This window comes from Pseudonocardia sp. ICBG601, from assembly GCF_020496245.1.
Genome location: NZ_JAHLJA010000046.1, coordinates 1 through 56,771, shown reverse-complemented (window position 1 = coordinate 56,771; position 56,771 = coordinate 1). Strand labels below are relative to the sequence as shown.

Annotated in this window: 50 protein-coding genes, 4 pseudogenes and 1 riboswitch (1 of these 55 running past the window's edge); of the genes and pseudogenes, 33 read left to right on the top strand and 21 right to left on the bottom strand. The window is 74.9% G+C overall.

Translation table 11 applies throughout. From position 1 onward, the window contains the following. Positions 1-640, top strand: the 3' portion of a protein-coding gene (locus KPL57_RS16690) for a TerC family protein (protein WP_226352318.1). It extends 536 nt beyond the left edge of the window; only the last 640 of its 1,176 coding nucleotides appear in the window; its start codon lies beyond the left edge, outside the window; its stop codon occupies positions 638-640. Here the strand turns inward: KPL57_RS16690 and mgtE are convergent. Beyond that, positions 604-1,928: pseudogene (gene mgtE / locus KPL57_RS16685) on the bottom strand (magnesium transporter). The gene KPL57_RS16690 and the pseudogene mgtE sit on opposite strands and share 37 nt — an antisense overlap. An 83-nt stretch (positions 1,929-2,011) precedes the next feature. Between mgtE and KPL57_RS16680 the strand changes: the two are divergent. After that, positions 2,012-2,467 carry a DUF3040 domain-containing protein gene (locus KPL57_RS16680; RefSeq protein ID WP_226352340.1) on the top strand — a complete coding sequence of 152 codons (456 nt, stop codon included), beginning with the start codon at positions 2,012-2,014 and terminating at the stop codon, positions 2,465-2,467. Between the two features lie 100 nt (positions 2,468-2,567). Here the strand turns inward: KPL57_RS16680 and KPL57_RS16675 are convergent, their stop codons facing one another. From KPL57_RS16675 to KPL57_RS16635, 10 genes are all read right to left on the bottom strand, one after another. Continuing rightward, positions 2,568-3,911, bottom strand: a complete 1,344-nt coding sequence (locus tag KPL57_RS16675; protein WP_075307440.1) for an NtaA/DmoA family FMN-dependent monooxygenase — start codon at positions 3,909-3,911, stop codon at positions 2,568-2,570. Between the two features lie 22 nt (positions 3,912-3,933). Then, entirely contained in the window at positions 3,934-4,596 is a 663-nt protein-coding gene (locus KPL57_RS16670; RefSeq protein WP_075333627.1) for a methionine ABC transporter permease, read from the bottom strand. Continuing rightward, positions 4,593-5,576, bottom strand: coding sequence for a methionine ABC transporter ATP-binding protein (locus KPL57_RS69765; RefSeq protein WP_226352317.1), 984 nt, complete (start codon positions 5,574-5,576; stop codon positions 4,593-4,595). Before KPL57_RS69765 ends, KPL57_RS16670 begins: the two co-directional genes overlap by 4 nt. Before the next feature lie 82 nt (positions 5,577-5,658). Then, on the bottom strand, positions 5,659-6,555 hold the full coding sequence (locus tag KPL57_RS16660) for a MetQ/NlpA family ABC transporter substrate-binding protein (protein ID WP_226352316.1): 897 nt from the start codon (positions 6,553-6,555) through the stop codon (positions 5,659-5,661). A gap of 337 nt (positions 6,556-6,892) precedes the next feature. Next, a complete protein-coding gene (locus tag KPL57_RS16655; RefSeq protein ID WP_226352315.1) occupies positions 6,893-7,996 on the bottom strand; it encodes an LLM class flavin-dependent oxidoreductase in 1,104 nt (367 codons plus the stop codon). Next, the gene (locus tag KPL57_RS16650; RefSeq protein ID WP_226352314.1) at positions 7,993-9,120 is read right to left on the bottom strand and encodes an ABC transporter substrate-binding protein; all 1,128 of its coding nucleotides are present in this window, start codon (positions 9,118-9,120) and stop codon (positions 7,993-7,995) included. Before KPL57_RS16650 ends, KPL57_RS16655 begins: the two co-directional genes overlap by 4 nt. Beyond that, positions 9,110-9,823, bottom strand: a complete 714-nt coding sequence (locus KPL57_RS16645; protein WP_075307428.1) for an ABC transporter ATP-binding protein — start codon at positions 9,821-9,823, stop codon at positions 9,110-9,112. Before KPL57_RS16645 ends, KPL57_RS16650 begins: the two co-directional genes overlap by 11 nt. Next, on the bottom strand, positions 9,820-10,575 hold the full coding sequence (locus tag KPL57_RS16640; protein ID WP_226352339.1) for an ABC transporter permease subunit: 756 nt from the start codon (positions 10,573-10,575) through the stop codon (positions 9,820-9,822). The genes KPL57_RS16645 and KPL57_RS16640 overlap by 4 nt, the downstream gene beginning before the upstream one ends. A gap of 211 nt (positions 10,576-10,786) precedes the next feature. Beyond that, the gene (locus KPL57_RS72235) at positions 10,787-10,900 is read right to left on the bottom strand and encodes a putative leader peptide (RefSeq protein ID WP_020621591.1); all 114 of its coding nucleotides are present in this window, start codon (positions 10,898-10,900) and stop codon (positions 10,787-10,789) included. A 112-nt stretch (positions 10,901-11,012) separates the two neighbouring features. Next, the gene (locus tag KPL57_RS16635; protein ID WP_226352313.1) at positions 11,013-12,110 is read right to left on the bottom strand and encodes an LLM class flavin-dependent oxidoreductase; all 1,098 of its coding nucleotides are present in this window, start codon (positions 12,108-12,110) and stop codon (positions 11,013-11,015) included. Positions 12,111-12,490: 380 nt separating this feature from the next. Between KPL57_RS16635 and KPL57_RS16630 the strand changes: the two genes are divergently transcribed. Beyond that, on the top strand, positions 12,491-13,591 hold the full coding sequence (locus KPL57_RS16630) for an LLM class flavin-dependent oxidoreductase (RefSeq protein WP_075307424.1): 1,101 nt from the start codon (positions 12,491-12,493) through the stop codon (positions 13,589-13,591). Between the two features lie 110 nt (positions 13,592-13,701). Here KPL57_RS16630 and KPL57_RS16625 read toward each other — a convergent pair whose 3' ends face one another. Next, on the bottom strand, positions 13,702-14,187 hold the full coding sequence (locus KPL57_RS16625; protein WP_226352312.1) for an OsmC family protein: 486 nt from the start codon (positions 14,185-14,187) through the stop codon (positions 13,702-13,704). Between the two features lie 698 nt (positions 14,188-14,885). Here KPL57_RS16625 and KPL57_RS69760 point away from each other — a divergent pair. The 7 genes from KPL57_RS69760 (at position 14,886) to KPL57_RS16590 (ending at position 21,081) form a co-directional block, all read left to right on the top strand. Continuing rightward, positions 14,886-15,677 carry an ABC transporter permease gene (locus KPL57_RS69760; protein WP_226352311.1) on the top strand — a complete coding sequence of 264 codons (792 nt, stop codon included), beginning with the start codon at positions 14,886-14,888 and terminating at the stop codon, positions 15,675-15,677. 55 nt (positions 15,678-15,732) lie between these two features. Further along, on the top strand, positions 15,733-16,773 hold the full coding sequence (locus KPL57_RS16615; protein WP_226352310.1) for a glycine betaine ABC transporter substrate-binding protein: 1,041 nt from the start codon (positions 15,733-15,735) through the stop codon (positions 16,771-16,773). Next, positions 16,754-17,491 carry an ABC transporter ATP-binding protein gene (locus KPL57_RS16610; protein WP_226352309.1) on the top strand — a complete coding sequence of 246 codons (738 nt, stop codon included), beginning with the start codon at positions 16,754-16,756 and terminating at the stop codon, positions 17,489-17,491. Before KPL57_RS16615 ends, KPL57_RS16610 begins: the two co-directional genes overlap by 20 nt. Beyond that, a riboswitch (SAM riboswitch) is annotated at positions 17,492-17,584 on the top strand. It abuts the gene before it with no gap. Positions 17,585-17,805: 221 nt separating this feature from the next. Beyond that, positions 17,806-18,327 carry a GNAT family N-acetyltransferase gene (locus KPL57_RS16605; protein ID WP_020627245.1) on the top strand — a complete coding sequence of 174 codons (522 nt, stop codon included), beginning with the start codon at positions 17,806-17,808 and terminating at the stop codon, positions 18,325-18,327. Further along, the gene (locus KPL57_RS16600; protein WP_226352308.1) at positions 18,324-19,283 is read left to right on the top strand and encodes an amino acid ABC transporter permease; all 960 of its coding nucleotides are present in this window, start codon (positions 18,324-18,326) and stop codon (positions 19,281-19,283) included. Before KPL57_RS16605 ends, KPL57_RS16600 begins: the two co-directional genes overlap by 4 nt. After that, positions 19,280-20,059, top strand: a complete 780-nt coding sequence (locus tag KPL57_RS16595) for an amino acid ABC transporter ATP-binding protein (RefSeq protein ID WP_305080512.1) — start codon at positions 19,280-19,282, stop codon at positions 20,057-20,059. The genes KPL57_RS16600 and KPL57_RS16595 overlap by 4 nt, the downstream gene beginning before the upstream one ends. Positions 20,060-20,094: 35 nt before the next feature. After that, a complete protein-coding gene (locus tag KPL57_RS16590) occupies positions 20,095-21,081 on the top strand; it encodes an ABC transporter substrate-binding protein (RefSeq protein ID WP_226352307.1) in 987 nt (328 codons plus the stop codon). 11 nt (positions 21,082-21,092) lie between these two features. On the opposite strand, the gene KPL57_RS16585 is transcribed toward KPL57_RS16590, so the two are convergent. Next, entirely contained in the window at positions 21,093-21,968 is an 876-nt protein-coding gene (locus KPL57_RS16585; protein ID WP_226352306.1) for a LysR substrate-binding domain-containing protein, read from the bottom strand. A 96-nt stretch (positions 21,969-22,064) separates the two neighbouring features. Between KPL57_RS16585 and KPL57_RS66600 the strand changes: the two genes are divergently transcribed. The 14 genes and pseudogenes from KPL57_RS66600 (at position 22,065) to KPL57_RS16515 (ending at position 36,635) form a co-directional block, all read left to right on the top strand. After that, the gene (locus tag KPL57_RS66600; protein ID WP_264198201.1) at positions 22,065-22,196 is read left to right on the top strand and encodes a hypothetical protein; all 132 of its coding nucleotides are present in this window, start codon (positions 22,065-22,067) and stop codon (positions 22,194-22,196) included. Positions 22,197-22,320: 124 nt separating this feature from the next. Beyond that, positions 22,321-23,085: an alpha/beta hydrolase gene (locus KPL57_RS16580; RefSeq protein ID WP_226352305.1), complete on the top strand. Its 765-nt coding sequence runs from the start codon at positions 22,321-22,323 to the stop codon at positions 23,083-23,085. Next, positions 23,082-23,717, top strand: a complete 636-nt coding sequence (locus tag KPL57_RS16575) for a ketopantoate reductase family protein (RefSeq protein ID WP_226352304.1) — start codon at positions 23,082-23,084, stop codon at positions 23,715-23,717. Before KPL57_RS16580 ends, KPL57_RS16575 begins: the two co-directional genes overlap by 4 nt. After that, positions 23,635-24,888: a rhodanese-like domain-containing protein gene (locus tag KPL57_RS69755; protein WP_308252898.1), complete on the top strand. Its 1,254-nt coding sequence runs from the start codon at positions 23,635-23,637 to the stop codon at positions 24,886-24,888. Before KPL57_RS16575 ends, KPL57_RS69755 begins: the two co-directional genes overlap by 83 nt. A 125-nt stretch (positions 24,889-25,013) precedes the next feature. Continuing rightward, positions 25,014-25,157 carry a hypothetical protein gene (locus KPL57_RS16560; protein ID WP_020622810.1) on the top strand — a complete coding sequence of 48 codons (144 nt, stop codon included), beginning with the start codon at positions 25,014-25,016 and terminating at the stop codon, positions 25,155-25,157. A gap of 46 nt (positions 25,158-25,203) precedes the next feature. Further along, positions 25,204-26,678, top strand: a pseudogene (locus KPL57_RS16555) (FAD-binding oxidoreductase). A gap of 275 nt (positions 26,679-26,953) precedes the next feature. After that, complete coding sequence (locus tag KPL57_RS16550; RefSeq protein WP_374203735.1) at positions 26,954-28,015, top strand: LLM class flavin-dependent oxidoreductase; 1,062 nt, start codon at positions 26,954-26,956, stop codon at positions 28,013-28,015. Then, positions 28,012-29,214, top strand: coding sequence for an acyl-CoA dehydrogenase family protein (locus tag KPL57_RS16545; protein ID WP_226352303.1), 1,203 nt, complete (start codon positions 28,012-28,014; stop codon positions 29,212-29,214). The genes KPL57_RS16550 and KPL57_RS16545 overlap by 4 nt, the downstream gene beginning before the upstream one ends. Next, complete coding sequence (locus KPL57_RS16540) at positions 29,211-30,854, top strand: ABC transporter substrate-binding protein (protein ID WP_226352302.1); 1,644 nt, start codon at positions 29,211-29,213, stop codon at positions 30,852-30,854. The genes KPL57_RS16545 and KPL57_RS16540 overlap by 4 nt, the downstream gene beginning before the upstream one ends. Before the next feature lie 7 nt (positions 30,855-30,861). Beyond that, positions 30,862-31,827, top strand: coding sequence for an ABC transporter permease (locus tag KPL57_RS16535; RefSeq protein WP_020623331.1), 966 nt, complete (start codon positions 30,862-30,864; stop codon positions 31,825-31,827). Further along, positions 31,824-32,681 (top strand): ABC transporter permease, encoded by an 858-nt coding sequence (locus tag KPL57_RS16530; RefSeq protein ID WP_020623332.1) that lies wholly within the window; start codon positions 31,824-31,826, stop codon positions 32,679-32,681. Before KPL57_RS16535 ends, KPL57_RS16530 begins: the two co-directional genes overlap by 4 nt. Before the next feature lie 86 nt (positions 32,682-32,767). Continuing rightward, positions 32,768-33,879, top strand: a pseudogene (locus KPL57_RS16525) (IS3 family transposase); the annotation flags it as partial. Between the two features lie 93 nt (positions 33,880-33,972). Further along, positions 33,973-35,529: an ABC transporter ATP-binding protein gene (locus tag KPL57_RS16520; RefSeq protein WP_226352336.1), complete on the top strand. Its 1,557-nt coding sequence runs from the start codon at positions 33,973-33,975 to the stop codon at positions 35,527-35,529. Beyond that, a complete protein-coding gene (locus tag KPL57_RS16515; RefSeq protein WP_226352301.1) occupies positions 35,526-36,635 on the top strand; it encodes an LLM class flavin-dependent oxidoreductase in 1,110 nt (369 codons plus the stop codon). The genes KPL57_RS16520 and KPL57_RS16515 overlap by 4 nt, the downstream gene beginning before the upstream one ends. Positions 36,636-36,647: 12 nt before the next feature. Here the strand turns inward: KPL57_RS16515 and KPL57_RS16510 are convergent, their stop codons facing one another. Continuing rightward, a complete protein-coding gene (locus tag KPL57_RS16510; protein WP_226352300.1) occupies positions 36,648-38,948 on the bottom strand; it encodes a molybdopterin-dependent oxidoreductase in 2,301 nt (766 codons plus the stop codon). 227 nt (positions 38,949-39,175) lie between these two features. Further along, positions 39,176-39,766 (bottom strand): TetR/AcrR family transcriptional regulator, encoded by a 591-nt coding sequence (locus KPL57_RS16505; RefSeq protein ID WP_226352299.1) that lies wholly within the window; start codon positions 39,764-39,766, stop codon positions 39,176-39,178. Between the two features lie 71 nt (positions 39,767-39,837). Between KPL57_RS16505 and KPL57_RS16500 the strand changes: the two genes are divergently transcribed. Next, positions 39,838-40,206 carry a DUF1330 domain-containing protein gene (locus tag KPL57_RS16500; RefSeq protein ID WP_226352298.1) on the top strand — a complete coding sequence of 123 codons (369 nt, stop codon included), beginning with the start codon at positions 39,838-39,840 and terminating at the stop codon, positions 40,204-40,206. Further along, positions 40,206-40,958, top strand: a complete 753-nt coding sequence (locus KPL57_RS16495; protein WP_226352297.1) for an alpha/beta fold hydrolase — start codon at positions 40,206-40,208, stop codon at positions 40,956-40,958. Before KPL57_RS16500 ends, KPL57_RS16495 begins: the two co-directional genes overlap by 1 nt. An 81-nt stretch (positions 40,959-41,039) precedes the next feature. On the opposite strand, the gene KPL57_RS16490 is transcribed toward KPL57_RS16495, so the two are convergent. Both KPL57_RS16490 and KPL57_RS16485 read right to left on the bottom strand, forming a co-directional pair. Next, a complete protein-coding gene (locus KPL57_RS16490) occupies positions 41,040-43,217 on the bottom strand; it encodes an arylsulfatase (protein WP_226352296.1) in 2,178 nt (725 codons plus the stop codon). A 271-nt stretch (positions 43,218-43,488) separates the two neighbouring features. Next, positions 43,489-44,418, bottom strand: a complete 930-nt coding sequence (locus KPL57_RS16485) for a TauD/TfdA family dioxygenase (RefSeq protein WP_226352295.1) — start codon at positions 44,416-44,418, stop codon at positions 43,489-43,491. A gap of 296 nt (positions 44,419-44,714) precedes the next feature. Here KPL57_RS16485 and KPL57_RS16480 point away from each other — a divergent pair, with 296 nt between their 5' ends. The 6 genes from KPL57_RS16480 (at position 44,715) to KPL57_RS16455 (ending at position 51,615) form a co-directional block, all read left to right on the top strand. Further along, the gene (locus KPL57_RS16480) at positions 44,715-44,852 is read left to right on the top strand and encodes a putative leader peptide (protein ID WP_158071509.1); all 138 of its coding nucleotides are present in this window, start codon (positions 44,715-44,717) and stop codon (positions 44,850-44,852) included. Positions 44,853-45,119: 267 nt separating this feature from the next. Next, positions 45,120-46,523, top strand: a complete 1,404-nt coding sequence (locus KPL57_RS16475; protein ID WP_226352294.1) for an ROK family protein — start codon at positions 45,120-45,122, stop codon at positions 46,521-46,523. Beyond that, positions 46,520-48,142, top strand: coding sequence for an ABC transporter substrate-binding protein (locus KPL57_RS16470; protein WP_226352293.1), 1,623 nt, complete (start codon positions 46,520-46,522; stop codon positions 48,140-48,142). The genes KPL57_RS16475 and KPL57_RS16470 overlap by 4 nt, the downstream gene beginning before the upstream one ends. 1 nt (position 48,143) lies before the next feature. Beyond that, complete coding sequence (locus tag KPL57_RS16465; protein ID WP_226352292.1) at positions 48,144-49,103, top strand: ABC transporter permease; 960 nt, start codon at positions 48,144-48,146, stop codon at positions 49,101-49,103. Further along, complete coding sequence (locus KPL57_RS16460; protein WP_226352291.1) at positions 49,100-49,990, top strand: ABC transporter permease; 891 nt, start codon at positions 49,100-49,102, stop codon at positions 49,988-49,990. Before KPL57_RS16465 ends, KPL57_RS16460 begins: the two co-directional genes overlap by 4 nt. Next, on the top strand, positions 49,987-51,615 hold the full coding sequence (locus tag KPL57_RS16455) for an ABC transporter ATP-binding protein (RefSeq protein ID WP_226352290.1): 1,629 nt from the start codon (positions 49,987-49,989) through the stop codon (positions 51,613-51,615). Before KPL57_RS16460 ends, KPL57_RS16455 begins: the two co-directional genes overlap by 4 nt. 114 nt (positions 51,616-51,729) lie before the next feature. Here KPL57_RS16455 and KPL57_RS16450 read toward each other — a convergent pair whose 3' ends face one another. From KPL57_RS16450 to KPL57_RS72230, 4 genes and pseudogenes are all read right to left on the bottom strand, one after another. Then, on the bottom strand, positions 51,730-53,136 hold the full coding sequence (locus KPL57_RS16450; RefSeq protein ID WP_075307383.1) for an LLM class flavin-dependent oxidoreductase: 1,407 nt from the start codon (positions 53,134-53,136) through the stop codon (positions 51,730-51,732). Next, entirely contained in the window at positions 53,133-54,356 is a 1,224-nt protein-coding gene (locus KPL57_RS16445) for an acyl-CoA dehydrogenase family protein (RefSeq protein WP_226352289.1), read from the bottom strand. The genes KPL57_RS16450 and KPL57_RS16445 overlap by 4 nt, the downstream gene beginning before the upstream one ends. 225 nt (positions 54,357-54,581) lie before the next feature. Then, a pseudogene (locus tag KPL57_RS16440) lies at positions 54,582-55,491 on the bottom strand (IS5 family transposase); the annotation flags it as partial. Between the two features lie 14 nt (positions 55,492-55,505). Beyond that, a complete protein-coding gene (locus KPL57_RS72230) occupies positions 55,506-55,586 on the bottom strand; it encodes a putative leader peptide (protein ID WP_369804877.1) in 81 nt (26 codons plus the stop codon). Between the two features lie 210 nt (positions 55,587-55,796). On the opposite strand from KPL57_RS72230, the gene KPL57_RS16435 reads away from it, so the two are divergent. Continuing rightward, the coding region (locus KPL57_RS16435; protein WP_226352288.1) for an LLM class flavin-dependent oxidoreductase at positions 55,797-56,771 on the top strand (975 nt) is incomplete at its 3' end.

The following is a 56,771-nucleotide window of genomic DNA, read 5'->3' as shown; positions in this document are numbered from 1 at the left end:
CGAGTACGACGGCGCGAAGCTCGTCACCCGCATCGACGGCAAGCGGCTCCTCACCCCGATGGCGCTGGTCATCGTCGCGATCGGGCTGACCGACCTGCTGTTCGCGTTCGACTCGATCCCGGCGATCTTCGGCCTCACCCAGGAGCCGTTCCTGGTGTTCACCGCGAACGCCTTCGCCCTGCTCGGCCTGCGCCAGCTGTACTTCCTGATCGGCGGCCTGCTGGAGCGCCTGATCTACCTGGCGCACGGCCTCTCGGTGATCCTCGCGTTCATCGGCGTCAAGCTCACCCTGCACGCGCTGCACGAGAACAACGTGCCGTTCATCAACGGCGGGCAGCCGGTGCCGGTGCCCGAGGTGCCGATCTGGCTGTCGCTGCTGGTCATCACCGGGACGATCGCCGTCGCCGCCGTCGCGAGCCTGGTGGTCTCGCGCCGCCGCGCCGCCGCGGCCGGTGACGCCCCCTCCGGTGCTGCCGGCACCGGCTCCGAGGGCACCGGCTCCGACGACGGCGGGGCCGCCGGTCACGGCGACGCCACCGGCCACGGCGACGCCACCGGCCACGGCGACGACACCGGGCACGGCGACGACACCGTGCGCGCGGGTCAGAGCCCCAGCACCAGCCGGGCGACCGAGAAGTAGATCAGCAGCCCGGTCGCGTCGACGAGGGTCGTGACCAGGGGAGCGGACACCACCGCCGGGTCGATTCCGACCCGGCGGGCCAGCAGCGGCATCGTCGCGCCGACCGTCGCCGCCCAGCCGCAGATCGCCACCAGGGTCACCGCCACCACGACGGCGACCTGGACCCCGACCAGCAGCGACGCGACGAGCAGGCCGAGCGCGCCGAGCAGGGTGCCCAGCAGCAGCCCGACCCGTAGCTCCCGCCAGACGACGGCGGGCAGGTCGGCCAGCCGCACCTCCCCGACGGCGATCGCCCGACCGCCGCCGACGCGGACTGGGCACCGGCGTTGCCGCCGGTGCCCACGAGCAGCGGGATGAACAGGGCCAGTGCGGTGACCTGCTCCAGGGCGTCCTCGAAGATCTGGAGCACGTTGACCGTGAGCACCGCGGCGAGCAGCAGCACCGCCAGCCACACCGCGCGGGTGCGCGCCAGCTTCGTGACCCGCACGTACATGTAGTGGCCCGACCACGGCGTCGCACCGGACTGACGGGCGGTGTCCTCGGTGTCGGCCCGCTCCAGGATCTCGACGGCGTCGTCGATGGTGAGCAGGCCCAGCAGCCGGTCCTCGGAGTCGACGACCAGCAGGTCGAGCAGGTTCGCCTCGCCCATCAGCCGTGCGGCGTCCTCGGCGGTGTCGGTGGCCCGCACCCGTGGGGCGCCGTCGTCGACGAGGTCGGCGACGGCGTCGTCCGGGCGGGCCAGCACCAGGTCGCGCAGCGAGACGGTGCCGATCACCCGGCGCCCGGCGTCGGTGACGGCGAGGGTGTAGACGGTCTCGGCCCGGGCGCCCTTGCGCCGCACGACGGCCAGCGCCTCGGTCACGCTGCTGTGCAGCGGTACGGCGACGGTCTCCGGGGTCATCACCCGCCCGACCGAGCCGTCGGGGTAGCCCAGCAGCGCCGCGGTCATCTCCCGCTCCGAGGCCGAGAGCCCGGCGAGCATCCGGGTCGCGACCTTCGCGGGGGCCTCGCCGAGCATCCGTGCGCGGTCGTCGGGATCCATGTCCTCGACCAGGGCGGTCACCGCGTCGTCGCGCAGCCCGGCCAGCAGCTCCTGCTGGTCGACCGGGTCGAGCTCCTCGAACACGTCGAGCGCGCGGTCCTTGTCGAGCAGCCGGAACACCCATCCCGCGTCGACCGGTTCCATCCGGGCCAGCGCGTCGGCGATCTCGTGGGCGGGCCGTCCGTCGAGCCGGTCGAGGACTCCGGCGGGGTCGTGGCGTTCGACGAGATCGGTCCAGCGTTCCATGCGGCCGATCCTGCCGCCGGGGCCTGCCGCGTGCAGCGGCGGGAGTATGTCCGTTTCGGTAGGATCGGTGACATCTTCAGCACATCCCGGATGGCTGTGGCCGGGAGCGGGAACCCGGTCGGTGGCACCGAGGAGGTCACGATGTCCGTCACACCCCCGCCCCTGCCGCCGTCGTCGCCCGGCGGGGGACCGGCGATCCCGATCCGCACCCGTCCGCGCGGCCCCTGGACCGCGACGAGGAGCTCCGCCTCTCCGCCCTCGAGCAGGAGCTGCGCCGTTCCGACCCGCGGCTCGACACCGAGCTGACCGCACCGCACCGGCCATCGCGCGCCGCGGGCGGCCGTGCCGACCGGATCCTGCAGGCCGTCGCGATCACCGTGATCGTGCTGGTCCTCGTGCCGGGCGACTGGATCGCCGGGCTGCTGTCGTTCGGGCTGCTGCTCGGCATCCCGGTGGTGATGGCCTGGATCGCCGTCCGCGCGCACCGGGAGAACGTCGCCCGGGAGCAGGCCGAGGGCCGCGACGACGAGCGCCCCTGAGCGCCGGGCCCGCCGCGGCCCGATCGGATCCGGCGGCGCCGTCGACCAGCGTCGACCGCGGGAGCCACCGTCGAGCACGACGCTACCGTCAGCGGCACCGTCAGCCCGCGGTCGGAGCCGCCGTCGCCGCCTCGGTCGGGTCGGTCGTCGAGCGGACGGCCGGGAGCCCGAGGTGCTCGCGCAGCGTCGTCCCCGTGTAGTCGGTGCGGAACGACCCGCGCTCCTGCAGCAGCGGCACGACCGTGTCGGCGAACTCGTCGAGCCCGCCCGGGGTGACGTGCGGGACGAGCACGTAGCCGTCCGCGGCGTCGGACTGCACGGCGTCGTCGATCGCGTCGGCGACCGTCCGGGGGCTCCCGACGAAGGTGTGCCGCCCGGTCACCTCGATCACCGTCTCCCGCAGCGAGAGGCCCTTTTCCGCGGCGAGGGCGCGCCACTGGTCGGCGACGGCCTTCGGGTCCCGGTACTGGCGCACGCTGGCGCGGCCCTTCGACACCAGCTCGCCCTCGACCGGGTCGAACTCGGGCAGCGGGCCGTCCGGGTCGCGGTCGGACAGGTCGGTGTTCCAGAGCTGCTCGGCGAACACGATCGCGGTCTGCGGGCTGACCTGCTGGGAGCGGATCACCTCGGCGCGCTCGGCGGCCTCGGCGTCGGTGTCACCCAGCACGTACGTCGCGGCGGGCAGGATCTTCAGGTCGTCCCAGGCCCGGCCGTAGCGGGCGAGGCGGCCCTTCACGTCGGCGAGGAACGCCCGTCCGGCCTCGGGCTCCGCGTGCCGGGAGAAGATCGCGTCGGCCGACGCGGCGGCGAACTCGCGCCCCTCCTCGGAGTCCCCGGCCTGCAGGATCACCGGGCGGCCCTGCGGGCTGCGCGGCAGCGAGAACCGGCCGTGCACGTCGAACTGGTCGGAGGTGTACGCGAACTCGCCGCGGTCGCCCGCGCCGGTGCGCGAGTCCCAGATCGCGGCGGTCGCGGCCAGCTGCTCCTTCGCCCGGGAGTAGCGCTTCTCCTTCGGCAGGAAGCCGCCGCGGCGGAAGTTCTCACCGGTGAACGCGTCCCACGAGGTCACCACGTTCCAGGCGGCCCGGCCGCCGGACAGGTGGTCCAGCGACGCGAACTGGCGGGCGACGTCGTAGGGCTCGGTGAAGGTGGAGTTGATCGTGCCGGCGAGGCCGAGCCGGTCGGTGACCGCCGCCAGGGCGTTCAGGATCGTGAAGGTGTCCGGGCGGCCCATCACGTCGAGGTCGTAGATCTCGCCGCGGTGCTCGCGCAGGCGCAGGCCCTCGGCGAGGAACAGGAAGTCGAACCTCGCCCGCTCGGCCGTCCGCGCGAAGTGCGCGAACGACTCGAACTCGATGTGGCTGCCGGACGCCGGGTCGCTCCAGACCGTGGTGTTGTTGACGCCCGGGAAGTGGGCGGCGAGGTGGATCTGCTTGCGTGGCATGCGTGTCCTCCCGACGTGGCTCCTACCGGTGCAACACCCTCCGGGCCAGGGTGTTCCCGAGCAGCTGCGCGCACTGCACGACGACCACGATGATCGCCACCGTCAGCAGCGTCACCGGCCAGTCGAACTGCTGGTAGCCGTAGGTGATGGCGAAGTCGCCCAGCCCGCCGCCGCCGACGTAGCCGGCCATCGCCGACATGTCGACGACCGCGACGAACACGAACGTGTAGCCGAGCACCAGCGGTGCCAGCGCCTCGGGTACGAGCACGCTCCACACGATCCGGAACCGGCTCGCGCCCATCGCCCGCGCCGCCTCGACGACGGCCGGGTCCACCGACACCAGGTTCTGCTCGACGATGCGGCCGATGAAGAACGTCGCCATCGCGACCATGGGGAACAGCACCGAGCGGGTGCCGATCGTCGTGCCCATCACGAGCAGGGTCAGCGGGCCCACGGCGGTGATGAAGATGATGAACGGGATCGGCCGCACGATGTTGACCAGCACGTTCAGCACGCCGAACACGGCGCGGTGCGCGTACAGGCCGCCGGGACGGGTGGTGTGCAGGGCGACGCCGAGCAGCAGCCCGAGCAGCCCGGCCAACAGCATCGTCCAGAACACCATGTAGGCGGTCTGGAGCACCGACAGCCACAGCACCGGGCTCAGGGTCTCCCAGTCGGCCTTCATGCGGACTCCTCGTCCTGGGTGGTGACGGCGTCCGGGGTGACCCGGGTGATGCGCGAGAGCTCGTCGACGCAGGCGTCGACGGCGTCGTCGTCGCCGGTCAGGGCCAGGGTGAGGCTGCCGACGGGGCGACCGGACAGCTCGCGGATGCCGCCGTGCACCACGGTCGCGCGGACCCCGTGTGCGGCCGGGACCCGCGCGATCGCGTCCTGGGCGTCGGCGGCGGCCGAGCCGGGCCCGCCGACGCCGACGGTCACCAGCCGGCCGGGGTGCCGGTCGCGCAGCCGGGCGAGCGTCTCCGGCGACGGCACGTCCTGCAGGACGCCGTGCACGAAGCGGCGCGTCGCCGGGTGCGACGGCGCGGCGAACACGTCGTACACCTCGCCGTCCTCGATGACCTTGCCCTGCTCCATGACCACGACCCGGTCGCACACGTCGGCGACGACCTCCATCTCGTGGGTGATCACGACGACCGTGGTGCCCAGCTCGCGGTTGACCCGGCGCAGCAGGGCCAGCACCTCCCGGGTCGTCTCCGGGTCCAGCGCGCTGGTCGCCTCGTCGGCGAGCAGGATCGACGGCGACGTGGCGAGCGCCCTGGCGATGCCGACCCGCTGCTTCTGCCCGCCGGACAGCCGGGCCGGGTAGCGCCCGGCCAGCTCGGCGAGCCCGACGAACTCCAGCAGCTCCGCGACGCGGGCCCGACGCTCCTCCCGCGAGCGGCCGGCGACGGCGAGCGGGTAGCCGACGTTGCCGGCGACCGTGCGCGAGTTCATCAGCGCGAACTGCTGGAAGATCATCCCGACCTCGCCGCGCAGCTCGCGCAGCCCCCGCTCGGACAGCTCGGAGGTGACCCGCCCGCGCACCGTGACGGTGCCCGCCGTCGGCAGCTCCAGTGCGTTGATCATCCGGACGAGCGTGGACTTTCCCGCCCCCGACCAGCCGATCACGCCGGTGATCCCGCCCTCGGCGATGTCGAGGTCCACGTCGTCGACGGCGGTGACCCCGGGCCGCGGCGGGCCGGGAACGTGCGGGTCGCGCCCGAGAACGAGATCACCGGCTCCGCCATCAGCGTGCCCGCAGCTGCTGCTCGATGCCGGCCAGGGTCTGGCGCAGGTCCTCCGCGGAGTTGTCGCGGAACACACCGCCGTCGCCGAGGTCGCGGCGGGCGGCGGCGAGGACCTCCGGGTCGTGGTAGATCCGGACCAGCGTCGCGTACACCGGGTCGTCGGCCTGGTCGGCCCGGGCGACGAACAGGTTGATGTAGGGCTTGGCCTTCTCCGAGTCCGGGTCCTCCTGGTAGAGGACCTGGTCCTGGGTCAGGTCGGCCGACTGCGCGTAGTTGTTGTTGACGATCGCGGCGTCGGCGCTCGCCAGGTTCGCCGCGGTCTGGGCCGCGTCGACCGGGGTGACGGTGACCTTCGAGGCGGCGCGGTCGATGTCGGCCGGGGTGGAGGTGGTGGTGCCCCCGTCGGTCAGCCTGAGCAGCCCGGCGGACTGCAGGACGGTCAGCGCCCGGGCCTGGTTCACCGCGTCGTTCGGGATGACGACCTGCCCGCCCTGCGGGATCTGCGCCAGGTCGGTGTGCTTCGTGGAGTACAGCGGCAGCGGGTACACCGCGGTCGCGCCGACCGGCACCAGCGTGTCGTTGTTCTGGACGTTGTAGTTCGCCAGGTACTGCAGGTGCTGGAACTGGTTGAGGTCCAGCTGGCCCTGGGCCAGAGCCGGGTTCGGCTGGTTGTAGTCGGTGAAGTTGGTCAGCTCGACGGTGATGCCCTGGGCGGCGGCCTTGTCGGTGAAGACCTTCCAGTAGGGCTCGGCGCCGTCGGAGACGCCGATCCGGACGGTCCGCGACCCGCTCTCACCACCACCGGACGAGGACTCGCCGGGGGCGGAGCAGCCGGCCGCCAGCACGGCGAGCACGGCGACGGGGACCAGCAGGGACAGTGCGCGTGGCAGGCGCATCGGACTTCCTCTCGGCTCCGGCCCCGGGACGGGTCGCGTCCGGGTGCCGGTGCGGCGGTGCAGCGGGGGGATGTGCCGGGCACCGGGTACGGCGCCCCGCGAAGGTGACGCCGGGCGGGAGCAGGTGCTCCGGGGGCGTGACCGGGGAGACCGGGCCACCGGACCGGGTCCCGCCGGGTGGGCGCGACCGGCCGCGGCGGGGCGGTCGGCACGATCGGAGAACCTACATCGGACGAACCACCCGGACCGCACCGCCGCGACGAAGCTCACGGTGGCCGGGCGTGGCGTCCGGAACCCGGCCGACCGGAGCCGACCGGAGCCGACCGGGGCCGGTCGCTCAGCGGGGCGGCTCGGCGAGCAGGCCCCGCCGGCGCAGCTCGGGCAGTACACCCTCGCCGACCCGGTAGGCCTCCTCCAGGTGCGGATAGCCCGACAGCACGAACTCGTCGATCCCCAGCTCGTGGTACTCGGCGATCCGGTCGGCCACCTCGCTGTGCGACCCGACCAGCGCGGTCCCCGCACCGCCCCGGACCAGGCCCACCCCGGCCCAGAGGTTCGGCGCGATCGTCAGCGCGTCGGCCGAGCCGCCGTGCAGCGCGAGCATCCGTTGCTGTCCGACCGACTGGCTGGCCCGCAGGGTCGCCTGGGCGCGCTCGATCTCGGCCGGGTCGAGCGCGTCGAGTAGCCGGGCTGCCTCGGCCCACGCCTCGTCGGCGGTGTCGCGGGTGATCACGTGCAGCCGGATGCCGAAGCGGGGGCTGCGGCCCAGGTCGTCGGCGAGCTTGCGGACCCGCCCGATCTTCTCGGCGACGGCAGCGGGTGGCTCGCCCCAGGTCAGGTAGACGTCGGCGTGCCGGGCGGCGACCGGCAGCGCGGCGTCGGAGGAGCCTCCGAAGTAGACCGGGGGCAGCGGGTCCGGCGGGGAGAGGGTGGTGGCGCCGTCGACGTCGTAGTGGGCGCCGGTGAAGTCGAACGGCTCGGGTGACCAGGCGCCGCGCAGCACGGTGAGGAACTCGTCGGTGCGGGCGTAGCGCTCGTCGTGGGAGGCGTGGTCGCCGAAGCGGCGCTGCTCGACGGCATCCCCGCCGGTGACGATGTTGAGCATCAGCCTGCCGCCGGAGACGCGCTGGTAGGTGGCGGCCATCTGGGCGGCGAGCGTCGGGGAGAGCACACCGGGCCGGAACGCGACGAGGTAGCGCAGCGTGCGGGTCTCGCGCAGCAGCGCCGCGGTGGTCAGCCAGGCGTCCTCGCAGAAGGTTCCGGTCGGGGTGAGGACGCCGTGGAAGCCCTGGGCCTCGGCGGCCCTGGCGATCTGGGCGAGGTAGTCGATGCTCGCCTCGCGGGCCGTCGAGCCGGCCTCGCCGCGGTCGGCGTGCCGGCGGGCGACGATGGTGCGGCCGTCGCCGGAGGTGGGCAGGAACCAGTGCGGGACGATGCTCATGGTGCTCCCGTCCGTCGGTCGGTGGGGGTGCCCGGGATGCCGTCCCGGGCCGCGGCCAGCGTGGTGGCCTCGAAGCGGCGGTCGACGAACGCGCCGACGTCCGCCCGGCCGGGGATCACCCCGGCCTCGGAGAACGCGTCGGCCAGCGCCTGCTGGGAGGCGACGACGGTGTCGTCGAGCGGGACCGGCAGGTCCGGGCCGCGTGCGACGGCCCGCCGGGTGATCGGCAGCGGGATGGTCGTCTCCTCGCTCCACACCCGGGCCCGCTGCTCGCGGTGGGAGTCGGAGTAGACCTGGGCGGCCGCGACCCGGGCGAGGTAGTCGGCCAGCGCGGCGCTGCGGGCCGGGTCGGCGAGGGTGGCGTTGGACGCGACCTGGAAGCCGTAGCCGTTCGCGTTGCCGGTGCCGTCGGCGACGATCCGGGCGCCGGCGTCGAGCTCGGCCTGGGAGGTGTAGGGGTCCCAGACGGCCCAGGCGTCGACGTCGCCCTGGCGGAACGCGCCGTAGGCGTCGGCGGGGGCGAGGAAGGTCAGGTCGACGTCGTCGAGGGTCATCCCGGCGGCCCGCAGCGTGGACAACACCTGCCCGTGCGCCGACGTGCCCTTCCCGACGGCGATCCGCGCCCCGCGCAGGTCGGCGACGGTGCGGATCGGCGAGTCGCGGCGCACGAGGATCGCGTCGCTGGTGACGTTGCCGCGGTTGGCCGACACGACCTGCACCCGGGCGCGCGCCGCGGCGGCGAAGATCGTCGGTGTGTTGCCGGTGCCGCCGACGTCGATCGCGCCGGCCCGGGCCGCCTCGATCAGCGGGGGGCCGGCGGTGAAGGTGCGCCACTCGATCCGGTAGGGCAGGTCGTCGAGGAGATCGGCGGCCCGCAGCAGTGACCGGGAGCCGCCCTTCTGGTCCCCGACGACGAGGGTCACCCCGGCCAGCGCGGCCGGGTCGACCGGCGGCTGCACCGGGGGCCGGGACACCGGGACCGAGGAGCACCCGGCGAGCACCAGCGCCGCGACCGCGACGGCCAGGACGGTGACCCGCCGGCGCACCCGCGCGGCGGTCGTCGCACCCGCCGCACGGGTCGCGACGACCGCATCCGGGGTGCGACGGGGACGCTCACGCGGCATCGGCGGCGACCCCCAGCTCGTCGAGCACGGTGCGGCGCAGCGCGGCGAGCCGCTCGGGGTCGCGCGGGCGGTCGCCGGGGCGGTGCTCGTCGCCGATGCGGCCGTCGGTCAGCACCAGCACCCGGTCGGCGAGCAGCAGCGCCTCGTCGACGTCGTGGGTCACGAGCAGCACGCCGGGGCGGTGCCGGTGCCACAGGTCGAGGACGAGCCGGTGCATGGTGATGCGGGTCAGCGCGTCCAGCGCGCCGAACGGCTCGTCGAGCAGCAGCAGGTCCGGCTCGCGGACCAGGGCCCGGGCCAGCGACGCCCGCTGGGCCTCGCCGCCGGACAGGGTCAGCGGCCAGGCGTCGGCCCGTGCGGTCAGCCCGACCTCGGCGAGCGCGGCGTCGGCGACCCCGGCGGGGGTGTCGCCGCCCAGGTCGCGGTGCAGGCCGAGCGCGACGTTGTCGCGGACCGTGCGCCACGGCAGCAGCCGCGGCTCCTGGAAGGCCACCGCGACCGAGCCGGGCACCTCGACGGTGCCCGACACCCCGGCGTCGGAGGCGTCGTCGAGGCCGGCGAGCAGCCGCAGCAGCGTCGACTTGCCCGAGCCGGACCGGCCGAGCAGGGCGACGAACTCGCCGTCGCCGATGGTGAGGTCCAGCCGGTCGAGGACCCGGCGGCCGTCGAACTCGCGGACCAGGTCGTGCACGCGGGCGCTCATCGGTCGGCCCCCGCCGGTCCGGCCGGGCGCCAGGCCAGGACACGGCGCTCCAGCCGGCGCACCAGGGCGTCGGTGCCCAGGCCGAGCAGCGCGTACACCGCCAGGCCCACGACGATCACGTCGGTGCGCAGGAACTCGCGGGCGTTCATGATCATGTAGCCGAGTCCGGCGTCGGCCGACGTCGTCTCCGCGACGATGATCGACAGCCAGGCGATCCCCAGTGCCAGGCGCAGGCCGGTGAGCGTGGAGGGCATCGCGCCGGGCAGCACCACGTGGCGCAGCTGCTCGGCGCGGGTGAACCCGGACACCGACGTCGCCTCGATCAGCTTCGGGTCCACCCCGCGGACCCCGGAGTGCACGTTGAGGTACATCGGGAACAGCACGCCGAGCGCGACGAGCAGCACCTTCGGCAGCTCTCCGATGCCGAACCACAGGATGAACAGCGGCACCAGGCCGAGGTGCGGCAGCGTGCGCAGCATCTGCACCGGCGGGTCCACGAGCAGCCCGCCCCAGCGCGAGAGCCCCGAGACCACGCCGAGCCCGACCCCGACGACCAGGCCGAGGACCAGCCCGGTCGTGACCCGGGCGAGCGAGACCAGCAGCCCCTCGGGCAGCTCCCCGCTGCGGGTGAGGTCGACGGCGGCGGTCACCACCCGCAGGGGCGAGGCGAGCTCGTCCTCGGCGAGCAGCCCGGTCGACGACGCGAGCTGCCACGCGAGGATCAGGGCGACCGGGGAGATCCAGCGGCGCAGGTCGGGGCGGCGCCGGGTCCGGCGGGCGACGGGTGCGACGACGGGTGACGACGGCGTGGCGGGTGGTGCACCGGCGTCGGCCGGTGCGGGGGTCCAGGTCGTGGACACGATGGCTCCCGGGATTCACGGTGATGACAGGGGTGGGCAGGGGTGGGCGCACGACGGGGCGGCCCCGCGGCACGGGCGGCACGGCGCGGCGGGATCGCCGCGGTCAGCGACAGGTGCAGCCGGCGAGGCGGAGCAGGTCCACGTGGCGACGACGGGTGAGGTCCCGGCCCGGACCGACGGCGACCGTGCGTGACGGGGTGCGCCGGCCGGTGTTCATGCCACCAGGTGACCACGGCGTCCGGACCTTCACAAAACGGTGTCCGGACCGCGGGACGGGTGACAGGAGGTGTGCGGACCGCCGGCTCCCGTGCGTCCCGCTGGGTGGGATCTCAGGCTCGGGTGGCCCATTCCCGCGCCAGCAGCTCCTGCGAGGCGACCCGGTCGGTGTGCCGGTGGGTGATGGTGGTCAGGAGCAGCTCGTCGGCGCCGGTGACGGCGCGCAGCCGCTCCAGACCGTCGGCGACGGCGGCCGGTCCGCCGACGAGGCGGGTCCCGACCCGGTCGGTCACCAGCGCCGGGTCGGCCGGGAGTGCCTCGGCGTCCTCGGGGCGGGGGTAGGGGATGGCGCCCACCCCGGTGCGGATGCTGTGCACCCACGGGGCGAAGCCCGCCGCGATCCGGGCGGCGTGCGCGTCGTCGGTGCCCACGACGACGTCCGCGGACACCATCACGTGCGGTCGGTCCAGCCGGTCCGACGGCCGGAACGCCTCCCGGTAGGCGGCCACGGCGTCGAGCACCGTCGCCGGGCTGACGTGGTAGTTCGCCGCGAACGGCAGCCCACGGCGCCCGGCGAGCACGGCGCTCTCCCCGCCGCTGGAGCCGAGCACCCAGGTCTGCAGGCCGGCCCCCTCGCCGGGGACGGCCCGGACCTGCACCCCGCCCGGGGCCCAGGTGCCGGCGATCAGCCCCTCGACGGCGCCGAGGAACTGCTCGTACGGCGGCGCCTGCGCCCCCGGCTGGCGCAGAGCGACCGTCGTGGCGCGGAACCGGGGCGAGGTCGCGAGCGCGGCGAGCGACACCGGGTCGGGGATCAGCACGCCGTCGACGACGCGGTCGCCGCGTCCGTCCGGTTCGCGGCCCGGCGGGCGCGGCCCGCCGGAGCGGCCGAGTCCGAGGTCGATCCGGCCGGGGTGCAGCCCGTCGAGGGTCCCGAAGTCCTCCACCACCGACAGGGGGGTCCGGTGGCCGGTCTGCACCGCCCCCGAACCGACCCGGATCGTGGTGGTCGCGGCGGCGACGGCGCCCATCAGGACGGCGGGCGATGCCCCCGCGACGCCCGGGTTGAGGTGGTGCTCGGCGAGCCAGAACCGGGCGTAGCCGGCCCGTTCGGCGGAGCGGGCCAGGCCGAGGGTGTCGCGCAGGGCGTCGGCGACGGTCGAACCGGCCGGCACCGGGGAGAGGTCGAGTACGGACAGCGGTACGGGCACGGCGGCAGACCTCCGGACGTGCCCGGGCGGTCGCGACGACCGGGCCGGGCGAGGGGTGTGCGCCCCCGGCGAGCCCGACGCGGGACGTGGGCGGGCCGGGGCGCGGGCTCGGGCGGTGCGCTCCGGGCGGTTACGGCCCGGAGCGACGCCGTCGCCCGCCGATCCTCACCCCGCGCGCGACGGTGGCGCAACCCCGGTGCTGCTTGCTACCGTCGACGTCGTGTCGGCCGCCCCGCCGCGCCGCCCGCCCGCGGGACCGCGCGACGGCCCGGTCCGGCCGGGACGCCCCCGGCGCACCCGCGCTCCGCCGGCGCCCGGCCCCACCCGGCACGTCCGGTGACGACGCGTGCGGCGCGGCCGCGCGTGAGGCGGTGCTTCCCATGAGGTTCCAGGTTCTCGACATCGTTCCGCACGCCCCGCACCCGGTGACCGGCGAGATCGTCGACACCCACGAGCGGCTGCGTCGGGTGGTGGACACCGCGGTGCTCGCCGAGCGGCTGGGGTTCGACTCCTACGCCGTCGGCGAGCGGCACGCCGGAGAGTTCGTCTCGTCCGCGCCCACCGTGCTGCTGGGAGCGATCGCCCAGGCCACGTCCCGGATCCTGCTCTCCACCGGGGTGACGGTGCTGTCGCTGCTCGACCCGGTCCGTGTGGCCGAGGACTACGCGACGGTCGACCAGCTCTCCGGCGGCCGGCTGGAGATCGTGATCGGGAAGGGCAACGAGGACCGGCACTTCCCGATGTTCGGGCTCGAGCTCGGCCGCCAGTACGAGTACCTCACCGAGAACTACGAGCTGCTGCGCCGCCTGCTGCGTGAGGACGGGGTGGACTGGAAGGGCACCCACCACGCCGACCTGGCGGGCGTGACGACCTTCCCACGACCGTTCGCCGGCCCGTTCCGGATCTGGCACGGCTCGGCGACCTCGACCGTCGCCGTCGACCTCGCCGCCCGCTGGGGCGACCCGATCTTCTCGGCGAACGCGCTGCAGCCGCGGGAGAACTACCGCGTCCTCATCGACCGCTACCGGGAGAAGCTCGTCGAGCACGGCCACGACCCGGCGCTGGGCTACGTCGGCTCCGGCTCGGGCGGGCTGTTCCTCGCCGACACCGACGCCGAGGCGATCGCGGAGTACCGCCCGGTCTACGAGGGGTTCGCCGCGAAGATGCGGGCCGCGCACGCCGGGGACGACCGTCCGGGCAAGGCCACCTCGTTCGCGACCGTCGAGGAGGCGGTGGCGCACGGCCCCGCGCTGGTCGGGAGCCCGGAGCGGGTCGCGGCGAAGATCCTCGACTACCACGGGGCCTACGGCCACGACGTCCAGTCGGTGTCGGTCAACCCGGTGCTGCCCTACGCACGCCAGCACGAGGTGCTGACCCGGTTCGCGACCGAGGTGGTGCCGCTGGTGCGTCGCGAGGTGTCGACGACGCTGTGGGGCCCCGACGACGCCGGCCGTGCGGCCGGGTTCACCGCCGCCGCCTGACCCCGGCCCCTCCCACCGGCCGCTGCCCGGCGCGACGGGCGGGCCGGTCGCACTGGTCCAGCGCGACCGGTCCGCCCGTGCGGTGCGGGGAGCGGGACGGCGGTGCCGGGTCAGTCGGCGTCGGGCAGCGCCACCGGGGTCCAGTCGTTGGCGAACTCCAGGCCGCTGCGCTCGAACAGCTGGGTGACCGGGCACCGCCGCGCGGTCTCCGACACCAGCCGCTCGAACTGCTCGGGCGTCGCGTCGGTCTCGACGGTGGCCCGGACCTGCACCCGGTCGAAGTTGGCGTTGCCCTCGGCGCCACCGACGAGCACCGCGGTGTCGAGGTCACCGTGCACCTCGAAGGTCCAGTGGCCCAGGCGGATCCCCAGGTCCTTCGCGACCAGGCTCGCCGTCACCTGGTTGCACGAGGTCAGGGAGCCGAGTGCGTAGAACAGCGGGCTGGGCGCGGAGTCGGCGCCGCCGAAGGCCGGGTAGGCGTCGGCGGTGAAGACGTGCCCGGCGTCGCCCTCGGGGCGCAGGGTCTGGAAGACCCCGGTGCCCTCGGAGTGCACGACGAACGGAACGACGGTCTGCTTCGGACGGACTGCGGTCATGGGTGTCCTCCCGGACGAGGTCGGTGCGGCGGGAACGGGCGTGCGCAGCGGGCCGGCACCGCCGCCGGGCGGGGTGCGGTGGGCTGCGGGCCGAGGGGGTGACCGGGTCAGCGACAGAGTGCGGACCGGGTACGACCCAGGTCCACGTGCAGGCGCGCGACGAGACGCGCGGTTCCGGTCACGGGAGCGATCGTGTCCGATCCGCTCCACGGGCGGCAAGCCACGCCCGCCCCCCCCGTCCGGTCGGTGGACGAACGGCGGTCGCGGTCCGGACAACGTGGGTCTCCGTCCCGCCGGTCGGGAGACCGGGACGGTCCGGCCGGTGTTACGGGGCCGGTGCGTGGTGTTCCTGACAGCGGGTCCGTCCTTGTCCGCGGCACAGCCGTCCGGTATCTGTTCTACGGTGCCGCGGGGGACGACGGCAGGACGCGCGACGTCCGGCCACCGTCCCCGGTGCACGGTCGGCTGCCGCTGACCGTGCACGCCCCGTCCGGCCCGCCGGCCCCTGCTCCCGCGGGCCCCGGTGGAGGGCGAGCTGCACCCGAACCGTGACCGGCGAGCCCTCAGACGACGGAGCCCTCGTCCGCACCCGTGCCGACGGCCGCGCCTGCGGCCGCCCCCCGGCACGTCGTCCGCGCGCGGACGACCCGGCCCACCCCGGCGCCGGTCCGCGCCCCGTGCCCGCCGAGAGGTCCACCGTGTCCGCGTCCACCGACACCCCGTCCGGGGCGGCTCGTGCCGCACCCCCGTCCCCGCGCCGCCTGGCGTTCGACCCCCGTACCGCGCTGCTCCCGGTCCTGTCGGTGCTGGTGTTCCTCGCCGTCTGGCAGGCCGCCGCGGCGAGCGGGGTCTGGAACGAGACGTTCGTGCCGTACCCGTCGACGGTGTGGCGCGCGTTCGTGGAGGTGTCGACCACCCACGACGGCACCCGCGGCTACGGCGGCTACCTGCTGTGGGAGCACCTTTACATGACCCTGCGCCGGGTCCTGGCCGGTGTCGTCCTCGGTGTGGTCGTCGGTGTGCTGGTCGGTCTGCTCATGGGCACCGTCGGCTGGGTCCGCCGGGTCCTGGAGCCGTGGCTGACGTTCCTGCGGGCACTGCCGCCGCTGGCGTACTTCTTCCTGCTGGTCATCTGGCTGGGCATCGACGAGGCGCCGAAGATCACCCTGCTCGCGCTCGCCGCCTTCCCACCGGCGGCCGTCGCCACCACGGCGGCCGTCGCCGCCGCCCCAGTCGGGTTGGTCGAGGCGGCCCGCGCGCTCGGCGCGACCCGCGGCCAGGTGGTGCGGGACGTCATCGTCCCGTCGGCGCTGCCGGAGACCTTCACCGGCATCCGGCTGGCCGTCGGGATCGCCTACTCCTCGGTCGTCGCGGCCGAGCTGTTCAACGGCATCCCGGCATCGGCGGGATGGTCAAGGACGCCAGCAACTACAACAACACCCCGGTCGTGCTCGTCGGCATCTTCGCGATCGGCATCTCCGGCCTGGTGATCGACGCGCTGCTGCGCGCCGTCGAGCGCCGCACCGTTCCGTGGAGGGGACGAGCATGACCACCCGCACCCGACTGACCGCACTGCTCGTGGGCCTGCTGGCCGTCGGCGTCCTCGCCGGCTGCGCCGTCGGCCCTGCCGGGCAGGACTCCGGCAAGCCGACCATCCGCATCGCCTACCAGAGCTTCCCCAGCGGCGACCTGGTCGCCAAGCACAACCGCTGGCTGGAGGACGCCCTGCCCGACTGGAACGTGCAGTGGACCAAGTTCGACTCCGGCGCGGACATCAACACCGCGTTCGTCGCCGGTGAGCTGGACTTCGGTGCGATCGGGTCCAGCCCGGTCGCCCGCGGGCTCTCCGCGCCGCTGAACATCCCGTACCAGGTCGCGTTCGTGCTCGACGTCGCCGGCGACAACGAGGCGCTCGTCGCCCGCAACGCCACCGGGATCACCGACGTCGCGGGGTTGCGCGGCAAGCGGGTCGCCACCGCGTTCGCGTCCACCTCGCACTACAGCCTGCTCGCCGCCCTGGACCGCGCCGGTCTGAAGCCCACCGACGTGCAGCTGATCGACCTGCAGCCGCAGGCCGCGCTGGCTGCCTGGGAGCGCGGCGACGTCGACGCCGTCTACACCTGGCTGCCGACCCTCGACGAGCTCCGCAAGACCGGGAAGACCCTGGTCACCAGCCGCGAGCTGGCCACGGCCGGCAAGCCGACCCTCGACCTGGGGGTGGTCTCCACCCCGTTCGCCGAGCAGCACCCCGAGGTCGTCGACACCTGGCGCAAGGTCGAGGCCCGCGCCCTGGAGACCGTGCGCAACGACCCGCAGGCCGCCGCGCAGGCCGTCGCCGCCGAGATCGGCACGACCCCCGAGAACGCCGCGTCCCAGCTGAAGCAGGGCGTGTTCCTGTCCCCGCAGGAGCTGGCCTCCGCCGAGTGGCTCGGCACCGACGGCGCCCCGGGCAACCTCGCCCAGAACCTGCAGAGCGCCGCCCAGTTCCTCGCCGCGCAGAAGCAGATCCCCACGGCGCCGGACCTCGCGACCTTCCAGAAGGCGATCTACACGAAGGGTCTCCCGGATGTCCTCGCCGCAGGCTGACACCGACGCTGACACCGACGCCGACACCGATACGGACCCCGACACCGGGGCCGTGGCGGGGGAGGGAGTGCCGGCGATCGCCGCGTCCGGGCTCGGGCACTCCTACCCGGGCCGCCGGGACCGGGTCCACGCGCTCGGACCGCTCGACCTGACCGTCGAGCGCGGCGAGTTCCTGGTGCTGGTCGGGGCCTCGGGCTGCGGCAAGTCGACTCTGCTCCGGCTGGTCGCCGGGTTCGAGCGGCCCACCGACGGGACGCTGACCGTCGCCGGCCGGGCACCCGAGCCGGGTGTCGGCGCCGGCGTGGTGTTCCAGCAGCCGCGGCTGTTCCCGTGGCGCAGCGTCGGCGGCAACGTCGACCTCGCCCTGAAGTACGCGGGGGCGAACCCGTCCGACCGTCCCGTGGCCCGCGAGGGGCTGCTGGAGCGGGTCGGGCTCACCGGTGTCGCGGACCGGCGGATCTGGGAGATCTCCGGCGGCCAGCAGCAGCGGGTCGCGATCGCCAGGGCGCTGGCCGCCGACCGGGACCTGCTGCTGCTCGACGAGCCCTTCGGTGCGCTCGACGCGCTCACCCGCGAACGCCTGCAGGACGACGTGCGCCGGGTCAGCCACGAGACCGGCCGGACCAGCGTGTTCGTCACCCACTCCGCCGATGAGGCGGTGTTCCTCGGCTCCCGGTCCGCGCTTGACACCGGATCGGTGCGTCGGCTGCAGTGGTGAGGTCCATCCAGAGCGGTCGAGAGTCCCGGCTCGTCGACGCCGCAGCAACCCGCCCCGTTCCGGGCAGGGTGCTACCGCCGGGTCCGATGGGAGACCCCGATGCCCCACCGCCCCGCGAGACACCGGCCCGACGCCGGGCAGCGGGCCCGGATCCGGCTGCGCTGGGTCCGTCGCCGGCACGTCGACCTGTGCCGCACCGGCGCCGCGCTCTGTCGCTGACCTCTCCACCCGTGCCCCGCACCGGACCGCCCGCCACCGCGGGCGGCCGGTCCCCGCCTGCCCGAGGGCAGCGCTCGCACCGAGAGGTCCCCACCGTGACCGCGCTCCACCCCGCTCCGCCCACCACCTCCGCCCGTCCGGAGGTCCGCTGGGTCGCCTACACCGACCCGCTCGTCCGCCCGATGCTGGTCGAGCTCGACCAGGAGTACGGCGTCCGCTACGGCCACACCCTCGGCGACCTCGACGCCGAGACCCTCCGCGAGGCGAGCCGGTTCGCCCCACCGTCCGGCGGGGTGGTCCTGCTGCTCGACGGCGGTACCCCCGTCGCGGGGGGCGCCTTCCGCCGGTGGGACTCCGACACCGCCGAGCTCAAGCGGATCTGGACCGGCTCGGCGTACCGCCGCCGCGGCCTGGCCCGCCGGGTGCTCACCGAGCTGGAGGACACGATCGCCGCCCGCGGCTACCGGCGCATCTACCTGACGACCGGTCCGCGCCAGCCCGAGGCCCGCCACCTCTACCTCGCCGCGGGCTACACGCCGCTCTACGACCGGACCCTGCACCCGGAGACGGTCGGGCCGCACCCGTTCGAGAAGTACCTGACCGGGGGCTTCGCGTGAGCAGCCGCACCGAGGCCCGGGCCGCCCCGGGCGCCGTCCCGCCCACCGGGGACGACGCCGCCGGCCTGCGGGTCGTCCCGGCCCGGCACCCGTGGCGGTGGGCGGGGACCGCGGTGGTGGCGGTCCTGGCCGCGATGGCGGTCAACGCGCTGGTCACCAACCCGGCCTGGGACTGGCCGACCGTCGGCCGCTACCTGTTCGCCCCGTCCATCGTGAACGCGGTGCTGCTGACGCTGCAGCTCACGGTGCTCGGCATCGTCGTCGGGTTCGTGCTCGGCACGGTGCTCGCGGTGATGCGGCTCTCGCCCAACCCGCTGCTGCGCTCGGTCAGCTGGACCTACATCTGGATCTTCCGGTCCGTGCCGCTGATCCTGCAGCTGCTGTTCTGGTACAACCTCGCCCTGCTCTACGACCGGCTCTCGATCGGCATCCCGTTCGGGCCGTCGTTCGTCGAGTTCGGCACGATGGAGCTGGTCAGCCCGGTCACCGCGGCGGTGCTGGGGCTCGGCCTGCACCAGGCCGCCTACGCCGCCGAGGTCGTGCGCTCGGGGTTCCTGGGCGTCGACGCCGGCCAGCTGGAGGCCGCCACCGCGCTCGGCATCCCGGCCTGGCGCCGGTTCCGGCGGATCCAGCTGCCGCAGGCGATGCGGATCATCGTCCCGACCGCGGCGAACGAGCTGATCGGCCTGGTCAAGGGCACCTCGGTGGTCTACATCATGGCGCTGTCCGAGCTCTTCTACCAGGTGCAGGTCATCTACACCCGGACCGGACGGGTCATCCCGATGCTGCTTGTCGCCGCCGTCTGGTACCTGGTGCTGACCAGCGCGCTGTCGGTCGGCCAGTTCTACGTCGAGCGGTACTACGCCCGCGGCGCGCAGCGCACGCTGCCACCGACCCCGTTGCAACGCGCGCGGGCCGCGGTGTCCGGACGGCGCCGGCGGGGGGCCACGGCATGACCGCCGCCGGCACTGTCCCGATGGTGGAGCTGCGCGGGGTGCACAAGAGCTTCGGTCCGCTGCCGGTGCTGCGCGGGGTCGACCTGACCGTCGCCCCCGGCGAGGTCACCGTCGTCATCGGGCCGTCCGGGTCGGGCAAGTCCACCCTGCTGCGCACCATCAACCACCTGGAGAAGGTCGACCGCGGCACGGTCCGGGTCGGCGGCGAGCTGATCGGCTACCGGCGGGTCGGCGACCGGTTGCACGAGCTGCCGGAGCGGCGCATCCTGCGCCGGCGCAGCCGGATCGGCTTCGTGTTCCAGAGCTTCAACCTGTTCGCCCACCTGACGGTGCTGGAGAACGTCGTCGAGGCGCCGCTGTCGGCGCAACGCCGCGACCGTGCCACCGTCCACGCCGAGGCCCGTGAGCTGCTCGCCCGGGTCGGGCTCGCCGACAAGGCCGACGAGTACCCGCGGCGGCTGTCGGGCGGTCAGCAGCAGCGCGTCGCGATCGCCCGCGCGCTCGCCCTGCACCCGCAGCTGCTGCTGTTCGACGAACCGACCTCCGCGCTCGACCCGGAGCTCGTCGGCGAGGTCCTCGAGGTCATCTCCGATCTCGCCCGGGACGGCACGACGATGGTCGTGGTCACCCACGAGATCGGCTTCGCCCGCGAGGTCGCCGACACCGTCGTGTTCCTCGACGAGGGCCGCGTCGTCGAGTCCGGCCCGCCCGCCGCGGTGCTCGACACCCCGCGTGAACCCCGTACCCGCGCCTTCCTCGGCGCGGTCCTGCGCTGACCCCGGTCTGCGCCGACCTCCCCACAGGAGTATCGATGTCCCGGATCCCCCGGCCGCTGCGCCACCTGCGCCTCGCGGCCGTCGCCCTCGTCCTGCCCCTGGTCGCCGCCGTCGGCTGCTCCGGCGCCGATCCCGACCAGGCCGCCCCGGTGGACCCCGGGACGGCGGTGAACACCAGCCCGGAGCAGAACCGCGTCCGTGCGGACCGCATCGAGGCCATCGCCGCGACGGTCCCCGCCGCGGTCCGCGAGTCGGGAAAGCTCACCGTGGCCACCACCGGCAGCGGTAACCCGCCGCTGTCCTTCCGCGCCGACGACGACCGCACCGTCATCGGCGTCGAGCCGGACCTGGCCCAGCTCGTCGCGGACACGCTCGGGCTGCGGCTCGACCTGCAGCCGACGTCGTGGGAGAACCTGTTCCTCGGCGTCGAGTCCCCCACCTACGACGCGGGGTTCTCCAACATCACCGTGACCGAGGAGCGCAAGGACAAGTACGACTTCGCGACCTACCGCGTCGACACCGTCACCTTCGAGGCCCGCAACGCGGGGAGGGTGGAGCGGATCGAGAAGCCCGCCGACATCTCCGGGCTCACCATCGGCGTCTCACCCGGCACCAACCAGGAGCAGATCCTGGTCGAGTGGAACCGGCAGAACGAGGCCGCGGGGGTCGCACCGGCGACGATCCAGTACTACCAGAACACCGGTGACTACTACCTCGCCCTGGACTCCGGACGCCTCGACGCCTACCTCGGCCCGAACCCCGGCGTCGCCTACCACGTCGCCACCGGTAGCACGACGAAGGCGGTCGGCTCGCTCAACGGCGGCGGCGGGGGAGTGCAGGCCGACATCGCGGCCATGACCCGCCGCGGCGACGGGCTGGTCGGCCCGATCCACGAGGCGATCGACGCGCTCATCGCGAGCGGCAAGTACGGCGAGGTGCTGGCGCGGTGGCACCTGGAGAACGAGGCGCTGCAGGACTCCCGGATCAACCCGCCCGGGCTGCCGCGCCGGGCGGCGTCCTGAGCGACGCGCGGTCAGCCGGCCGGGGGCGGGTGGTCCCCGGCCGGCGGCAGCACCGCGGCCAGCGCCGCGCTGGCCGTCTCGACCAGCCGGGGGTCGGCCCCGGCCCGGACCCGCAGGTGCAGCGGCTCGGACGGCGCCCCGGGCAGGTCGGTGCACTCCTCCAGCCCCTCGGGTGGGTCGCCCAGCCCGGCGACGAGCGCGACCCCCAGACCACCGCGCACCGCGTTCAGCACCCCGGCGAGGTAGGCGGCCTCCCCGACGACGGTCGCCGCCATCCCGGCGGCGGACAGCGTCTGCAGGGCGCGGCGCCGGATGGTGCACGGCGAGTCGATCACGACCAGCGGCACCGGACCGTCCGCGGGACGACGCCAGCCCGGCGCCGCGTACCAGGTCAGCGGGATCGCCCCGGCGGCGACGCCGGGGCCGTCGACCACGTCGCCGATGTACATCGCCAGATCGAGCGTGCCGCGGTCGACGGCGTCGTTCAGCCGGCTGGAGCGGTCGAGTCGGAAGCGCACCGCGGTGCCGGGGAACACCTCCTGCAGCCGCTCCATGACCCGGGGCAGCAGCTCGTCCGCGGCGTGCTCGGTGGAGCCCAGCACCAGGGACTCGCGGGTGTCGCCGACGCCGAGACGGCGCAGTGCGTCGTCGTGGGCGGCCAGGATGCGACGGGCCTCGCCGAGCAGCGCCTCGCCCTCGGCGGTGAACCGGCTGACCCGGCCGTCCTTGCGGACCAGCGGGCGTCCGACGGCCTTCTCCAGGCGACGGACGTGCTGGCTGACCGCGGACTGGGACAACGTCAGGGACTGCGCCGCGCGGTGGAACCCGCCCTGGTCGGCGACGGCGACGATGCTCCGCAGCGCGGTGATGTCGAGGACGGCGGGCACGGTACCGAGGCTACCGACAATGATCGCGGATCGCGATCGGTTGTGATGCGCATTCGTCGTTGGACCCGGGCGCCCCGGCCGTCTGTGATGGTGGGCATGACCCGCCCGCGCTTCGCGACCCCCGGCCGGCACGTTCCGGCCGCGGTCGCGTGCCGTGACGGCGGGTTCACGCGTCGCCGGGTCGTCGACCACGGCACCGTCTGCTCCGCGGCCTGTCCGGCCCGCTGAACCACGGGTCGGTCGCGACCCGTCCGGAGCGCGCGGCCCCGGTCGCCCTCCGCCGGCCCTCCCCGGGCCGGTGTCCTCCGGCGTCACCCGAGACGACGTCACCCGAGAAAGAGATGAGTCCTCCATGACTGCAGTCGGCACGACCCCGGTCCTCGCGTCCTGGACCGAGCCCGAGGGCATCCGTCCCCGCGGCACCGTCGTCGTCGTCCCGGGCCGCGGCGAGCACGCCGCGGTCTACGAGCGGTTCGGCAGGCGCATCGCCGCCGACGGCTACCGCGTCTGGGCGGTCAGCGACCCCACCGTCGACGCCGCCCGCACCCTGGGCCAGATCCGCTCGCTGCTCGACCGCACCCCGTCCGAGGAGCCGGGTGAGGCCGGTCCGCCGCCGCGGGTGCTGGTCGGCTCCGACACCGGCGCGCTGTTCGCGGCCGGGCTGGTCGCCGACGGCGCCGCCGGCATCGACGGCCTCGTGCTAGCCGGGCTCCCGCTGCACACCACCCCGGGCGCACCGGACTGGGCCGACGAGCTCGCGCTGCGCACGTCCTGCCCGACCCATCGCGGCCGCCTCGACGCCGACGACACCGTCCGCCGCGGCGCGCTCACCGGCCGGCTCCCCGACGGCTGGGTCGACCGGGCCCGCCCGGCCGCGTTCGGGGTGCCGGTCCTCGGCCTGCACGGCGCCGCCGACGCGGTCAGCCCGCTCGCCGACGTCCGCGACTTCTACGCCGCCCTCCCGGACGGGGAGCTGGTCGGCGTCGCCGGCGGTGTGCACGACGCCCTCAACGACGCGACCCACCGCATCGCCGCCGCCACCGCGGTGCTGTTCCTGGAGCGGCTGCGTGTCGGGTCCCCGCTGGCCCGTGTCGAGGTCGCGGCGGTGCCGCGGTGACGCGTTACGTCGTGGTCGGCGCCGGGGCGGTCGGCGCCACGCTGGCCGCCGAGCTGCACCTCGCCGGGCGCCAGGTCGTGCTCGTCGCCCGCGGTGCACAGCTCGCCGCGCTCCGCGGCGGCCTGCGGTACCTGCGTCCCGAGGGGGAGCAGCGGGTCGGCGTGCCCGTCGCCGGGCAGGACGAGGTGACCCTGCGCGCCGACGACGTGCTCCTGCTGGCCACGAAGGCCCAGGACGCCGACGCGGCGCTGGCCCACTGGGCCGCACGCCCAGTCGCCGGCGGCACCGCGGCCGCGTCGCTCCCGGTCGTCGTGCTGCAGAACGGCATGGACACCGAGTGGGCCGCACTGCGCCGGTTCACGACCGTGTACGGCGCCGTCGTGCGCTCGCCGACGACCTACCTCACCCCCGGCGAGGTCGTCTCGCCGGGCGCACCCGCGGCCGGGCTGGTCTGGCTCGGCCGGTACCCGGCGGGCCGCGACGCGCGCGCCGAGGAGATCGCCGCCGACCTGACCGGCGGCCCGCCACCCCACCCAGCTCGTCGACGACGTGCCGCGCTGGAAGGCGGGCAAGCTCCCGCAGGTGCTGGGCAACGCCCTCGACGCGCTCTACCCGCCGGGGCGACTGCGTGAGCGGGCCGCGGCCGCGCTGCGCGCCGAGGCCCGCGAGGTGTACCGGGCCGCGGGCGTCGACCCGGCCGACCACCGTGCGGAGTCCACCGTGGACCTCGGTTCACTGATGGTGCGGCCGGTGCCCGGAGCACCGGCCGCGGGGCGTTCCACCTGGCAGAGCCTGCGCCGCGGGGTGAGCCCGGAGACCGACTTCCTCAACGGCGAGATCGTGCTGCTCGCCGGTCTGCACGGCACCACGGCGCCGCGCAACGCCGCCGTCGCGGACCGGGTGCGCCGCGCCGTCGCCGACGGGGCCGGGGCGCACGACCTCGACGACGCCGACCTGGCCGCGACCCTGCCCTCGGTGTCCGTGCTCGTCGACGCGGGTGCGCTGGCCGCCGAGCTGGCGGGGGACACCCCGCCGGTGCTGCTCGACGTCCGCTGGGCCCTCGGCGACCCGCACGGGCGCGAGCACCACCGCGCCGGGCACCTGCCCGGCGCGGTGTACGTGCCGCTGGACACCGAGCTCGCCGCGCACTCCGACGACCCCCGCGACGGCCGCCACCCACTGCCCGACGTCGCGGCCCTGCAGACGGCGGCGCGGCGCTGGGGCGTGCGCGCCGACCGCCCGGTCGTGGTGTACGACGCCGCCGCCGGGCGCGCGTGGTGGTTGCTGCGCTGGGCCGGGCACGACGACGTCCGGCTGCTCGACGGCGGCCTGGCCGCCTGGACCGCCGCGGGCCTGCCCGTCGAGTCCGGGGACGTGCCCGACCCCGAGCCCGGCGACGTCGTGCTCACCGGCGGCGCGCTGCCGGTCCTCGACGCCGACTCCGCCGCCGCGCTGGCCCGCGACGGGCTGCTGCTCGACGCCCGCGCCGGGGAGCGCTACCGCGGTGAGACCGAGCCGGTCGACCCGCGCGCCGGGCACGTCCCCGGCGCGGTGAGCGCTCCCACCGGGGACAACCTCGCCCCCGACGGCCGCTTCCGCGACCCCGCCGCGCTGCGCGCCCGCTTCGCCGCGCTCGGTGCGCTCGACCGGCCGGTCGGTGTCTACTGCGGATCCGGGGTGACCGCCGCCCACCAGGTGGCCGCGCTCGCCGCGGTCGGTGTGCGCGCCGCGCTGTACCCGGGGTCCTGGTCGGCGTGGTCGAACGACCCGGCGCGCCCGGTCGCCACCCGGGCGCAGCCGTGACCGGCGCCGAGGCCCGCACGCCGCCCGGACGGGGCACCACGCGGTCATCGATCGCGTCGCGTGATCGGAACCGATCCCGATTCGTCGCTGGACCCCGACCGGTCGTCCGGGATTCACTCGTCGGTGTGGACACGACGACCTCGACCGGGCCCGCGGCGCCGCGCCGCCGTCCGGCACCGTCGTGCCCGCCGCCCGCGCCGACCGGTTTCACCCGGCGCCGCGTGATCGACCACGGCACCGTGTTCTCCGCGGGCTGTCGCGCCCGCTGAGACCCGGCCGCAGCGCCGCCCCCCGGGTCCCTCCTCCGGTCCCTGCGTGCCCCCACCGCACGCCGCCCTCCCGACCCGCCCTCCCGGCGGGCCCGCCCCCGCCGTACCGCCCTGCGGTCCGCGGCGGGGCGCCGAACCGGAAGCAGACCTCCCTGTGCCCAGCCGTGCCGTCAGCACCGTGACCCACCCCCGTACCGACCCGTCCGCCCTGGCGGGATGGAGCACCGACCCGGCCGTCCGGACCGCCGCCCGCCTGGACCGCTCCGGGTTCGACCCGGGCTCGATCCCGGATGCCGTCGTCGCCGCCCGCTCGGTGGACGACGTCGTCGAGCTGCTGACCCACGCCCACGCCACCGGCACCCCGGTCGTCGTCCGCGGGGCCGGGACCGGGCTGTCCGGGGGAGCGGTCGCCGGGGCCGGGAGCGTGGTGCTCGACCTGAGCGGTCTCGACCGGATCGTGGAGATCTCCCCGGTCGACGAGCTCGCCGTCGTCGAGGCCGGGGTCCTCACCGCCGACCTCGATGCCGCGGCCGCCGCGCACGGCCTGCGCTACGCCCCGGACCCGGCCAGCGCGGCGATCTCCACGATCGGCGGGAACATCGCGACCAACGCGGGCGGGCTGCGCTGCGCCAAGTACGGCGTCACCCGCGAGGCCGTGCTCGGCCTGGACGTCGTCCTCGCCGACGGCCGCCGGGTCGCCACCGGACGGCGCACCGTCAAGGGCGTCGCCGGCTACGACCTGACCGGACTGTTCGTCGGTTCCGAGGGGACCCTCGGGGTGGTCGTCGGCGCGACCGTCCGGCTGCGGCCGGTCCCGGTCGCGACCGCGACCCTGGCCGCCTGGTTCGACGACGTCACCACGGCCGCCGCCGCGGCCGCCGCGATCACCGCGGCCCGGCTGCAGCCCGCCGTCGCCGAGCTGCTCGACACGACGTGCCTGGACGCGATCGCCGCGGCCGGCGGGGCCGCGTCGCACGGGGCGGCGTTCCTGCTGGTCCAGACCGACGGGTTCGGCGCCGCCGCGGAGATCGACGCGGTGCGCGCCGTGGTCGCCCCGCTCGCGTCGCGGGTCGACCTCGCCACCGACGACGCCGGGTCGGAGGCTCTGCTCGCCACCCGCCGCGCCGGGCTGCCGGCCCTGGAGCGGCTGGGCCGGGTCCTGGTCGAGGACGTCGCGGTGCCGCGCTCGCGGCTCGCCGAGGCGGTCACCGCGATCGCCGCGATCTCGGCCCGCAGCGGGATCCGGATCGCGACGATGGCGCACGCCGCCGACGGCAACCTGCACCCGATCCTCGTCCTCGAACCGGGCCGTGAGCTCGACCAGCAGGTGTGGGACGTCGCCGGGGAGGTGTTCGCGACGGCACTGCGCCTGGGCGGCACGCTGACCGGGGAGCACGGCGTCGGCTGCTCAAGCGCCGCTGGCTGCGCGACGAGCTCGGCGACGACCTGGTGGACCTGCAGCAGCGGCTGCGGTCGGTGTTCGACCCCCGCGGCGTCCTCAACCCCGGCAAGGCCCTCTGACATCCCCGGGACGCCGCGCCCGACCGCCCACCCGTGACCCGACACCCGCCGGACGTGCCGCACCGCCGCGCCCCGGCCGTCCGCCCGTACCCGCACCGAGGAGACACCGTGCCCGACACGCCCGTGACCGCTCCGTCCCACACCGCCCGTCCGACACCGTTCCCGAGACGGCCGCCCGCGGCGTCGAGTTCATCTCGCTGTCGCACCTGAACCCCTCCACCGAGCTCGCCCCGCTGCCGACCCGCGGCATCGACCTGCCCTACTTCCGGCGCTACGTGCGCACCCTGGAGGAGTCCGGCTACGACTACACGCTGCTGCCCTACGGCTCGAACACCGCGGACTCCTTCGTCGTGGCCTCCGCGGTCGGACAGCTCACCGAGCGGCTGCGCCCGATCGTCGCCGTCCGGCCGAACACCGCCTTCCCCCTGGTGGTGGCCCAGCAGCTCGCCACGCTCGACCAGCTGACCGAGGGGCGCGCCGTCGTCCACCTCATCTCCGGCGGCAGCGACGCCGAGCAGGCCCGCCAGGGCGACTACCTGCCCAAGGCCCGCCGCTACGCCCGCACCAGCGAGTTCATCACGCTGCTGCGCCGCGCCTGGACCGAGACCGAGGCGTTCGGCCACGACGGGGAGTTCTACCGCTTCGACGACTTCGGGCCCGGCTTCGCGCCCTACGGCGACACCATCCCGATCTCCATCGGCGGCCAGTCCGACGAGGCGTTCGAGATCGGTGGCCGGCAGGCCGACGTGTTCAGCTTCTGGGGCGAGCCGCTCGCCGACATCCGCGCCCAGATCGGCCGGGTGCACGCGATCGCCGACGCCGCGGGCCGGCCGCGGCCGCGGATCTGGGTGACCTTCCGCCCGATCGTCGACCGCACCGACGAGCTGGCGTGGGCCAAGGCCTACCGCTACGCCGACGCCATCGGTGCGAGCTTCCGGCGCGGCGCGACCAAGCACCGCTTCACCGGCAGCCCGCAGAACGTCGGCTCGCAGCGGGCACTGGAGTTCGCCGCTCGCGCCGAGGTCTACGACCGTGCGCTGTGGACCCGCACCGCCGCCGTCACGAACGCGGGCGGTGCGTCGACCGCGCTGGTCGGCACCCCCGAGACCGTCGCCGCGGCGATCGTCGACTACATCGACCTGGGCGCCGACCTCGTGTCCATCCGCGGCTACGACACCCTCGCCGACGCCGCCGACTACGGCCGCCGGGTGCTGCCCCTGGTCCGTGAGGAGCTCGCGCACCGCGACGCCACCGGGCGCCGGGGCACCCTGCAGGCCGACCACCCGGGCGCGTTCGCCCCCGGTTTCGACGCCGACGCGCTGGCCGGTGTCCGGTGACCGCGCTCGACGAGCGGACCGCGGCGCTCCCGGTCCCCGACCTGTCCGACGCCGCGCTGGCCGCGGTGACCGCCGAGCTCGCCGCCACGGCCGAGACCTACGACCGCAGCGGTGCCGTCCCCGAGGCGGGCATCGCCGCGGTGCACCGGGCCGGGCTGCTCACCGCCACCGTCGCCCGGCGGCACGGCGGCCCCGGGGTGTCGCTGCTCGACGCGGCCCGGATCCTCGTCGCGCTCGGCGAGGGCGACCCCTCGGTCGCCCTGATCACCGCGAACACCCTCAACGCGCACCAGGGCCAGGCCGCCGCCGCGACCTGGCCGGAGGCCACCTACGCGGAGATCCTGCGCCGCTCGGTGCACGAGCCGGTCCTGATCAACGCGGTGCGTGCCGAGCCCGAGCTGGGTGCCCCGGCCCGCGGCGGGCTGCCCGCCACCGTCGCCCGCCGCACCCGCGACGGGTGGTCGCTCTCGGGCCGCAAGGCCTACGCCACCGGTGGCACCGCGCTGGCCCACCACGTGGTCTGGGCGGTCACCGACGACGACGAGCCGCGCGTCGGGCACCTGCTCGTGCCCGCCGACGCCCCGGGCATCAGCTGGGTCGAGACCTGGGACCACCTGGGCCTGCGCGCCTCGAACACCCATGATGTGGTCTACGACGACGTCGCGCTCCCGCTCGACGCGTTCGTGGAGATCCCCCGCGGCGACGACGGCGTCTACCGCGACCCGGCCGCCGTCGCCGGCCCGGCGAGCCTCGGCCACCCCGCGCTCTACGTCGGGGTGGCGCGCGCCGCCCGGGCCGCGTTCGTCCGCTACGTCCGCGAGCGGGTCCCCACCGCGCTCGGGCGCCCGATCGCCGAGACCGACCGCATCCGCACCGTCGCCGGCGAGATCGACGCCCACGTCGCGCAGGCCGAGACCCTCCTGTACGGGGCCCTGCTGCGAGCGGGCTCCGGCGAGACCTCGCACCTGCCGCAGCTCTCGCTGCTCAAGGTGCAGATCGCCCACTCGGCGATCACGGCGGTCGAGACCGCCGTCGCCGCGCTGGGCAACCCCGCGCTCACCCGACACCTGCCGTTCGAACGGCACCTGCGGGACGTGCTCTGCGTGCGGGTCCACCCGCCGCAGGCGGACGCCGCGTTCCTCGACGCCGGCCGCCGCCTCCTGTCCCGCCCCACCCCGCAGGAAGAGAACCCCCGATGACCACCCCCTCCCGCCGGTCGGTGCTGCGCGCCGCCGCCGGTGTCCTCGCCGCCGCCGTCCTCGCGTCGGCCTGCGGCACCGGAGCGGTGCAGAACACCGCCGCCGGCGCCCCCACCGACGGCGGCGACCTGACCTTCCTCATCGACTCGCTCGGCGACACCTGGGTCCCGAACGACAGCTCGATCTCCAGCTTCCAGGGCCACGTGTGGGGTCACGTCACCGACAAGCTCGTCTACGTCGACGACAAGGGCGCCGTGTCGCCGTGGGTCGCGCAGAGCTGGCAGCAGAACGCCGACGCCACCGAGTTCACCCTGAAGCTGCGTCCCGGTGTCACGTTCTCCGACGGGTCCCCGGTCGACGCGGCCGCCGTCGTCGCGAACCTCGACATCTGGGCCAAGGGCCGCCCCGACGAGGGCATCAAGCCGATCGGGCTGTTCCCGAAGACCTACCAGGCCGCCCGGGCGGTCGATCCGACGACGGTGCAGGTCACGTTCCGCTCGCCGACGCTGGGCTTCATCCCGACCCTGGGCTACCACGGCTCGATCCTGATCTCGCCGAAGACGCTCGCGCTGCCCGCCGCCCAGCAGGCCGACCTGTCGAACGACATCGGCTCCGGCCCGTACGTCGTCGAGTCCTGGCGCGACGACGACAACGTCGTGCTCCGCAAGCGCCCCGACTACGACTGGGCGCCCGCCGCGCTGGACCACCAGGGCCCGGCCCGGATCGACACGCTGACCTACAAGGTCGTCTCCGAGCAGCAGGTCCGCACCTCCTCGGTGCAGTCCGGGCAGGCCGACGTCGCCTACAACCCCTCGCCCAAGGAGCTGGAGACGCTCAAGGCGCAGGGCCTGACCACCGCCACCCCGCGCTACCTCGGCTTCGTCAACGGCTTCGCGCTGAACACGACGGTCGCCCCGTTCGACGACGTCCGCGTCCGCCAGGCCGTGCAGCACGCCATCGACCGCGACGAGATCATCGCGACCGTCTACACCCCGGACTGGCAGAAGGCCGAGTCGTTCATCCAGAGCAACGTCCCCGGTGCCACCGACCACTCGTCGTCGTTCGCCTTCGACGTGGCGAAGGCCACGGCGCTGCTCGACCAGGCCGGCTGGGTGCCCGGCCCCGACGGGATCCGCGTCAAGGACGGGAAGCGTCTCTCGGTCACGCTGCACCCCAACCCCTACCTCGCCACCTCGAGGGCGATCGACGAGCTGATCGCCCAGCAGCTGCGCAAGGTCGGGATCGAGGCGCCGATCCAGGCACTCGACGTCGTCAACTACACGCAGAAGGTCGTCGTCGGGAGCCCCACGGTGCCCGCCTACGAGGTCACCCGCAGCTTCATCGACGCCGGCACCGTCTCCGGCGTGCTCACCGACGCGAACAAGGGGGAGAACTGGTTCGGCCTCGGCCGCAGCGACCAGAAGCTCGACCAGCTCGCCGACGGCATCGCCGGGGCGAAGGACACCGCCGCGCGCAACGAGCTCCTCGACCAGCTGCAGGCCCACGTCCTCGACCAGGGGTACTTCGTGCCGATCACCCAGATCGTGCAGCGCATCTACGCGCAGTCCCCTCGGGTCCAGGGCGTGACCTACAACGGCGTCGCCTACGCGAACTACTACACCGCATGGCTGCAGGACTGATCGCGCGATGAACCGGGACTACGTCAGCTACGCGCTGCGCCGCGCCGGGCAGTCGCTCGTCGTGGTGGCCCTCGCCTACGTGTTCACCTTCGTCGTGATCAGCGTCCTGCCGGGCGACCCGGTGACGACGACGCTGCGCAACCCCGAGAACGGGTTCACCGAGGAGGAGATCGCGCGGATCGTGGCCTACTACGGCCTCGACCGCCCCGTCCCGGTCCAGCTGTGGGAGTCGGCGTCCCGGTTCGTGACGGGCGACCTCGGCCTCTCGCTGCGGTCCAACCTGCCGGTGTCCGGGATGGTGGCCGAGGCGCTGCCCTCCACCCTGGCGCTCGCCGCATCGGCCATGACGATCGCCGTCGTGATCGCCTTCGGCGTCGCGTTCGGTGTGCACCGGCTGCCCGCCCCGTACAGCTCGATCCTGCGGTCGGTGCCCGCGCTGTCGCTGTCGGCGCCGACCTTCCTGGTCGGGCTGCTGCTGATCCAGGTGTTCTCCTTCCGGCTCGGGTGGTTCCGGGCCATCGACGCCGACTCCGCCGTCGCGACCTTCTTCGCGGCGCTCACCCTCGGGATCTGGGTCTCCGCCCAGATCGCCGAGGTGCTCATCGCCAACCTCGACCACGAGGCCGACCAGGAGTACGTGGCGGTGGCCCGCTCCCGCGGGCTCACCCGGACCCGGCTGCTGGCGCGGCACCTGCTCCGGCCGTCGTCGCTGCCGGTGGTGACGGTCTTCGCGCTGATGGTCGGTGAGGTCCTCGGCGGCGCGGTGATCATCGAGGCGGTCTTCGGGCGCACCGGGCTCGGCAGTCTCGTCGAACGCTCGGTCGCCATGCAGGACCTGCCCGTCCTGCAGGCGGTGGTCACCCTCGCCGCCGTCGTGTTCGTCGTCGTCAACCTCGTCGCCGACCTGGTCTATCCGCTGCTCGACCCGCGGGTGCGACCGGTGGCCCGCCAGGAAGCAGGAGTGACCGCATGAGCGCCCCCGCCCTCACCCGCACCGACGGGGCACCCGAGCCGGACGCCCGCGCCGCCCGGACCCGTCGGTGGGCGCCGCCGACGGTGCTGGCCTCGTTCGTGGTCGTCGCGCTCGTGCTGGCCTGGGCGGTCGCGCCCGGGCTGTTCACCAGCCACGACCCGGTCGACGGGATCCCCTCGGAGCTGTTCCGCCCACCCGGTGCCGGGCACCTGCTCGGCACCGACCAGCTGGGCCGTGACGTGTTCGCCCGGATCGTGCACGGCACCGCCTCCTCGGTGACCAGCGCGCTGGTCGCGGTCGCGATCGGTGTCCTCGTGGGTGGCGCGATCGGGCTGCTCGCCGGGTTCCTCGGCGGCCTCGTCGACGTCGTGCTCGCCCGGCTCGTCGACGTCCTGCTTGCCATCCCCAGCTTCCTGCTCGCCGTGGTGATCGTCAGCGCGCTGGGGTTCCAGACCATCAACGCCGCCGTCGCCACCGGCATCTCCGCGATCGCGGTGTTCGCCAGGGTGATGCGCTCGGAGGTGCTCAAGACCCGCTCGGCCGTCTACGTCGAGGCCGCCCTGCTGCTCGGCGGCTCCCGCTGGCACGTGCTGCTGCGCCACGTCCTGCCCAACGCCTCGCGCTCGGTGCTGCAGCTCGCCGTCCTGCAGTTCGGGCTCTCGGTGCTGGTCATCGCCAGCCTCGCGTTCCTCGGCTACGGCGACCCGCCGCCCGCCTCGGACTGGGGTCTGCTCGTCGCGACCGGCAAGGACTACCCGCTGGCGCCCTGGCTCGTCTGGGCGCCGGCACTCGTCACGATCGTCACCGTCCTCTCCGTGAACAGGATCAGCCGATGGCTCCGCACGACCGACTGACCGGCACCGTCCTCGACGGGGCTTGACCCCAGATCTTGGACACGCTGATTCCAGCACTGCTGGGGAAGCGAGATGATCCAGCGATCATGGCCAGGAAGAGTTTCACCGACGAGTTCCGTCGGCAGGCTGTTGATCTGTATGAGTCCACCCCGGGTGCCACCGTCCGTGGTATCGCCGACGACCTGGGCATCGCGCGGGGCACGTTGCGGGACTGGCTCACGATCCACGGCACGGGGAACAAGACCGCAGCTGATGGCAGTAGCTGCCCCAGCCCGGTACAGCCCATGCGTACCACGCCGGGGTCGGGCCTGGGTGGGGAGGAACCACCGAGGCAGAAGATCGCCCGTCTCGAGGCCCGGGTCCGTGAACTCGAGATCAGCGAGAAGAAGCTGACCGCCGAGCGGGAGATCCTGCAGCGGGCGGCCAAGTATTTCGCGGGGGAGACGCGCTGGTGACCCGCTTCCAGTTCGTCGCTGACCACCGGCACACCTTCGAGGTGAAGCGGTTGTGCGAGCTCGTGCACGTCTCGAGGTCGTCGTTCTACGCCTGGTTGGCTGCGGCCCCGGTCCGGGCGCGGCGGGCCGCTGGTGATGCGGTGTTGGTGGCGCGGATCCAGACGATCCATGACGGCGACAACACCATCGGTGCGCCGCGGGCCACCACAGAGCTCAACGACGGTGTCGCCGCCGCCGATCGGGTCAACCACAAACGCGTCGCGCGGGTCATGCGCGCGGCCGGGATCGCCGGCTACCGCCGCCGACGCCGCGTGCACACCACGATCGTCGAGCAGCCCCGGCAGACGGTGCCCGACCTGCTCAGGCGGGATTTCACCGCCCCAGCACCGAACCAGGTCTACGTCGGTGACATCACCTACCTGCCCCTCGCAGGCGGGACGAACCTGTATCTGGCCACGGTGATCGACTGCTGCTCCCGCAAACTCGCCGGCTGGGCCCTGGCTGATCACATGCGCACCGACCTGGTCAACGACGCGCTCCACGCCGCGGAACGGGCTCGTGGGTCGCTGCGCGGGGCGGTCTTCCACAGCGACCACGGAGCGGTCTACACCTCGAGTGCCTACGCCGAGCTCTGCGACCGGCTCGGGGTGACCCGTTCCATGGGCGCGGTCGGGTCGTCGGCGGACAACGCCTTGGCCGAGTCGTTCAACGCCACCGTCAAACGCGAGGTCGACACCGACACCGACACCGACACCGACACCGGCGCCGATCCCGCCGGCGCCGCGGAACCCACCGACCTGCCCGGACCGCCGCTGCTGCGGGTCTCGGACCTGACCGTGCACTACGGCCACCACCGCGTCGTGTCCGGTGTGGACCTGACACTGGCCGCCGGCGGCTCGCTCGCGGTGATCGGCGAGTCCGGATCGGGCAAGTCCACGATCGCCCGCTCGCTGCTGCGGCTGCTGCCCACACCCGGCCGGGCCACCGGCCGGGTCGAGGTCGACGGCCGCGAGGTGCTGGGCCTGTCCGAGCGCGCGTTCCGGCCACTGCGCGGACGTACCCTCGGGTTCGTCCCGCAGGATCCGGCCAGCTCGCTCAACCCGGTCCGCACCATCGGCTCGCAGGCCCTGGAGGCGGCCGCGCTCGCCGCCGGCGTCGCGCCCGCCGACCGGCGCGCCCTGGTGCTCGACACCCTGGAGCGCGTCGGGCTGCCCGACCCGGTCCGGGTCTACGGTGCCTACCCGCACCAGCTCTCCGGCGGGATGCTGCAACGCGTCCTCATCGGCCTCGCGGTCCTGCCCCAGCCGTCGCTGCTGGTCGCCGACGAGCCGACCTCGGCACTCGACGTGACCGTGCAGCGCCGCATCCTCGACCTGCTCACCGGTCTGCGCACCGAGCTCGGCATTGGCCTGCTGCTGATCACCCACGACCTGGCCGTCGCCGCCGACCGGGCCGAGGAGCTGCTCGTCCTCAAGGACGGCACCGTGCAGGAGACCGGCCCGACCCGGCAGGTCTCGCAGCGCCCGGCCTCGGAGTACGCGCGCCGGCTGCACGCCGACGTGCCCGCACTGCACCCCGACCGCTGGGCCGAGCTGCGCGCGGTCGGCCGGTCCCGGTCCGGGGCCGAGCCGCGGATCGAGCTCGACGGCGTCGCCAAGACCTTCCCGGGCGGTGTCGTCGCCGCCGACGACGTGTCGTTCCGCGTGCCGTCGGGCACCACCCACGCGCTGGTCGGCGAGTCCGGGTCGGGCAAGACGACCGCGGTCCGGATGCTGCTCGGTCTGGAGCGGCCCGACGCCGGGCGGATCGTCGTCGCGGGTCGCACGCTGCACGGCCGCTCGCGCGCCGAGCTGCGCGACATCCGTCGCCACCTGCAGCTCGTCTACCAGAACCCGTTCACCTCGCTGGACCCGCGATGGAAGGTCGGACGGCTGGTCCGCGAGCCGCTGGACCGGTTCCGGGTCGGCGACCGCGGCGAGCGCACCGCGCTGGTGCGGGCCGCCCTCGCCTCGGTCGGTCTGGCCGAGGAGCTGCTCGACCGGCGCCCGGCCGCGCTGTCGGGCGGGCAGCGGCAGCGGGTCGCGCTCGCCCGCGCCCTGGTGCTGCGACCGGACGTGATCGTGCTCGACGAGCCGACCTCCGCGCTCGACGTCACGGTGCAGGCTGGGATCGTGGAGACGCTGCTGCGGCTGCAGGCCGAGCTGGGGCTCACCTACGTGTTCGTCTCGCACGACCTGGCACTGGTCCGCCAGCTCGCGCACACGGTGTCGGTGCTCCAGCACGGACGCGTGGTCGAGTCCGGTCCGGTCGCGTCGATCTTCGACGAGCCGCGCGCGGAGTACACCCGCACGCTGCTCTCCTCGCTGCCCGGGACCGGGCGGGCCGCCGCGTGAACGCCCCGGCCACGTCGTCGACCGCGTCGGGCCCACGGACGGCCGCTCCGGCGGGCGGGCCCCGCCCGGTGACCGGGCTCGGCTTCAACACCCGGGTGTCCTGGTCCGACGACCACGGCCCCGCCGCCGGGCTCGCCGAGGGGATCGCGCTCTACCGGGCCGCCGAGGACCTCGGCTACGACACCGGGTGGGCCTACCAGCGTCACTTCGACCACTACCTGTCCTCGCCGCTGCCGTTCTTCGCCGCCGTCGGGCAGCACACGTCGCGGATCCGGCTCGGTTCCGCGGTGCTCCCGATGCGCTACCAGGACCCGGTGCTGCTCGCCGAGGCCGCCGGGACCACCGACCTGCTCGTCGGCGGCCGGCTGGAGCTGGCGCTCGCGACCGGCTCCCAGGCGTCGTGGGACGCGGTGTTCGGCGGTGTCGACACCGACCCGCGGACCGAGGCGCTGCGCCGGCTCGACCGGTTCCTCGCCGGGGTGTCCGGCGAGGCGCTGCACGTCGTCGACGGGCCGGGCCAGGGCGCCCCGGTCGGCACCCCGATCCGGGTCACCCCGCACAGCCCCGGGCTGCGCGGCCGGCTGCGGATCGGCGCGGCGAGCACCGATTCCGCGCGCCGCGCGGCCCGCCTCGGGCTCGGCCTGATCACCGGCACCGTGCTGCACGGCCTCGCCGAGGGGGAGACGTTCGCGCAGTACCAGGCCCGGGTGATCGCGGCCTACCGCGACACCTGGTACGAGGTGCGCGGCTCCACCCCGCCGCCGGTCGCCGTCGCCGCGTCGATCCTGCCCGGGACCACCGCGGCGCTGCGCGAGACCTACGCCGCCTACGACCACCAGCGCCGCACCGAGGGGATGGCCGCGTCCCGGCCGCGCGGCGCACTCGAACCGGTGGTCGGCGCGCAGCTCCCGGCCGGGCAGCGGATCAGCCCGGTGCACCACGGCACCCCCGACGAGGTCGCCGCCTCGGTGCTCGCCGACCCCGGGATCGCCGCCGCCGACGAGGTCGTGCTGTTCCTGCCACCGGGCTTCGGGCCCGGGGCGAACGTCCGGCTGCTCACCGACCTCGCCGCCGTCGCCCCGGCCTGGGGCTGGTCCCCGGCCTGACCCGCGCCCGGGTCACACCGGCGGCCGGTGCGCCCCCACCGGGCGCACCGGCTCGTCGTGGCGGGTCAGCTCGACGGCCGCGTGCTGGCCGGTGCAGCCCTGCGCCAGCGGCGAGGAGCCCACGTCGCGGGTGAGCACGTTCGGGTTGCCGTGCACGCAGAACGGCCGCTCCGCCGCCGGGTCCAGTGGGTCGAACCAGGCCCCGGTCGGCAGCTGCACCACCCCGGCCCGCACCTCGTCGGTGACCCGGGCCGCGGCCAGACAGGCCCCGCGGTCGTTGTGCAGCCGGACCAGGTCGCCGTCGGCGATGCCGCGGGTCGCGGCGTCGTCCGGGTGGACGGCGACGACCTCGCGGCCGTCGATCTTGTGCGCGGCGCTGTGCTCACCGAAGTCCAGCTGCGAGTGCAGCCGGGTCGCCGGTTGGTTCGCGACCAGCCACAACGGGTGCCGCGCGGTCGGCGCGTCGGTCGGTGCCCGCCACACCGGGTACCCGGGGGCGTCGGCGTAGCCGAATGCGGCGACGGTCGCCGAGTACAGCTCGATGCGGCCCGACGGCGTCGGCAGCGGGTGCGCTGCGGGGTCGGCGCGGAACGCGGCGAGCACGTCCCCGTCGTCGGGACGGGTGGGGAGCGCGAGCTCGCCCTCGACGCGGAACCGGTCGTAGGACGGAGCGGGCAGACCGCGGGCGGCCAGGTCGGCGCGGGTCACCTCGTAGAGGTGGGCGAGCCAGCCGTCGGTGTCCCGGCCGCCGGTGAACGCCGCGCCCGCGCCGAGCCTCTCGGCGAGCGCGGCGAGGACGGCATGGTCGTCGCGGGCCTCGCCGGGCGGGTCGGTGAGCCGGTGCATCGCGGTCATCACCGGGTCGTGGCGGCTCGCGCCGATGTCGTCACGCTCGATCGTCCAGGTCGTCGGGAGCACGACGTCGGCGTGCCGGGCGGTCGCGGTCCAGGCCGGCTCGTGCACCACGAAGGTGTCGAGCCGGGCGACGGCCCGGCGCAGCCGCCCGAGGTCCTGGTGGTGGTGGAACGGGTTGCCGCCCGCCCAGTAGGCGAGTCGCACGTGCGGGTAGCGGCCGCGGCGGCCGTCGTGGTCGTAGGGCTCGCCGGGGTGCAGCAGCATGTCCGCGACCCGGGCCACCGGGATCGCCTCGTCGACGCCACCCGTGCCCTGGGGGAGCGCCCCGATCGCGACGTCGACCCGGGGCCTGCCGTAGTGCCCGATCGAGCCCAGCCCGTAGCAGAACCCGCCGCCGGGCAGCCCGATCTGGCCGAGTGCGGCGGCCAGGGCGATCCCCGCCCAGACCGGTTGCTCGCCGAACTCGGCGCGCTGCAGCGACTGCGCGACGGTGACCAGGGTCCGCCCGGCCGCCGCGCACCGCGCGAGCCCGCGGATCGCCTCGGCCGCCACCCCGGTGATCCCCGCCGCCCAGACGGCGTCCTTGACGACGCCGTCGTCGCTGCCGCGCAGGTACCCGGCGACCCGGTCCCAGCCGACGCAGTACCGGTCCAGGAACGCCCGGTCGTGCCGGTCCTCCTCGAGCAGGGTGTGCAGCAGCCCGAGCATCAGCGCGGTGTCGGTGCCCGGCGGCAGCGACAGCCACCGCGGGCGCGCCTGCGCCGGCAGGTCCGAGCGCAGCGGCCCGATGTTCACCAGGTGCGCGCCGCGCGCGGCTGCCGCGGCCAGCGCCGAGCGCTCCACGTGGGCGCTGATCCCGCCCGCCCCGACCGTGGAGTTCTTCAGGTTCATCCCGCCGAAGGCGAGCACCGTGTCGGTGTGCGCGGCCACCTGGTCCCAGGTCACCGGCCCCTTGGAGACGACATCGGTGGGGCCCAGCACGTGGCGCAGCACCGTCTCCGCGGCGGCCGCGCTGTAGGTGCCGACCGAGCGCACGTACCCGCCGAGCACGGTGTTCAGGAAGCGGTGGACCTGGCTCTGCGCGTGGTGGAACCGGCCCGCGCTGGCCCAGCCGTAGCTGCCGCCGTAGACGGCCTGCGGGCCGTGGGTGTCGCGGACCCTGGCGAGCTCGGCGGCGAGCCGGTCGAGCACCTCGTCCCAGCCGACCTCGACCCAGCGGTCGGCGCCGCGTCGCGCGTCCGGGCCGGGGCCGTCGGTCCACCACCCGAGCCGCACCGCGGGGCGCCGCACCCGTGCCGGGTGGTCGACGGCGGAGGCGACGTTGCCGAGCAGCGGCGACGGGTCGGGGTCGCCGGGCCGGGGGAACACGGCGAGCCCGGAGGGGGAGGTGACGGCCCGGAACGAACCCCAGTGCGAGCTGTGGTGGCGGGCGGACGGCGGGGGAGCGGGGACGGCCACCGTCCGAGTCAAGGCGGCCGGGACCGGCGGTGTCCAACGACGATCCGCCATCGCCGTCGATCGTCCTGCGCGATCGGTCCGGCCGGCGGTGCCGGGTCGCACCCCTGTGGGGCACCCGACGACGCGGTGCCGGGAGCGGAATCCGGCGCCCTCTCCCAGGACCGGACGGGCGCCCTATGGCGCCGCCCCGGTGTCGGCGCCCCCGTGGCTGCGGGACCTGGAGCGGGCTACCGGGCCAGGGCACGGCGCCACTGGGCGGTGACGCTCCGGCGCAGCGCCTCGGTGTCGACGCTGTCCGGGGCGAGCAGCCGCTGCAACGCGATCCCGCGCAGCTGCCCGACGACGGCGGTCGCGACCTCGTCCGCGCCGGCGTCCGCCGTGATGCTGCCGTCCGCGATGCCGGCCTCGACGTCGTCGCGCAGGTCGGCGCGGAAGGCCGCGTCCCGTTCGCGGAAGATCGGGGCGAGCTCGGGCTGGGTGGCGGCCTCGGCCCACAGCAGCAGGAAGGCCTGATGGAACGCACCGATCCGGCCGAGCTCCCCGAGGTAGCCGTCGATCAGCCGCAGCAGGCGGTCGAGGCCGGGTGGGAGGCCGTCGAGTCCCGGGGCGAACCCGGCCTGGGTGGCGCGCGCCAGCCGCTCCACCAGCGCCTGCTTCCCGCCGAAGTGGTGGGTGACGATGCCGCGGCTGTACCCGGCCCGTTCCCCGACACGGGCGAGCGTCAGCGACCGCACGCCCTGCTCGACGACGAGTTCGGCGGCAGCGGTGAGCAACGCGGCTTCGGCCTGGTCGCGGCGTTCCTGCTGGGTACGGCGCATGGCCGGACACTAGCAAACGAACTTGCGTGTTATCCAACAAGTATGCGTAGGGTGGGTGTCAGGAGGTTCCGATGATCGAGATCGAAGACCACGCCCTGGACGCCCTGCTGGCCGACGACCCCGGTGGCCCGGTCGTGATGCTGAACCTGTTGCGGTTCCGCCCGGACGGCGGCCGGGAGAGCTACCAGCGCTACGCCGACGCTCTCCGGGCCGAGCTCAACCCCCGCTACGGCCTGCAGGTGGTGTACCTCGGTGTCGGTGAGCCGGCGCTGGTCGCCGAGAGCGGGCAGGCGTGGGACATGGTGGTGCTGGTCCGCTACCCGGACCGGGAGGCCTTCGCGGCCATGGTGCGCGATCCCGAGTACCAGGCGATCACCCACCTGCGCACCGAGGCGCTGGTGGAGTCGGTCCTGCAACCGACGACGCCGGTGGCGGGCTGATGCCCGCGGTGTTCGTCCACGGCAACCCCGAGACGTCGGCGGTCTGGGACCTGCTGCTGGCGGAACTCGCGCCCACGCGGACCGACGTGGTGTGCCTGTCGCCGCCCGGTTTCGGTGCGCCCCTGCCCGCCGGGTTCGAGGCCACCCCGGCCGGCTACCGCGACTGGCTGGCCGGCAAGCTGGCGGCCTTCGGCGAGCCGGTGGACCTGGTGGGCCACGACGTCGGCGGCATCCACGTCCTCAATGTCGTGCTGAGCCACCCGCACCTGGTCCGCAGCTGGGTCAGCGACGCCCTCGGAGTGTTCGACCCGGACCACGAGTGGCACGAGCTCGCCCGCCGCTGGCAGACCCCGGGCGTCGGCGAGGCCGACGTCGCGGCGCGCTTCGGTGCCGCGCCCGCCGAGCGCGCCGCGGTGCTGGTGGAACGCGGGATGGGTCGGGCGGTCGCGGCGCGCGTCGCAGCCGGGCAGGGCGAGGAGATGGGCCGCGCGGTGCTCTCCCTGTACCGGTCCGCCGCCGCGGCCGGTGCGCCCGGCCTCGGCCTGCCGCTGGAACGCGCGGCGGCCCGGCCGGGTCTCGCCGTCCTGGCGACCGCCGACCACGTCGTCGGCACCGAGGAGCAACGCCGCAGGGCGGCCGCCCGCGCCGGGGCCCGGGTCGCGGTCCTCGACGGTCTCGGCCACTGGTGGATGACCCACGAGCCGGCCCGTGGCGCCGCGGCGCTGACCGGGTTCTGGGCGTGCCTGCACTGAGGCACGGCGGGCGGTGCTGGTCGGCCCGGGGGCGGACGGGGGAAGCGCGACGGCGCCGCGCCCGGCCGCCCGTTCGACGGGTCAGTCCGCCCGGGACGCGGCCTCGGCGGTGACCGCGCGGGCGACCTCGTCCGGCACGACGCGGGCGCCCGGCCGGTAGGTCACCGACCGCAGGTCGCCGGTGAACCGGAAGATCCCGCGCTGCCGCCGCAGCGCCCAGGACACCGGCCCGCGGGCGTCGCGGCCGACCGAGATGCCGCTCCAGGGTGCCATCCCGGTCAGCGCCCACCGGTCGGGCAGCGCGGTGACCGGGGCCCCGTCGGCGGAGACGGCGAGGTGCCAGCGCAGGTCCGGGGTCGCCGTCACGGACAGGACGACCGTGCGGGTCCCGGCCGGGGCCGGGCCGTCCGCGGTGGACACCCGGCCGCCCGCGTTGTGCAGCACGACCAGCCGCCCGTCCTCGACTGCGAGCAGGTAGCCGCCGAACGCGTCGCCGTGCGCGACGAGCACGCCCTCGTCGCCCGGGGCGAGCCCGCCGAGAGCGACCTCGACGTCGAACGACCGGAACGCGACGAGCTGCGCGGACCGGTAGCGCTCCAGCACCGGGGTGCCGGGCAGGATCCGCACCGGCTCGGCCAGGCGGGCCTCGCCCGGCCGTCGCACCGCCAGGTCACCGCGGTCGAGCAGCGGGAACACGGTGTTCTCCCAGGCGGCGCGCTCCCAGGCCGCGGCGAGCTCGGCGGCCCGCTGCGGATGGGCGGCGGTGAGGTCGACCAGCTCGGCGGGGTCGGTGCGCACGTCGTAGAGCGCCCAGGCCGGGTCGTCGATGTCGCGGTGGCCCGGCTCGTGGCGGGCGAGCAGCTTCCAGCCGTCGCGGTAGAGGCCGCGGTGCCCACCCATCTCGGAGTACTGCTCGAGGTGCGGGCTCGCGGTCACCTCGCCGCGCAGGAACCCGCCCAGGTCGACGCCGTCGGGCTCGGCGGTCGGCGTGCCCGCGCGCTCGGCGAGCCGGGGCACCCCGGTCAGCGCGAGCAGTGTCGGGACCAGGTCGGTGACGTAGGTGTAGTCGCGCAGCACCCGTCCGGCGGGCAGGCCCCGCGGCCAGGACACCAGCAGCGGCACCCGTACCCCGCCGGCGTAGGTCTGCCCCTTGTAGAACCGGAACGGGGTGTTCGACACCTGTCCCCAGCCGCGCGGGTAGTGCGCGCCGAGCTCCTCGGACCCGATGAGCGACTCGTCGTGGTCGACGTCGCGCTCCCAGTCCGCGGGGACGGGATGGTGCACGAAGCGGGTGAAGTAGCTGCGGGTGCCCTCCGGGCCGCCCTCGGCGGTGCCGCCGTTGTCGGAGGTGAACACGATGATCGTGTCGTCGAGCTCGCCCAGCTCCTCGAGCAGGGCGGTGACCCGGCCGAGCGAGGCGTCCACGGTGGACACCATCGCCGCGTAGACCTCCATGTAGCGGGCGTAGCGGCGGCGTTCGTCGGGCGACAGCGACTCCCACGGCGGCACGTCGTAGCCGGGTTCGGGGTTGCGCGGGGCCTGCCGGGTGCCGGGCGGGAACAGGCCGCGGTCGAGCTGGCGGGCGAAGCGGGCCTCGCGGACGGCGTCCCACCCGGCGGCGTAGCGGCCCTCCTGCTCGGCGAGGTCGGCGGCGGGCACCTGCAGCGGCCCGTGCATCGCGACGTGCGCGAGGTACAGCAGGAACGGCCGGGTGGCGTCGTGCGCGCGCAGCTCGGAGACCATCGCGCACGCGCGGTCGGTCAGATCGTCGGTGACGTAGTAGCCCGGCGGGTACTCGTCGACGTCGAGGGCGTGCTCGTCGACGGTGATCTGGTTGGGGTGGAAGAAGGAGTTCAGGCCCTCCAGCGAGCCGTGGTAGCGGTCGAACCCGCGCCGGGTCGGCCAGGAGTCCCGCGGCCGGCCGGGCGCCAGGTTCGCGTCGCGGACCAGGTGCCACTTGCCGACGGCGAACGTGGCGTACCCGCCGGCTTGCAGGTGCTCGGCGAGGGTCGCGGCGTCGTCGCCCAGCTCCAGGCGCATGCCGGGGAAGCCGGGGTCGGCGTTGGCGACCCAGCCGTACCCGGCCCGGTGCGGGTTGAGCCCGGTCAGCAGCGCGGCCCTGGCCGGGGAGCACAGCGGTGCGGTGTGGTGCTCGGCCAGGGTGAGCCCGGCCTCGGCCAGCCGGTCGAGGTGCGGGGTGGGGATCTCCGAGCCGTACGGGCCGATGTCGCTGTAGCCCAGGTCGTCGACGACGACCACGACGACGTTCGGTCGCCGGACCCGCGCGGGCTCGGGCGGCCACCAGCGGGTCGAGGTCGCGGCGGTCCGGCCGATGGTGCCGCCGAACCCGTCGTAGCCCCGCGCGCCGGGCGGGACGGGGGGGGACCGGCGACGCCGCGGTGGGCGGGGGATCGGTGGGCACGGCGGGACCTCCGGGCGGGGACGGGCGGGACGGGGCGGGGCGCCGACGGACGGGTGACGCAGGCCGGCCCGGCGTCCGCGGGTGCGGGCACCGGGCCGGCGGCCGGGCTCAGTTCGTGTAGTGCGAGGAGTCGCCGGTGCGCACGACGCTGCGCGCCCCGCTGGGCGAGACCGGGATGTCGCCGGCCAGGGTGATCCGTCGCAGCGCGCGGTGGTGGTCGTCGTAGTCGGCGACGGCGTAGTGCTGGGTCGCCCGGTTGTCGAACAGCACGAAGTCGCCGTCGGACCAGTTCCAGCGCACGGTGTTCTCCAGCCGGACGATCCGGTCCTGGAGCAGGTGGTAGACGGTCTGGGACTCCTTGGAGTTCAGCCCGACGAACTCCCGGACGAAGTGGCCGAGCACGAGCACCCGCTCGCCGGTCTCCGGGTGGACGCGCACCACCGGGTGCTCGGTCTCGTAGGTGGTGGAACGGAACTCGGCGCGGTAGGCGGCGATCCGGTCGTCGTCGGGCGCCGTGGTGGTCTCGGCGTCGCGGGCGTAGTCGAAGGCGTTGGTGTGCACCGCCCAGAGCTCGTCGACGAGGTTCTTCAGCGGCAGCGGGAGCGAGGCGTAGGCGGCGCCGGTGTTGGCGAACACGGTGGTGCCGCCGTAGGGCGGCAGGTCCAGCGTGCGCAGCGAGCTGATCGCGGGGATGCGGTCGACGAAGGTGACGTCGGTGTGCCAGCTGTTGGCCTTGCCCCGGTCGGAGTCCACCGGCAGCACATGGGTCTTCTCGCCGCGCACGGTGGGGTGCGCGGTCGTGGGCCGGCCGAACAGCGAGACGAACGCGAGGTGCGACTCGTCGTCGAGGTGGCCCTGTCCGCCGAAGAACAGCGCCTTGTGCTCGAGCAGCGCCGCACGCAGCGTGGCGACGGTGGCGGCGTCGAGGTCGCCGCCCAGGCGGACGCCCTCGACGCGGGCGCCGATGCGCCCGCCGACCTTGCGCACGACGGGCTGCGCGGCTGCGGTGGGGGTCGGGTTCTCGGCCTGCAGGGTCATCGGATCTCCAGACGTGGGGTGCGGGTGGCCCGGGGGCGCCGGTCGCGGCGGCAGGGGCGGGAGGACGCCGGCGGGCGGGCCGCCCACCGTCCACTCCGGACGGAGTGGGGGAGCGGGGCACCACGGTCCCGGCACGTCGTCGACGGTAGGGAGGCGCCCGCCGCGGCGGCAACGGTTGCGCTCATGCCGATCCCAACCCCTGCGCCGGGACCGCGCGGGCCGCGGTTGTCAATGTGATCCGCTGCCGTGATTCCAGGCATCGACCCGGTCTCCCGGCCGCTGCTAGCGTCACCGGTGTGAGTGACGACCGCGACCGACCCGGGCCGCGGCCCGGCGTGCGCCGCGGCCTGGTCCCCGGCGTCCTGCCCTTCCTGGTCCTGCGCCGGCACGTCGATCTGTGCCGCACGGCGACCGCACTCTGTCGACCGGTCTGACCCACCCGACGCCCTGACGCGTCCCGCGACCCCGGAGCGGGCGCGGCGCCACCGCACCCGCGGTCCCGCCGCGCCGTCCCGCCCGGAACGCGCGCCCCCTCGAACGGCCCCGCCGGGTCCACGTCCCACCGGCGCCGCCGTGCCCCGACCGTCCGCCGCCGCGGCCCGGACGGGGCCCGCCGACACCCAGGACCACCCGGCCACCGCGCGCCGCGGACCCCACCGGGGGGCCGCGCGACGTCGTGGCCCGCGCCCCGAGGACCACCGATGCCCGGCTCCACCACGCCCGGACCCTCTGCCGACCTCCCCTCCGCACCCGCCGACCCGGCCCCGCGCCCATCGGCCCGGCCGCGTCCGCACCACGTCCGCCAGGTCGGCGGCCACCGTCCCGCCCACCGCGCCGTCGTGCGCGCCGCGGCCCCCGAGCCGGTCACCGGGGCGGGCGTGCCGGCCGCGGCGGCGGTGCTCGGCGCCGTCCGCCGGGCCGGGGTGGTGTTCCGCGACGAGCTCGTCACGGCCACCGGGCTGTCGCACGCGACGGTCAACCGCCAGGTCGTCGCGCTCGTCGCCGCCGGAGTGGTCCGCGAGCGGCCCGACCTCGTGCCCACGGGCACGGTCGGCAGGCCCCGCATCCCGCTGGAGATCGACACCGACCGGTTCGGCGTGCTCGGCCTGCACGTCGGTCTGCACCGCACCACGCTCGCCGTCGGTGACCTGCGGGGCACCGTGGTGTCGGCGACCGACGTGCCCACCCCGCGCGACGCCGAGCCCGGCACCGCGCTGGCGGGGCTCGCCGCCCGGTTGCGACGGTTCGCCGCCCGCGGCCCGGGGCGGACCGTGCTGCAGGTCGGCCTCGTGGTCGGCGGCCAGGTGTCGGGTGAGCGCGACCGGTTCGGTCATCCACGGCTCGGCTGGGACCCCGCCCCGCTCGCCGACATCGTCGACCGGGTCGGGCTGCCGGGGGTCGTCGTCGTCCCGCAGATCGAGGCGATGGCCGGCGCCGAGTCGCTGCTGTCCCCGCACGTCGACGAGGGGACCACGCTGCACGTCTACGCCCGCGAGGCCGTCGGTGCCGTGCTCACCGTCGACGGCAGGGTGCACGCCCCCGCCGGCGGCCCCGGCACCGTCAGCCACCTGCCCGTCGGCGGGGACGGGGTGCTGGGGCGGGAACGCTGCCACTGCGGGCGGACCGGCTGCCTGGAGGCCGCCGCCGGCGACTCCGCCGTGGCCCGCGCCGCGCACGCGGCCGGGATCGTCGACGCACCCGTGATCGAGAAGGTGGTCGGCGCGGCCGAGGGCGGCGACCGACGGGCGCACGACCTGCTCGCCGAGCGGGCCGCCCTGCTGGGCCGCGGCGTCGCGCTGGTCCGCGATGTGCTCAACCCCGACCGCGTCGTCCTCGCCGGGCAGGCGTTCACCGCCTACCGGGCCGGACTCGCCCACGTCTCCCGGAGCTTCGCCGAGGCGAGCGCGCTCCCGCCGATCAGCCTGCAGGCGGGCACCTTCGGGTCCGCACTGCAGGCGGTCGCCGCGTGCACCGCCGGCCTGCGCCCGATCTACGCCGACCCGCTCGGCACCACCCGCCGCGCCGCCGCGGTCGCCGCCGACGCGCGCGCGGCGCCTCGGCCGTTCCCGACCCCCACCACCCCCCGAGAGGCGAACCACCGATGACCACCCGACTCCTGTCCTCCCCGCTCGACCGGCGCAGCCTGCTGCGCCGCGCCGGACTCGGTGTCCTGGCCGCCGGCGCGGCCGGCGCGGGCCTGACCGGGTGCGCCTCCGCCGTCGACGAGCGGCGTGCCGCCGGGAACGCCGCCGCGAGCGCACCGGTGCGCGGCGGGACCCTGAAGCTGGCCGACCGGACCGACCTGGTGCCCGGCAACTTCCTCACCAACTCCAACGACGGCGTCACCACCACCGTCGGCCTGGTCTACGACACCCTGGTCCGCCGGCCGAACACCGGGTTCGAGCCGCAGCCGCGGCTCGCGACGTCCTGGGAGATCAGCCCGGACGGCCGCACGGTGACCCTGCAGCTGCGTGACGACGTCTTCTTCCACGGCCGCGGCACCGAGCGGGGCCGGCCGTTCACCTCGGCCGACGTCGAGTTCTCGATCCGCACCTACGCCGACCCGAAGTGGACCGCGCAGCTGCGCAGCACCGCCGCCGCGGTCACCTCGTTCGACACCTCGCAGCCGCACCGGGTGGTGCTGGGGCTCGCGGAGCCCCTGTCGAACATCCTCGACCTGCTCGACACCGTCCCGATCCTGGACTCCGCGACCATCGACGCGCTCGGGCGTGGCGAGGCGTTCGTCGGGACCGGCCCGTTCCGGTTCGAGTCCTGGACCCCGAACACCTCGATCGTCTACGTGCGCAACGAGCACTTCCGCGACCCCGAGCGGCCCTATCTCGACCGGGTCGAGCTGAGCATCGGCGGCGACGCCCAGGCGCTGCTGGCCGGCCTGCGGTCCAACCGGTTCGACGTCGTCGGCGGGCTCCCGTTCCGCGACATCGCGACCCTGGACGCGGCCGAGGGCTTCCACGCGATCACCATGGAGGGCGCGGAGCTGCAGACCTACGTGGGCGCGAACGTCACCGCCCCCGGGCTGTCCGACGTGCGGGTCCGCCAGGCCGTCGCCTACGCGATCGACCGGCAACGGGTCGTCTACGAGGTGCTGCGCGGCTCCGGCTACCCGATCAACCTGCCGTGGCCGAAGAGCTCCCCGGCCTACGACGAGGCCCGCAACGCCACCTACACCCGCAACCTCGACCGGGCCCGTGCGCTCGTCGCGGAGGTCGGCACCGTGCCACCGCAGCCGCTGACGTTCCCGGCCAGCCACCCCGTCCACGACCCGGTCGCGCAGATCGTGCAGGCCGACCTCGCCGAGATCGGCATCACCACCACGCTGCAGCCGGTCGATTCCGCGCAGTTCGTGAAGCAGCTGATCGGCGCGCAGTTCCCCGGGCTGTGGACGACGTTCCACTCGTGGGCCCAGCACACCCCGTCGACGCTGACCGTCAGCGCCTACCCCTTCAACGCGCAGAAGAACTCCTCGCGGTTCGTCTCGCCCGACTACCAGCGGGCCGCCGCCACCGCGTGGACGCTGCCCGCGACCGACACCGCCGGCCTCGGCCGCGCCTACACGGCGCTGTCCGACGAGCTGCTCGAGCACCTGTTCCTGGTCGAGATCGGCGTGGTGCTCAACCAGCTCGCCGCCTCGGACCGGGTCCAGGGGGTCGGTTGGTCCAAGCGTGCCGAGATCGACCTCACCGACGCGTACACGGCGGCCTGACATGCTGCGCTTCGTCATCTCCCGGCTGCCGTCGGCGGTCGCGGTGCTGTTCCTCGCCTCGGTGCTGATCTTCGGTCTGCTGCGCCTGGTCCCCGGCGACCCGGCGACCACGCTCGCCGGGCCGGACGCCTCGCCCGCGGTGGTCGAGACGATCCGGGTCTCGCTCGGGCTCGACCGGCCGGTGTGGGAGCAGTACGTGCTGTGGCTGGGGAACGTCCTCACCGGTGACCTCGGCCGCTCGTACCTGATCGGCGGTGAGATCGGCACCCTGGTGGCGGCCGGCCTGGTCAACACGCTCTGGCTGGCCGGCGCCGCGCTCGTCCTGGCCGTGGGGCTGTCGCTGGTCGTCGGGGTCGCGGCCGTGCTGTCGCGGGCCCGGTGGGTCGACACCGTCGTCACCGGGTTCACCACGCTGGCGCTCGCGGTCCCGACGTTCGTCACCGGTGTGGTGCTGGTGCTGCTGTTCGCGGTCGCCTTCCCGGTGCTGCCCTCCGGCGGGGCCCCGCCCGGGGGGTTCCTCGCCCGCCCCGACCTGACATGGCAGTACCTGCTGCTGTCGGCGGTGTGCCTGGCCCTGCCGGTCGCCGGCGCGCTGTCGCGGTTCGTCGTGGAGTCGCTGCGCACCGAGCTCGCGCAGCCCTACGTGCTCACCGCCCGCGCGCTCGGCGTGCCCCGCCGGCGTCTGGTGCTCGCCCACGCCCTGCCCGCCGCGCTGCCCACGGTCGCCACCGTGCTGGGGCTGCAGATCGGCAACCTGCTCGGCGGCGCCGTCCTGGTCGAGCTGATCTTCACCTGGCCCGGGCTCGGTCAGCTGATCGAGCAGGGCATCAGCCGCCGCGACTACCCGGTGGTGCAGGTCCTGCTGCTGCTGTCGGTCGCGGTGTTCGTCGCCGTCCAGCTGGTCACCGACATCCTGCACGCCGCGCTGGACCCGCGGGTGCGGATCGGAGGGAACTCATGACCGTCACCGCCCCCGGCGAGATCCTCCCGGCGAGGACGGCCGCGCCGGCCCTGCCCGGTCCCACCCGCCGCCCGCACGCGCTGTCGGCGCTGTACCGCGGGCGCGGGCTGGTCGGGGCGGTGCTCGTCGGCGTCGTCGTGCTCGCCGGTCTCGCCGCACCGCTGCTCGCGCCGTACGACCCGTTGGCGCAGATCCCGGGTGCGAACCTGCTGCCCGCGTCCGGTGCGCACTGGCTGGGCACCGACGAGGTGAACCGCGACGTCTTCAGCCGGACGCTGTACGGCATCCTCGCCAACCTGTCGATCATCGCGGTCGCGGTGCCGCTCGGGGCGGTCGCCGGTGGCCTGGTCGGTCTGGTGTCGAGTCTGTCGGCGGCCGTCGACGTCGTCGCACAGCGGGTGTTCGACGTGCTGCTCGCGTTCCCGGTGCTGATCCTCGGGATCGCACTGGCCGCGGTCCTCGGGCCGGGCACGACGGCGGTGGTCGTGGTGATCGTCCTCGCCGAGATCCCGATCTTCGGGCGGCTCGTGCGGGGTGCCGCGCTGCGGGTGCGGGAGATGCCCTACGTCGAGGCGGCCACCGTGGTCGGGGCCGGGCGCTGGTGGGTGCTGCGCCGCCACGTGCTGCCGGGCGCCGCCGAGCCCGCCGGTGTGCAGGTCGCGGTGTCGTTGTCCGTCGCCGTCTTCGTGGAGGGGGCCATGAGCTTCATCGGTATCGGGGTCCGGCCACCGGACCCCTCGCTCGGGTCGATCGTCGCCGACTCGGTGCTGTACCTCGACGTCAACCCGGCGATGGCGCTCGGCCCGCTGGCCGTGGTCACGATGCTGACGCTGGGCTTCCTGCTCGTCGCGCAGGCCCTCGCGGCGGGACGGCGGGTGGCCGGATGAGCACCGTGCTGAGCGTGCGGGACCTGCGAATCTCCTTCGGCGACACGGTCGCCGTCGACGGCGTCGACCTCACGGTGCGCCGCGGGGAGGTCGACGCGCTGGTCGGTGAGTCCGGGTCGGGCAAGACGCTGACGGCGCGGTCGGTGCTCGGCCTGCTCCCCGACGCCGCGACGGCGTCCGGCTCGGTCGAGCTCGCCGGGGACTCCGTCCTCGGCGCACCCGAGGAGGCGCTGGACCGGGTCCGCGGGACCCGCGCCGCGATGGTGTTCCAGGAACCGCAGACCGCGCTGAACCCGGTGCGCACGGTCGGCTGGCAGCTCGTCGAGGCGATCCGGGCGCACGCCCGGGTGCCGCGCGCGCAGGCCCGCCGCCGGGCGGTGGAGCTGCTGCGGCTGGTCGACCTGCCCGAGCCCGAGCGCCGCGTGCGGTCCTACCCGCACCAGCTCTCCGGCGGCCAGAAGCAGCGCGTCGTGATCGCCCTGGCGCTGGCCGGGGAGCCGGACCTGCTGCTGGCCGACGAGCCGACGACCGCGCTCGACGTCACCGTGCAGGCGCGGATCCTGGAGCTGCTGCGCGACCTGCGCGACCGCACCGGCGTGGGCGTGCTGCTGGTGACCCACAACATGGGCGTCGTCGCCGAGCTCGCCGACCGCGTCGTGGTGCTGCACCGCGGCCGGGTGGTGGAGCAGCGCTCCGTCGCGGACCTGTTCGAGCGGCCGGCGACCGACTACACGCGGGCTCTGCTCGCGGCGGTGCCGACGCTCGCCGACCGGCCGCGGGGGAGCGCCGTCGCGGCGGTGGCGCAGGCCGCCGACGTCCCCGCGCCGCGCGACCCGGAGGGGCCGGTGCCGGTGCTGTCCCTGCAGGACCTGTCGGTGGTGCACCCGGCCCGGCGCGGCCGGCCCGCGTTCCGGGCCGTGCACGCCGTGAGCCTGGACGTGGCGCCCGGCGAGGTCGTCGGGCTCGTGGGCGAGTCCGGGTCGGGCAAGACCACGATCGGCCGGGCAGCGGCCGGGCTGCTCCCGCCGGCGCAGGGCCGGGTGCTGCTCGACGGCACCGACCTGGCCGGGCTGTCGCGCTCCGGGCTGCGCCGGGTGCGTCGCGGGCTGGCGATGGTGCACCAGGACCCGGCGGCATCGCTGGACCCGCGCCGGTCCGTGGAGGACTCGGTCGCCGAGCCGCTGCGGGTGCACGGCGCCCGGCCCGGCCCGGAGCTGCGCTCCCGGGTGGGCGAGCTGCTGGAGTCGGTCCGCCTGCCACGGGAGTTCGCGACCCGCCGGCCCGGCGAGCTGTCGGGCGGGCAGCGCCAGCGGGTCGCGCTGGCCAGGGCCCTGTCGCTGTCGCCGCGGCTGCTGATCGCCGACGAGCCGACCAGCGTGCTGGACGTGTCGGTGCAGGCCGAGGTGCTGGAGCTGTTCGCGTCGCTGCAGCGCGAGCTGGGGTTCGCCTGCCTGTTCGTCAGCCACGACCTCGCGGTCGTCGACCGGGTCTCCGACCGCGTCGCCGTCCTGCGGGCGGGGGAGGTGGTCGAGCTCGGCACGCCGGCCCAGGTGTTCGGGACCCCGCGGCACGACTACACCCGCCGCCTCGTCGACACCGTGCCCCGCGTCCCCGCCCGGATCTGACACCCGCCCCGCACGAGCGGACCGGTCGTCCGGCAGGGTCCGTACGACCGGTCCGCTCGTGCAGTGGGGAGCAGGACCGTGGGTCCGGGTCCGGGTCCGGACCGGGAACCGGGGTCAGGCGGGGGCGGCGCCCCGGCGCCGGGCGTGGACGGCCGCGGGATGGTCGGCACGGACCCGTGCCTGGCCCGCACCCTGCAGGTGCTCGCGCAGGGTCGCGCCCTCCGGGGCCTCGGCGAGCACCCCACGCCGGCGCAGCTCGGGCACCACGTGCTCCACGACGTCGGCGAAGGTGCCGGGGGTGACCGCGTAGGCGAGGTTGAAGCCGTCGACGTCGGCGACCTCGGCCCAGCGTTCCAGCTCGTCGGCGACCGTCTGCGGCCCGCCCACGACGACGGCGCCCATCCCGCCGATCCCGATGTGCTCGGCGATCGCCCGCGGCGTCCACTCCCGTGTCGGATCCGCCGTGGTGAACAGCTCGACCGCGCTGCGGATGGCCTCGGTCTCGGCGAACCGCAGCGGCTCGTCGGGGTCCATCGTGGACAGGTCCAGGCCGGACCAGCCGCCGTAGAGGGTGAGGGCACCTTCCAGGCTCACGTACTGCGCGAGGTCGGCGTAGCGCTCGCTGGCCTGCTCGTCGGTGGCGCCGGTGACCACGGTGACCATCGTGAAGACCTTCACCGCACGGGGATCGCGGCCCTGCTCGGCGGTCTGCCTGCGCAGCTCGGCGACCCGCGGGGCCAGTGTCTCCGGGGTCGGGGAGATGACGAAGACGCCCTCGGCGTGCCGGGCGGCGAACGTCGTGCCGCGCGCGGAGGCGCCTGCCTGGAAGATCGTCGGTGTGCGCTGCGGGGAGGGCTCGGTCAGGCCGATGCCCGGCACGTCGAAGAACTCGCCGTGGTGGCCGATCGGACGGACCTTCGCCGGGTCGGTGTAGACGCCCTTGTCCCGGTCGAGCAGCACCGCGTCGTCGTCCCAGGACGCCTCCCACAGCTGGTAGCAGACCTCCATGAACTCGTCGGCGACGTCGTAGCGCCGGTCGTGCGGCACCTGCTTCTCCAGCCCCAGGTTGCGGGCCGCGGACTCCAGGTAGGAGGTGACGACGTTCCACGCGACCCGGCCCCGGGTGTAGTGGTCCAGGGTGGAGAAGCGCCGGGCGAGCGCGTAGGGCTTCTCGTAGGTCAGCGACACGGTGATCCCGAAGCCGAGCCGCTCGGTGACCGCGGCCATCGCCGAGACGGCCAGGGTCGGGTCGCCGACGGGGACCTGCACGCCGTCGCGGATCGCCGGTTCGGGGCCGTCGCGGTAGACGTCGTAGAGGCCGACGACGTCGGCGATGAACAGGCTGGTGAACCCGCCGCGCTCCAGCAGCTGCGCCAGCTCGGTCCAGTAGCGCAGGTCGTGGAAGGTATGCGAGCGGTCCTGCGGGTGGCGCCACAGGCCGGGGGACTGGTGCCCGGCGCACGTCATGTCGAAGGCGTTGAGATGGATGCGGCGCGGTGCCGGGTCGATCGCGCGGCTCATCGCTTGCCGGCGCTCCAGGCGTAGGGCAGGTCGGTCCCGTTGAGCACGTGGTCCCCGACCGACTGCAGCTTGTAGATCAGCGGGTTGTGCACCGAGATCACCCGGGCGTTGCGCCAGTGCCGGTCCAGCCGCAGCTTCTCCGAGGTCACGGAGGCACCGCCGACCTCGAACAGCTGGGTGGTCGCGTCGAGCACCGCGGGGATGATCGTGGCCTGGGCGTGGGCGACGTCGAGCTCGACCCGGTCGAGCAGCTCCGGGTCCTCCCCGCCCGCGGCGAGCAGCGTGTCGAGCTGCTCGGCGATGGCCAGCACCAGGGCACGGGATGACCAGGCGGCCGCGGACAGTCGCCCGATGACCTGCTGGACGAGCGGGTCGTGGCGGGGCAGGTCGGCCGGGGCGTGGGTGAAGGTGCGGGTGCGCTCGCGGACCCAGGCGCTGACGTCGTCGGTGGCGCGCCGGGCGATCCCGGCGAGCACGGCGAGCTGGACGAGCTGTAGGTAGGAGGTGCCCCAGCCGCGGCCCTCGGTGCCGTACCCGGGTCCGAGGACCCGCTCGCGGGGGACGGCGACGCCGTGGAACTCGGTGGTGCCGCTGGCGGTGAGGCGCTGCCCGAAGCCGTCCCAGTCGTCGTGCTGGACGACGCCCTGGGCGTCGCCGTCGACGAGCACGGACACGCGCTGCCCGTCGAGGTCGGCGGCGACCAGGATCTGGTCGGCGTAGAGGCTGCCGGTCGAGTAGTACTTGGTGCCGTCGAGGCGGTAGCCGTCGCCGTCGGGGGTCAGGGCGGTGCGGTACCGGTCGATCGCGCCGACGCCGGGCTCGGTGATGGCGTTGCCGACGAGCCGGCCCTCGGCGACGGCCGCCAGCCGGGCGTCGCGGTCCGGGCCCGGGGCGGCGAGCAGCAGGTCGTCGACGTACCACCAGTGCACGCGCAGCGCCTGCGGCAGGTTCGACTCGGCGGCGGCGAGGTCGACGAGCAGCCGGAACTGCTGGCGCACGGTGGCGCCGTAGCCGCCGAGCTCCACGGGCAGCCGCAGGGCGCCGAAGCGCTCCGCGCGCAGCGCGGCCACCTCGTCGTGGGCCAGGGTGCGGCCCTGCTCACGGGCGACCGCGCCCTCGGCGATGCGGGCGAACACCGGGGCGAAGACGGCGTCGAGCTGCTCGTCGGTCCAGGCGGCCCGGCCGTCGGTGCCGGTGGGGGCGGGGGAGGTCGTGGTCATGGGGGTCCTTCCGGTGGGGCCGGCGGTGCGCCGGGCACGGTCGCGCGGTGATGGCGGGGTGGGGGGACGGACGGTCACCGCCGTGCGGGGCCGGTCGCACGGGCATGTCCGCTCCGCCCTGTGGCAGGCGGGCCGGCCGGTGGTGGCCGTCGGAGACGGTCCCGGTGCGGCGGGCGCGTGGGGCGGGCGCAGAGCGGATCCGGGTCGGTGGGTGCGCGGCCTCAGAGCGTGTTTGGAAATTCTAGTGGGTTGAGGGTGTCGTGTGTTTCTGCTGGCGGGTGGCGGGGTATCCACGGGCGATGCGGCGGGTGATGGTGTTGATCGCGGCCCAGCGGATCATGGCTTCGGATGTGGTGGGGTGGCGTTCGTAGTCTCGGGCCAGGCGTCGGTGTGCGGTGAGCCAGGCCAGGGTCCGTTCGACCACCCACCTTCGTGGGAGGACGGTGAATCCGCGCTGCTCGGGTGGCTTGCGGATGATCTCGATCGTTGTCTGCAGGATCGTGGCGGCCCAGTCGAGCAGTCGCCCGGCGGAGCCGGCGTCGGCGTAGACGAACCGCACCCTGGTGCGCAGGTAGAGGTTGAGCAGGATCGGCTTGGCGCCGTCGCGGTCCTGTACCGAGGCCGAGCACACCATCGTGGTCAGCAGCAGACCGAGGGTGTCGGTCACGATGAACCGTTTCCGTCCGCCTGTCTTCTTCCCGGCGTCGTAGCCGCGGGAGTCCTGGCCGACGGTGTCGGCGCCCTTGACCGACTGGGAATCGATGATCCCCGCACTCGGCTCCGGATCACGGCCCTCGGCGATACGTAACTGCCCCCGCACGACCGGGAGGATCTTCTCGGTGACCTTCTGCTGTTCCCACTGGTTGAAGTACCAGTAGACGGTCTGCCAGGGCGGGAAGTCCACCGGCAACGCCCGCCAGGCACACCCGGTCCGCACGACATACAAGATCGCGTCCAGCACGTCCCGACGAGCATGAGCAACAGGCCGCCCCCGCCGCGCGAGCGGCGGTAACAACGGCTCGATCACCACCCACTGGGCATCACTGGTGTCCGAGGGGTACCGGCGCGGTCGTTCCTGCATGCCGACCACGATGGAGCACCCCAGCCGTGTCGACCATCCCGACACACCCACCATTTCCAAACACGCTCTCAGCGGCGGCGGAGCGGGCGACGACAGAGCGCCGACGCCACGCGCGCGAGATCGACATGCCCCCGCGTGGTCAACAGCACCGATCCGGTCACGGGGTCCACGGTAGCCGCGACCGGCTCCGCTTCCCAAGACGTCGGCGACCCGGATCACCGGCGTCCTGCCTGGTGGGAGGCCCGGTCCCGGGCGTCCGGACAGGTGTCCCGCGGGGTGGACGGTCCACTGTGGAGCATGATGTGACCGTCGTCCCCACCGACTTGCGCCGGCCGGTGCGGCCCTGTTGCGTCTGCCGGATGGGAGTCACGCTGCACTGGTTCCTGCCCACGATGGGCGACGGCCGCCATCTCGTCGGGGGAGGCCACGGGAACGCGACCGGGTCCGCCGGCGCCCTCCGCCCCGCCTCGATCGGCTACCTCACCCAGGTCGCCCGTGCCGCGGAGCAGGCCGGGTTCGACGGTGCCCTCACCCCGACCGGCGCCTGGTGCGAGGACGCGTGGCTCACCACCGCGATGCTCGTGGCCCACACCGAGCGCCTGAGGTTCCTCGTCGCGTTCCGGCCCGGGTCGATCTCCCCGACGCTCGCCGCCCAGCAGGCCGCCACCTTCCAGCGGCACTCCGGCGGCCGGCTGCTGCTCAACGTCGTCACCGGCGGCGAGTCGCGCGAGCAGCGCGCCTACGGCGACTTCCTCGACAAGGACTCCCGCTACGCCCGCACCGGGGAGTTCCTCTCGGTCGTCACCCGGCTGTGGCGCGGCGAGACCGTCGACCTCGACGGCGAGCACGTGCGGGTCGAGCAGGCGTCGCTGTCGCGGCTGCCCGACCCGGTCCCGCCGGTCTACTTCGGCGGCTCCTCGCCGGCCGCGGCCCAGGTCGCCGCCGAGCACGCCGACGTCTACCTGACCTGGGGCGAACTGGTCGAGGCGGTCCACGAGAAGATCGAACGGATCCGCAAGCTCGCCGCAGACCGCGGGCGCACCGTGCGCTTCGGGATCCGGCTGCACGTGATCACCCGCGACACCGCCGACGAGGCGTGGGCGCAGGCGCACCGGCTCCTCGACGCGCTCGACCCCGAGACCATCGCGGGTGTGCAGGCGGGTCTGGCCGCGAGCGAGTCGGAGGGCCAGCGCCGGATGCGCGCGCTGCACGGCGGGGTCAAGACCTCGGTCGAGGAGCTGACGATCGCGCCGAACCTGTGGGCCGGTGTCGGCCTGGTCCGGGGTGGTGCGGGGACCGCGCTCGTCGGCAGCCACACCGAGGTCGCGGATCGG

What these genes read in the sequence shown, in the direction of transcription:
- KPL57_RS16675 (WP_075307440.1), bottom strand. Translation starts at nt 3,911, where the DNA reads ATGCCACGCAAGCAGATCCACCTCGCCGCCCACTTCCCGGGCGTCAAC.
- KPL57_RS16670 (WP_075333627.1), bottom strand. Translation starts at nt 4,596, where the DNA reads ATGAAGGCCGACTGGGAGACCCTGAGCCCGGTGCTGTGGCTGTCGGTG.
- KPL57_RS16660 (WP_226352316.1), bottom strand. Translation starts at nt 6,555, where the DNA reads ATGCGCCTGCCACGCGCACTGTCCCTGCTGGTCCCCGTCGCCGTGCTC.
- KPL57_RS16655 (WP_226352315.1), bottom strand. Translation starts at nt 7,996, where the DNA reads ATGAGCATCGTCCCGCACTGGTTCCTGCCCACCTCCGGCGACGGCCGC.
- KPL57_RS16650 (WP_226352314.1), bottom strand. Translation starts at nt 9,120, where the DNA reads ATGCCGCGTGAGCGTCCCCGTCGCACCCCGGATGCGGTCGTCGCGACC.
- KPL57_RS16645 (WP_075307428.1), bottom strand. Translation starts at nt 9,823, where the DNA reads ATGAGCGCCCGCGTGCACGACCTGGTCCGCGAGTTCGACGGCCGCCGG.
- KPL57_RS72235 (WP_020621591.1), bottom strand. Translation starts at nt 10,900, where the DNA reads ATGAACACCGGCCGGCGCACCCCGTCACGCACGGTCGCCGTCGGTCCG.
- KPL57_RS16630 (WP_075307424.1), top strand. Translation starts at nt 12,491, where the DNA reads ATGAGGTTCCAGGTTCTCGACATCGTTCCGCACGCCCCGCACCCGGTG.
- KPL57_RS16625 (WP_226352312.1), bottom strand. Translation starts at nt 14,187, where the DNA reads ATGACCGCAGTCCGTCCGAAGCAGACCGTCGTTCCGTTCGTCGTGCAC.
- KPL57_RS16615 (WP_226352310.1), top strand. Translation starts at nt 15,733, where the DNA reads ATGACCACCCGCACCCGACTGACCGCACTGCTCGTGGGCCTGCTGGCC.
- KPL57_RS16610 (WP_226352309.1), top strand. Translation starts at nt 16,754, where the DNA reads ATGTCCTCGCCGCAGGCTGACACCGACGCTGACACCGACGCCGACACC.
- KPL57_RS16595 (WP_305080512.1), top strand. Translation starts at nt 19,280, where the DNA reads ATGACCGCCGCCGGCACTGTCCCGATGGTGGAGCTGCGCGGGGTGCAC.
- KPL57_RS16590 (WP_226352307.1), top strand. Translation starts at nt 20,095, where the DNA reads ATGTCCCGGATCCCCCGGCCGCTGCGCCACCTGCGCCTCGCGGCCGTC.
- KPL57_RS66600 (WP_264198201.1), top strand. Translation starts at nt 22,065, where the DNA reads ATGACCCGCCCGCGCTTCGCGACCCCCGGCCGGCACGTTCCGGCCGCG.
- KPL57_RS16580 (WP_226352305.1), top strand. Translation starts at nt 22,321, where the DNA reads ATGACTGCAGTCGGCACGACCCCGGTCCTCGCGTCCTGGACCGAGCCC.
- KPL57_RS16540 (WP_226352302.1), top strand. Translation starts at nt 29,211, where the DNA reads ATGACCACCCCCTCCCGCCGGTCGGTGCTGCGCGCCGCCGCCGGTGTC.
- KPL57_RS16535 (WP_020623331.1), top strand. Translation starts at nt 30,862, where the DNA reads ATGAACCGGGACTACGTCAGCTACGCGCTGCGCCGCGCCGGGCAGTCG.
- KPL57_RS16530 (WP_020623332.1), top strand. Translation starts at nt 31,824, where the DNA reads ATGAGCGCCCCCGCCCTCACCCGCACCGACGGGGCACCCGAGCCGGAC.
- KPL57_RS16505 (WP_226352299.1), bottom strand. Translation starts at nt 39,766, where the DNA reads ATGCGCCGTACCCAGCAGGAACGCCGCGACCAGGCCGAAGCCGCGTTG.
- KPL57_RS16500 (WP_226352298.1), top strand. Translation starts at nt 39,838, where the DNA reads ATGATCGAGATCGAAGACCACGCCCTGGACGCCCTGCTGGCCGACGAC.
- KPL57_RS16495 (WP_226352297.1), top strand. Translation starts at nt 40,206, where the DNA reads ATGCCCGCGGTGTTCGTCCACGGCAACCCCGAGACGTCGGCGGTCTGG.
- KPL57_RS16485 (WP_226352295.1), bottom strand. Translation starts at nt 44,418, where the DNA reads ATGACCCTGCAGGCCGAGAACCCGACCCCCACCGCAGCCGCGCAGCCC.
- KPL57_RS16475 (WP_226352294.1), top strand. Translation starts at nt 45,120, where the DNA reads ATGCCCGGCTCCACCACGCCCGGACCCTCTGCCGACCTCCCCTCCGCA.
- KPL57_RS16470 (WP_226352293.1), top strand. Translation starts at nt 46,520, where the DNA reads ATGACCACCCGACTCCTGTCCTCCCCGCTCGACCGGCGCAGCCTGCTG.
- KPL57_RS16465 (WP_226352292.1), top strand. Translation starts at nt 48,144, where the DNA reads ATGCTGCGCTTCGTCATCTCCCGGCTGCCGTCGGCGGTCGCGGTGCTG.
- KPL57_RS16460 (WP_226352291.1), top strand. Translation starts at nt 49,100, where the DNA reads ATGACCGTCACCGCCCCCGGCGAGATCCTCCCGGCGAGGACGGCCGCG.
- KPL57_RS16455 (WP_226352290.1), top strand. Translation starts at nt 49,987, where the DNA reads ATGAGCACCGTGCTGAGCGTGCGGGACCTGCGAATCTCCTTCGGCGAC.
- KPL57_RS16450 (WP_075307383.1), bottom strand. Translation starts at nt 53,136, where the DNA reads ATGAGCCGCGCGATCGACCCGGCACCGCGCCGCATCCATCTCAACGCC.
- KPL57_RS16445 (WP_226352289.1), bottom strand. Translation starts at nt 54,356, where the DNA reads ATGACCACGACCTCCCCCGCCCCCACCGGCACCGACGGCCGGGCCGCC.